The sequence below is a fragment of the Reinekea sp. G2M2-21 genome, from assembly GCF_015687175.1.
Classification (GTDB): Bacteria; Pseudomonadota; Gammaproteobacteria; order Pseudomonadales; family Natronospirillaceae; genus Reinekea.
On the sequence record NZ_JADPQG010000001.1, the window covers coordinates 1037430 to 1095100 of the forward strand.

The 57671-nt window shown below is 47.8% G+C and carries 53 protein-coding genes (2 of these 53 cut by a window edge); 30 read left to right on the forward strand and 23 right to left on the reverse strand.

Annotated features, from left to right (window positions below; translation table 11 throughout):
- From IYN85_RS04780 to IYN85_RS26275, 11 genes are all read left to right on the forward strand, one after another.
- A protein-coding gene (locus tag IYN85_RS04780; RefSeq protein ID WP_196157687.1) for a SufE family protein crosses the window boundary here: on the forward strand, positions 1–291 show its 3' portion. 135 nt of this gene lie to the left of the window's left edge; the window shows 291 of its 426 coding nt (coding positions 136–426); its start codon lies beyond the left edge, outside the window; the stop codon is at positions 289–291.
- 117 nt (positions 292–408) lie between these two features.
- Positions 409–1968, forward strand: coding sequence for a bifunctional diguanylate cyclase/phosphodiesterase (locus IYN85_RS04785; protein WP_196157688.1), 1560 nt, complete (start codon positions 409–411; stop codon positions 1966–1968).
- A 180-nt stretch (positions 1969–2148) separates the two neighbouring features.
- A complete protein-coding gene (gene ndk / locus IYN85_RS04790) occupies positions 2149–2574 on the forward strand; it encodes a nucleoside-diphosphate kinase (RefSeq protein ID WP_196157689.1) in 426 nt (141 codons plus the stop codon).
- Positions 2575–2710: 136 nt separating this feature from the next.
- Complete coding sequence (gene rlmN, locus IYN85_RS04795; protein ID WP_196157690.1) at positions 2711–3868, forward strand: 23S rRNA (adenine(2503)-C(2))-methyltransferase RlmN; 1158 nt, start codon at positions 2711–2713, stop codon at positions 3866–3868.
- Between the two features lie 2 nt (positions 3869–3870).
- Positions 3871–4662: a type IV pilus biogenesis/stability protein PilW gene (gene pilW, locus IYN85_RS04800; RefSeq protein WP_196157691.1), complete on the forward strand. Its 792-nt coding sequence runs from the start codon at positions 3871–3873 to the stop codon at positions 4660–4662.
- Positions 4659–5777, forward strand: a complete 1119-nt coding sequence (ispG, locus tag IYN85_RS04805) for a flavodoxin-dependent (E)-4-hydroxy-3-methylbut-2-enyl-diphosphate synthase (RefSeq protein WP_196157692.1) — start codon at positions 4659–4661, stop codon at positions 5775–5777. The genes pilW and ispG overlap by 4 nt, the downstream gene beginning before the upstream one ends.
- 12 nt (positions 5778–5789) lie before the next feature.
- Positions 5790–7067 carry a histidine--tRNA ligase gene (gene hisS / locus IYN85_RS04810; RefSeq protein WP_196157693.1) on the forward strand — a complete coding sequence of 426 codons (1278 nt, stop codon included), beginning with the start codon at positions 5790–5792 and terminating at the stop codon, positions 7065–7067.
- Positions 7068–7169: 102 nt separating this feature from the next.
- The gene (locus tag IYN85_RS04815; RefSeq protein WP_196157694.1) at positions 7170–7802 is read left to right on the forward strand and encodes a tetratricopeptide repeat protein; all 633 of its coding nucleotides are present in this window, start codon (positions 7170–7172) and stop codon (positions 7800–7802) included.
- 46 nt (positions 7803–7848) lie between these two features.
- Positions 7849–8958, forward strand: coding sequence for a PQQ-binding-like beta-propeller repeat protein (locus IYN85_RS04820; RefSeq protein ID WP_196157695.1), 1110 nt, complete (start codon positions 7849–7851; stop codon positions 8956–8958).
- Positions 8959–9132: 174 nt separating this feature from the next.
- Entirely contained in the window at positions 9133–10503 is a 1371-nt protein-coding gene (gene der / locus IYN85_RS04825) for a ribosome biogenesis GTPase Der (protein ID WP_196157696.1), read from the forward strand.
- 354 nt (positions 10504–10857) lie between these two features.
- Positions 10858–12981 carry a M4 family metallopeptidase gene (locus IYN85_RS26275; protein WP_304627146.1) on the forward strand — a complete coding sequence of 708 codons (2124 nt, stop codon included), beginning with the start codon at positions 10858–10860 and terminating at the stop codon, positions 12979–12981.
- A gap of 111 nt (positions 12982–13092) precedes the next feature.
- On the opposite strand, the gene IYN85_RS04835 is transcribed toward IYN85_RS26275, so the two are convergent.
- Complete coding sequence (locus tag IYN85_RS04835) at positions 13093–13656, reverse strand: heme-binding beta-barrel domain-containing protein (RefSeq protein ID WP_196157697.1); 564 nt, start codon at positions 13654–13656, stop codon at positions 13093–13095.
- A gap of 152 nt (positions 13657–13808) precedes the next feature.
- Here IYN85_RS04835 and IYN85_RS04840 point away from each other — a divergent pair, with 152 nt between their 5' ends.
- Positions 13809–14936 carry a hypothetical protein gene (locus IYN85_RS04840; protein WP_196157698.1) on the forward strand — a complete coding sequence of 376 codons (1128 nt, stop codon included), beginning with the start codon at positions 13809–13811 and terminating at the stop codon, positions 14934–14936.
- A gap of 2 nt (positions 14937–14938) precedes the next feature.
- Here the strand turns inward: IYN85_RS04840 and xseA are convergent, their stop codons facing one another.
- Complete coding sequence (xseA, locus tag IYN85_RS04845) at positions 14939–16276, reverse strand: exodeoxyribonuclease VII large subunit (protein ID WP_196157699.1); 1338 nt, start codon at positions 16274–16276, stop codon at positions 14939–14941.
- Positions 16277–16468: 192 nt separating this feature from the next.
- Here xseA and guaB point away from each other — a divergent pair, with 192 nt between their 5' ends.
- From guaB to IYN85_RS04865, 4 genes are all read left to right on the forward strand, one after another.
- Positions 16469–17938 carry an IMP dehydrogenase gene (guaB, locus tag IYN85_RS04850; RefSeq protein WP_196157700.1) on the forward strand — a complete coding sequence of 490 codons (1470 nt, stop codon included), beginning with the start codon at positions 16469–16471 and terminating at the stop codon, positions 17936–17938.
- Between the two features lie 81 nt (positions 17939–18019).
- Positions 18020–19597: a glutamine-hydrolyzing GMP synthase gene (guaA, locus tag IYN85_RS04855; RefSeq protein ID WP_196157701.1), complete on the forward strand. Its 1578-nt coding sequence runs from the start codon at positions 18020–18022 to the stop codon at positions 19595–19597.
- A gap of 209 nt (positions 19598–19806) precedes the next feature.
- On the forward strand, positions 19807–20322 hold the full coding sequence (gene tadA / locus IYN85_RS04860) for a tRNA adenosine(34) deaminase TadA (protein ID WP_255533626.1): 516 nt from the start codon (positions 19807–19809) through the stop codon (positions 20320–20322).
- Positions 20319–21494: an MFS transporter gene (locus IYN85_RS04865; RefSeq protein WP_196157703.1), complete on the forward strand. Its 1176-nt coding sequence runs from the start codon at positions 20319–20321 to the stop codon at positions 21492–21494. The genes tadA and IYN85_RS04865 overlap by 4 nt, the downstream gene beginning before the upstream one ends.
- A 56-nt stretch (positions 21495–21550) precedes the next feature.
- Here IYN85_RS04865 and IYN85_RS04870 read toward each other — a convergent pair whose 3' ends face one another.
- Together IYN85_RS04870 and glgC are read right to left on the reverse strand one after the other, a co-directional pair.
- Positions 21551–23053: a glycogen synthase gene (locus IYN85_RS04870; protein WP_196157704.1), complete on the reverse strand. Its 1503-nt coding sequence runs from the start codon at positions 23051–23053 to the stop codon at positions 21551–21553.
- Between the two features lie 8 nt (positions 23054–23061).
- Positions 23062–24297: a glucose-1-phosphate adenylyltransferase gene (glgC, locus tag IYN85_RS04875; protein WP_196157705.1), complete on the reverse strand. Its 1236-nt coding sequence runs from the start codon at positions 24295–24297 to the stop codon at positions 23062–23064.
- A 496-nt stretch (positions 24298–24793) separates the two neighbouring features.
- Between glgC and IYN85_RS04880 the strand changes: the two genes are divergently transcribed.
- Positions 24794–25243, forward strand: coding sequence for a hypothetical protein (locus IYN85_RS04880; RefSeq protein ID WP_196157706.1), 450 nt, complete (start codon positions 24794–24796; stop codon positions 25241–25243).
- A gap of 25 nt (positions 25244–25268) precedes the next feature.
- Here IYN85_RS04880 and IYN85_RS04885 read toward each other — a convergent pair whose 3' ends face one another.
- Positions 25269–26051, reverse strand: coding sequence for a hypothetical protein (locus IYN85_RS04885; protein WP_196157707.1), 783 nt, complete (start codon positions 26049–26051; stop codon positions 25269–25271).
- A gap of 263 nt (positions 26052–26314) precedes the next feature.
- Complete coding sequence (locus IYN85_RS04890; RefSeq protein WP_196157708.1) at positions 26315–26776, reverse strand: phasin family protein; 462 nt, start codon at positions 26774–26776, stop codon at positions 26315–26317.
- 123 nt (positions 26777–26899) lie between these two features.
- Between IYN85_RS04890 and IYN85_RS04895 the strand changes: the two genes are divergently transcribed.
- Positions 26900–27529, forward strand: coding sequence for a TetR/AcrR family transcriptional regulator (locus tag IYN85_RS04895; RefSeq protein WP_196157709.1), 630 nt, complete (start codon positions 26900–26902; stop codon positions 27527–27529).
- 165 nt (positions 27530–27694) lie between these two features.
- On the opposite strand, the gene IYN85_RS04900 is transcribed toward IYN85_RS04895, so the two are convergent.
- Complete coding sequence (locus IYN85_RS04900; protein WP_196157710.1) at positions 27695–28906, reverse strand: patatin-like phospholipase family protein; 1212 nt, start codon at positions 28904–28906, stop codon at positions 27695–27697.
- 29 nt (positions 28907–28935) lie between these two features.
- Complete coding sequence (locus IYN85_RS04905; RefSeq protein ID WP_196157711.1) at positions 28936–29355, reverse strand: phasin family protein; 420 nt, start codon at positions 29353–29355, stop codon at positions 28936–28938.
- Between the two features lie 101 nt (positions 29356–29456).
- Between IYN85_RS04905 and IYN85_RS04910 the strand changes: the two genes are divergently transcribed.
- Complete coding sequence (locus IYN85_RS04910; RefSeq protein ID WP_196157712.1) at positions 29457–30236, forward strand: hypothetical protein; 780 nt, start codon at positions 29457–29459, stop codon at positions 30234–30236.
- Positions 30237–30274: 38 nt separating this feature from the next.
- On the opposite strand, the gene IYN85_RS04915 is transcribed toward IYN85_RS04910, so the two are convergent.
- Positions 30275–30895: a hypothetical protein gene (locus IYN85_RS04915; protein WP_196157713.1), complete on the reverse strand. Its 621-nt coding sequence runs from the start codon at positions 30893–30895 to the stop codon at positions 30275–30277.
- 193 nt (positions 30896–31088) lie between these two features.
- Between IYN85_RS04915 and IYN85_RS04920 the strand changes: the two genes are divergently transcribed.
- Both IYN85_RS04920 and IYN85_RS04925 read left to right on the forward strand, forming a co-directional pair.
- Positions 31089–33098 (forward strand): SDR family oxidoreductase, encoded by a 2010-nt coding sequence (locus tag IYN85_RS04920; RefSeq protein ID WP_196157714.1) that lies wholly within the window; start codon positions 31089–31091, stop codon positions 33096–33098.
- Positions 33099–33231: 133 nt separating this feature from the next.
- Positions 33232–34119: a triacylglycerol lipase gene (locus tag IYN85_RS04925; protein WP_196157715.1), complete on the forward strand. Its 888-nt coding sequence runs from the start codon at positions 33232–33234 to the stop codon at positions 34117–34119.
- Here the strand turns inward: IYN85_RS04925 and IYN85_RS04930 are convergent.
- Together IYN85_RS04930 and IYN85_RS04935 are read right to left on the reverse strand one after the other, a co-directional pair.
- Positions 34116–35486 (reverse strand): WS/DGAT domain-containing protein, encoded by a 1371-nt coding sequence (locus IYN85_RS04930; RefSeq protein ID WP_196157716.1) that lies wholly within the window; start codon positions 35484–35486, stop codon positions 34116–34118. The genes IYN85_RS04925 and IYN85_RS04930 overlap by 4 nt on opposite strands.
- A gap of 190 nt (positions 35487–35676) precedes the next feature.
- A complete protein-coding gene (locus tag IYN85_RS04935) occupies positions 35677–36411 on the reverse strand; it encodes an NUDIX hydrolase (protein ID WP_230390471.1) in 735 nt (244 codons plus the stop codon).
- Here IYN85_RS04935 and IYN85_RS04940 point away from each other — a divergent pair.
- On the forward strand, positions 36410–37027 hold the full coding sequence (locus tag IYN85_RS04940; RefSeq protein WP_196157717.1) for a CoA pyrophosphatase: 618 nt from the start codon (positions 36410–36412) through the stop codon (positions 37025–37027). The genes IYN85_RS04935 and IYN85_RS04940 overlap by 2 nt on opposite strands.
- A 142-nt stretch (positions 37028–37169) precedes the next feature.
- Positions 37170–38159 (forward strand): DUF4062 domain-containing protein, encoded by a 990-nt coding sequence (locus IYN85_RS04945; RefSeq protein ID WP_196157718.1) that lies wholly within the window; start codon positions 37170–37172, stop codon positions 38157–38159.
- A gap of 411 nt (positions 38160–38570) precedes the next feature.
- On the opposite strand, the gene IYN85_RS04950 is transcribed toward IYN85_RS04945, so the two are convergent.
- From IYN85_RS04950 to metG, 9 genes are all read right to left on the reverse strand, one after another.
- On the reverse strand, positions 38571–39494 hold the full coding sequence (locus IYN85_RS04950; RefSeq protein WP_196157719.1) for a DegV family protein: 924 nt from the start codon (positions 39492–39494) through the stop codon (positions 38571–38573).
- 91 nt (positions 39495–39585) lie between these two features.
- Positions 39586–40221, reverse strand: a complete 636-nt coding sequence (gene nth / locus IYN85_RS04955) for an endonuclease III (RefSeq protein WP_196157720.1) — start codon at positions 40219–40221, stop codon at positions 39586–39588.
- A gap of 10 nt (positions 40222–40231) precedes the next feature.
- Positions 40232–40945, reverse strand: coding sequence for an electron transport complex subunit E (locus IYN85_RS04960; RefSeq protein ID WP_196157721.1), 714 nt, complete (start codon positions 40943–40945; stop codon positions 40232–40234).
- Positions 40946–40947: 2 nt separating this feature from the next.
- The gene (gene rsxG, locus IYN85_RS04965; RefSeq protein WP_196157722.1) at positions 40948–41628 is read right to left on the reverse strand and encodes an electron transport complex subunit RsxG; all 681 of its coding nucleotides are present in this window, start codon (positions 41626–41628) and stop codon (positions 40948–40950) included.
- The gene (locus IYN85_RS04970) at positions 41618–42646 is read right to left on the reverse strand and encodes an RnfABCDGE type electron transport complex subunit D (RefSeq protein ID WP_196157723.1); all 1029 of its coding nucleotides are present in this window, start codon (positions 42644–42646) and stop codon (positions 41618–41620) included. Before IYN85_RS04970 ends, rsxG begins: the two co-directional genes overlap by 11 nt.
- Complete coding sequence (gene rsxC / locus IYN85_RS04975) at positions 42643–44436, reverse strand: electron transport complex subunit RsxC (RefSeq protein ID WP_196157724.1); 1794 nt, start codon at positions 44434–44436, stop codon at positions 42643–42645. The genes IYN85_RS04970 and rsxC overlap by 4 nt, the downstream gene beginning before the upstream one ends.
- Positions 44433–45026, reverse strand: a complete 594-nt coding sequence (gene rsxB / locus IYN85_RS04980) for an electron transport complex subunit RsxB (RefSeq protein WP_196157725.1) — start codon at positions 45024–45026, stop codon at positions 44433–44435. The genes rsxC and rsxB overlap by 4 nt, the downstream gene beginning before the upstream one ends.
- A 9-nt stretch (positions 45027–45035) precedes the next feature.
- A complete protein-coding gene (gene rsxA / locus IYN85_RS04985) occupies positions 45036–45617 on the reverse strand; it encodes an electron transport complex subunit RsxA (protein ID WP_196157726.1) in 582 nt (193 codons plus the stop codon).
- A gap of 188 nt (positions 45618–45805) precedes the next feature.
- Positions 45806–47872: a methionine--tRNA ligase gene (gene metG / locus IYN85_RS04990; protein WP_196157727.1), complete on the reverse strand. Its 2067-nt coding sequence runs from the start codon at positions 47870–47872 to the stop codon at positions 45806–45808.
- 176 nt (positions 47873–48048) lie between these two features.
- Between metG and IYN85_RS04995 the strand changes: the two genes are divergently transcribed.
- Positions 48049–49452 carry a mannose-1-phosphate guanylyltransferase/mannose-6-phosphate isomerase gene (locus IYN85_RS04995; protein ID WP_255533633.1) on the forward strand — a complete coding sequence of 468 codons (1404 nt, stop codon included), beginning with the start codon at positions 48049–48051 and terminating at the stop codon, positions 49450–49452.
- Positions 49453–49659: 207 nt separating this feature from the next.
- Positions 49660–50460, forward strand: coding sequence for an iron-sulfur cluster carrier protein ApbC (gene apbC / locus IYN85_RS05000; RefSeq protein WP_196157728.1), 801 nt, complete (start codon positions 49660–49662; stop codon positions 50458–50460).
- A gap of 117 nt (positions 50461–50577) precedes the next feature.
- On the opposite strand, the gene IYN85_RS05005 is transcribed toward apbC, so the two are convergent.
- Positions 50578–51411: a glycosyltransferase family 2 protein gene (locus IYN85_RS05005; protein WP_196157729.1), complete on the reverse strand. Its 834-nt coding sequence runs from the start codon at positions 51409–51411 to the stop codon at positions 50578–50580.
- Between the two features lie 188 nt (positions 51412–51599).
- On the opposite strand from IYN85_RS05005, the gene IYN85_RS05010 reads away from it, so the two are divergent.
- The 3 genes from IYN85_RS05010 (at position 51600) to IYN85_RS05020 (ending at position 55749) form a co-directional block, all read left to right on the forward strand.
- Positions 51600–52601, forward strand: a complete 1002-nt coding sequence (locus tag IYN85_RS05010; protein ID WP_196157730.1) for an NAD-dependent epimerase — start codon at positions 51600–51602, stop codon at positions 52599–52601.
- A gap of 93 nt (positions 52602–52694) precedes the next feature.
- Positions 52695–53864 (forward strand): nucleotide sugar dehydrogenase, encoded by a 1170-nt coding sequence (locus IYN85_RS05015; protein ID WP_196157731.1) that lies wholly within the window; start codon positions 52695–52697, stop codon positions 53862–53864.
- Positions 53865–53961: 97 nt separating this feature from the next.
- Entirely contained in the window at positions 53962–55749 is a 1788-nt protein-coding gene (locus tag IYN85_RS05020) for a sulfatase-like hydrolase/transferase (RefSeq protein ID WP_196157732.1), read from the forward strand.
- Positions 55750–55998: 249 nt separating this feature from the next.
- Here the strand turns inward: IYN85_RS05020 and IYN85_RS05025 are convergent, their stop codons facing one another.
- The gene (locus IYN85_RS05025; protein WP_196157733.1) at positions 55999–56220 is read right to left on the reverse strand and encodes a hypothetical protein; all 222 of its coding nucleotides are present in this window, start codon (positions 56218–56220) and stop codon (positions 55999–56001) included.
- Positions 56221–56339: 119 nt separating this feature from the next.
- Positions 56340–56501: a hypothetical protein gene (locus tag IYN85_RS05030; protein ID WP_196157734.1), complete on the reverse strand. Its 162-nt coding sequence runs from the start codon at positions 56499–56501 to the stop codon at positions 56340–56342.
- Between the two features lie 733 nt (positions 56502–57234).
- Here IYN85_RS05030 and IYN85_RS05035 point away from each other — a divergent pair.
- Together IYN85_RS05035 and wecB are read left to right on the forward strand one after the other, a co-directional pair.
- Positions 57235–57597 carry a MarR family EPS-associated transcriptional regulator gene (locus tag IYN85_RS05035; RefSeq protein ID WP_196157735.1) on the forward strand — a complete coding sequence of 121 codons (363 nt, stop codon included), beginning with the start codon at positions 57235–57237 and terminating at the stop codon, positions 57595–57597.
- On the forward strand, positions 57594–57671 hold the start of the coding sequence (gene wecB, locus IYN85_RS05040; protein ID WP_230390473.1) for a non-hydrolyzing UDP-N-acetylglucosamine 2-epimerase. 1041 nt of this gene lie beyond the right edge of the window; 78 of the gene's 1119 nt are visible here — the first part of the coding sequence; its start codon is at positions 57594–57596; the stop codon falls past the right edge of the window. Before IYN85_RS05035 ends, wecB begins: the two co-directional genes overlap by 4 nt.

A 57671-nucleotide genomic window follows, 5' to 3' on the forward strand; every position in this document is an offset into this window, starting at 1 on the left:
AAGGTCGATGAGCATCTTGTTCGAGGTTGTCAAAGCCAGGTTTGGTTGGTGCCGGAGGTTGAACCCGATCACTTAACCTTTCAGGTCGATTCCGATGCCCATATTGTGAAGGGGTTGTTGGCAGTGGTGTTGGCAGCTTTCAATGGTAAGTCCGCGCAAAGCATTCTGGACTTTGATGTTGAAAACTACTTTAATCAATTGGACTTAGTGCGGCACCTGAGTCCAACCCGTGGAAATGGCTTAAGAGCCATGGTTCAAAAAATAAAAGACACTGCACAAAGTATTCAATAGTCCTCTACGACATAACTGGTTATGTGGGCGCAGGTTGACTTTAGAAAACCTGAGTCCGAACCGAATACTCAGCGACGTAATCTGTTACTTAGCTGTCTAAAGTGAGCAGGAATCAATTTGAAGCCAACATCCGTTAAAATCGCAGTTTTGATCGCGCTTGTACAAGCGATGCTTGCGGTCGTGTATTGGTTTGTGGATGTTGATTGGCTAATAATAACCTTATTGGTCATTCCTGTTGCTTTGCTTTTTTACCTGAATCCCAAGATTGAACGTCGTTATCAGGCCGATATTGAAGCAAGTCGGTTTGCGAAATTCGAAGCAAATCGTGAACTGAATAACGTTCGGCAAAGTGTCAACAAAGATCCGCTGACCGGATTGAATAGCAGGATCTACATCAAAGAGCGATTGGACGAGTTGCTGGATGTAGCCATTAAACGACAACAATCCTGCGCCGTTTTGTATCTGGATCTCGATTTTTTTAAAGAATTTAACGAGGCTCTGGGTCATACCCTGGGCAATCAGCTGATCACCAAAGTAGGTCTGCGGCTAAAGAACCTGGTGAAGAAAGGCGATTTGCTCGGATACCACGGTGGCGATGAATTCATCATCATTTTGCCCACCATTCAAGATGCTATGGCCGCAGAACTGGTCGCACGCCGGATTATTGCGGAAATGGGTAATCAATTTGAGTTACAAGGCCGCCAGCTCACCGTTTCTGCCAGTATTGGTATCGCAGTGGGCCCCATTGACGGTGGCGACAGTGAAGCCCTGATCCGGCGGGCAGAAAGTGCTTTGAAAGTAACCAAGGCGAATGGCCGGAAAGGCTATTCGTTTTACAGTCAAAGCCTGAATCATTCAGCTGCAGAACGGTTGAAGGTGGACCAGATGCTGCGTGGCGCCCTCGACCGCGGTGAGTTTTCCCTTGCTTATCAAGCCATCATTTCTGTCAAAGACAAGCAGTTGAAAGGCTTTGAGGCGCTCATTCGCTGGACAAATCCGGAATTAGGGCGTGTGTCCCCTGCTGAATTTATCCCTATTGCTGAGCAAATCGGGTTGATATCCGATATTGGTAACTGGGTACTGCGGGAGTCAACGCAACAACTGAAACTTTGGCAGGTGAAGCATCAACGCCCCTTGGTTATGTCGATTAACGTATCTCCGCGACAATTTCAGGATGAATCAATCTTGTCTGCGGTGAAATCAACGATTAAGCAAACCGGATTACAAGCAAACTCAATTCAACTGGAAGTCACCGAAGGGCTGTTTTTGCGGGCTTCTGATCGGACCCTTGCAAACATTAAATCGCTCAAACAATTTGGCATTAAGTTGGCTTTGGACGATTTCGGTACAGGCTTTTCATCGCTTTCGTATTTGAATCAATTACCATTTGACGTTATCAAAGTTGATAAGTCTTTTGTGGATGGTTTATGCAGTAACGATAAAGACCGAAAAATGGTACAAGCGATCATATCCATCGCTCACGGTCTGTCGATGGAAGTTGTTGTTGAGGGGGTGGAAACGCCACAGCAAGCGCATGTACTGCGTGAAATGATGGCGGATTCTCTGCAAGGCTATTATTACAGCCAGCCATTGTCGGCCAAAGAAGCTGAAACTCGCTTTCTGGTCAGCAGCGATGTTGCTGCATTAGACGAACACATCTGGGACAAGCTTAACTGATCCGCTGCTCAATCGGCTAAGATCACCTCAATGCCCCTTGAGTCCGAACTATCTGCTCCGTTGTCTGCATTTCGATACAAAATCTGTAAAAGTTCAGTTTTTTATGGATGGCATCATAGGCGTTCGAACCGTATAATCCGCCGCCGAAAATACAACAAAGACTACCTGGAGAGAATTGTAATGGCGATTGAACGTACTTTTTCTATTGTGAAACCTGATGCAGTGGCCCGTGACCTGGTGGGTAAAATATACTCCCGTTTTGAGTCTGCAGGGTTAAAAATCATTGCTTCCAAAATGATCCATATGTCGAAAGAGCAGGCTGAAGGGTTCTACGCAGAGCATAAAGAGCGTCCTTTCTTTCCAAATCTGGTTGAGTTCATGACCTCTGGACCGGTAATGGTGCAGGTTTTGGAAGGCGAAAACGCAATTGTTAAAAATCGTGAAATTATGGGTGCGACTAACCCAGCAGACGCTGCAGCTGGTACAATCCGTCATGATTTTGCTCAAAGTATTGATGCTAATTCCGTACACGGTTCAGATGCACCTGCGTCAGCGGCTCGTGAAATTGCGTACTTTTTCGAAGAAAACGAAATTCATTCTCGATAAAGTAGCGGATGCTGGGGTAATTCCCCGGCAACTGACATCATTACTGCTAAGGGAGGCCAGTATTGTACTGGCCTCCCTTTTGAGTTTTAGAAAAGACGCTGAACGTCGAGATAAATCGGTTTAATAGGTGAAGTAAATGACCCAATCAACACAGAAAGTTAACTTGCTCGGTATGGGAATGGCTTCCATGGAACGCTTTTTTATGGAAGAGCTGGGTGAGAAGCGGTTTCGCGCGACCCAGGTGTTGAAATGGATTCATCAACGTGGGGTTGATAATTTCGATGATATGACCGATGTCAGCGTCGCCTTGCGCGAAAAGTTGAAAACCTGTGCTGAGATTGTCGCACCGGAAGTTACTTTTAAAAAATATTCCAAAGACGGTACCCGTAAATGGGTCATGAAGATGCCTGGAGGCAGCGCGGTCGAGACGGTATTTATTCCAGAGGATGATCGCGGCACCCTATGTGTGTCCTCACAAATAGGCTGTGCATTGGATTGTTCTTTCTGTTCAACCGGTAAGCAGGGCTTTAACCGAGATCTAAGCGCGGCTGAAATTATCGGTCAGTTGTGGGTGGCGGCCCGCTCTTGGGATGAACCCGGTAAAAAGCGTGAACGACATGTGACTAATGTGGTCATGATGGGCATGGGCGAGCCGTTGCTCAACTATGATAATGTCGTTGAAGCCATGAACCTGATGATGGAAGATAACGCTTACGGCCTGTCGAAACGTCGGGTCACTGTCAGTACATCGGGCGTAGTACCCCGTATTTATGACCTCGCCGAAGTGACCGATGTGTCTATGGCATTGTCGCTTCATGCTCCAAATGATGCCTTGCGCAATGAGTTGGTCCCTATCAATAAGCGCTACGGTATCGATGAAACCCTGGCTGCCGTCAACGCTTATTTTGCCCGTCTGCCCGACAAACGAGTCGTGACGATTGAATACACCCTGATGAATCAGATCAATGACAAGGAAGAACATGCACATGAATTAGCGCAAGTGCTCAAGAGTACGCCTTGTAAAATCAACCTGATTCCCTTTAATCCGTTCCCGAACTCTGGTTATGAGCGTCCGAGTAATAATCGCATTCATCGATTTAAGGACATTCTGCAGCAAGCTGGATACAATGTAACGATTCGTAAAACCCGTGGCGATGATATCGATGCAGCCTGCGGCCAATTGGTCGGGCAGGTTGTCGATAAAACCCGGCGCTCGGTAAAATTTATCGAAGCCGTCGAGTTAGGGCACACAGCAGCGACCGTCGCCAATCGTCGCAGTGATCGGAGTTCATAATAATGAGAAAAGCAGTCAGCAAACTCAGCCTATTGTTGCTCAGCCTGTTGCTGGTGGGTTGTATCACCACCACGATCAGTCCTTATGATGACAAAAAAGACTTGGCAAAAGCCGAACAAACTTATGTTCAGATAGGTTATGGGTACTTTGAACAGGGCAATATGCAGGAAGCGAAAAGGGCATTGACCAAAGCGTTGGATATCAATTCCAAGTCAGCCGGTGCCCATATGGGATTGGCTCGGGTCTATGACCGGGAACTCGAATATGACCTAGCGGAGCATCATTTCAAGAAAGCACTGCGATATGAAGAAACAACGGAAGGGCATTTCCAGTTTGGCGTTTATTTATACAATCGTGGTGACCTGAAAGGTGCTTACCGTGAGTTCAAAGATGTCTTGAAGGATACGATTTACGTTCGCCGTGCCCGTGCTTTTGAATACCAGGGCGTTGTCGCCAATCGCCTTGAAAAAACCGATGAAGCAATTGGATATTTTAAGCGGGCAGTGACGCTGAATCCTATGTTGGCAAACAGCCATATCGGGTTAACCAACATCTACTTTGCGCAACAGGATTATGCCGCCGCCTATAAACAATACAACGAATTTGTCGGCTTGGTCCGAGGGCAGTTGTCGCGCCATTCGGCGGCGACACTGTGGTTAGGTATTCAGTTAGCGGATATGGCCGGAGACAGTAATGCGGTTTCATCTCTGATACTTCAGTTGCGCAATCAGTTTGCAGACTCCGCCGAATATCAAAATTACCTGAAATGGAAAGCGGAGAAGGACGCTTCATGAATAAGCAACACGAAAGCCCGATAAAACGTCGAGTATCCCGAAAAATATGGGTCGGTAATGTGCCCATTGGCGGCGATGCGCCCATTGCTGTTCAGTCCATGACGAATACAGAAACCTGCGATGTCGACGCGACAGTGGCTCAGATCCAAGCACTTGAAAACGCCGGTGCCGATCTGGTCCGCGTTTCCGTGCCTTCCATGGAAGCGGCGGAAGCTTTTGGGAAAATCCGTCAGCGCGTCAATGTGCCGCTGATATCCGACATTCATTTCGACCATAAAATCGCGCTGCGGGTTGCCGAACTGGGTGTCGATTGTCTGCGTATTAACCCTGGCAATATTGGACGGGAAGATCGCGTTCGAGCGGTTGTCGATGCTGCGCGTGACAAAAATATTCCTATCCGAATTGGCGTGAACGCAGGCTCCTTGGAGAAAGATCTACAGAAGAAATATGGAGAACCAACCCCTGAGGCTCTGGTTGAATCCGCCATGCGTCATATTGATATTCTGGACCGGTTGGATTATCCAAATTTCAAATTAAGCTTGAAGGCGTCGGACGTCTTTATGACAGTCGCTGCCTACCGACAGATCGCTAATCAGATTGAGCAACCCTTGCATTTGGGTATAACCGAGGCAGGCGGCTTGCGCAGCGGTACCGTGAAATCGGCTGTAGGCTTGGGCATGCTGTTGATGGATGGCATTGGCGATACCTTGCGGGTGTCATTGGCGGCCGATCCGGTAGAAGAAATTAAAGTCGGTTTCGATATTCTCAAGAGCCTGCGGTTGCGCAGCAAGGGTATTAACTTTATTGCCTGTCCGAGTTGTTCGCGGCAGAATTTCGATGTAATAAGTACCATGAATCAGTTGGAAAGCCGGCTTGAAGATGTTCTGACACCTTTAGACGTCGCAGTGATCGGTTGTGTTGTCAATGGTCCTGGCGAAGCAAAAGAGGCCGATCTTGGTATTACTGGTGGTACGCCCAATAATCTGGTGTATGTGTCCGGTGCGCCAGATCACAAAGTGGATAATGCTCAGCTGGTTGATCATTTTGAAGCCTTGATCCGGCAAAAAATCAAAGAAAAAGATCGGTTGGAAAATGCGATCATTGCAAAAACTTAAGGAGTGACTCGTTTGTCTACGCTGCAATCCATCCGCGGAATGAATGATATTCTGCCGTCAGACAGCCCTCTGTGGCAGTATCTTGAAGGTCAGGTTAAATCGGTACTCAGTCAATATGGCTATCGCGAAATCCGCCTGCCTATCGTTGAGGCAACGGAGTTATTCGCTCGCGGTGTCGGGGAACACACCGACATCGTGGAAAAAGAAATGTATACCTTTAATGATCGCAATGATGACAGCCTGACATTGCGACCCGAAGGCACCGCAGGATGCGTGCGTGCTGCGTTGCAGCATGGTTTACTGCACAATCAGATACAGCGCCTGTGGTATCACGGCCCTATGTTTCGCTATGAACGACCGCAAAAAGGCCGTTATCGTCAGTTTTATCAGATCGGCGTTGAAACGTTTGGGATGGCCGGTGCGGATATCGATGCCGAATTGATCCTGCTCACGCACCGGTTATTTAAAAATCTGTGTGTGTCAGAGTCTTTAACCCTTCATCTCAATACGTTGGGTAGCAGTGAAGCGCGTGCTCGTTACCGCAAAGCGCTGGTGGATTATCTTGAGGGTGTGAAAGATAAATTGGATGACGACAGTCAGCGTCGACTCTATGTCAATCCAATGCGAATTCTGGACAGTAAATCTGCATCAACGCAGGCCTTACTGAATGATGCACCACAGTTTGATGATTATATTGACGAAGAATCGAAACTGCATTTTGAGCAACTCTGTAAGCTATTAGACAGCGCCGGTGTTGCCTATGTCGTGAATCCAAGACTGGTACGTGGCTTGGATTACTACACCAAAACCGTTTTCGAGTGGATGACAGATGCACTCGGGGCTCAGGGCACGGTGTGTGGTGGCGGACGCTATGATGGTCTGGTTCCCATGCTGGGCGGTAAACCCACTCCAGCTTCCGGATTTGCGATGGGTATCGAGCGCATTTTGCTGCTTTTACAAGCGCTGAATGTCGTGCCTGAAACCATTCACAAGACCATCGATGTGTTTTTGGTCGCTGCAGGTAATGAAGCCGAAGCAGTAGCGTTGAAGTTGGCTGAGCAAGTCCGTTCAGATAAGCCCGGCATTCGCCTGCAAATGAACTGTGGCGGCGGTAGTTTCAAGAATCAGATGAAGAAGGCTGATAAGTCGGGTGCTTCTGTCGCATTGATTCTTGGTGATGAAGAAGCTCGCTCAGAGCAGGTTCAGGTCAAAGATTTACAAGGAAATAACGAGCAACAGGCATCTTCTTGGTCTGAAGTGGCTGAAGTTCTGGGGCGACTAGGGCTATAATCCTGCGCTGAATTTTAAATAACCGGTGTTAGCATTCACACCGATAGTCATAAGAAAAGCCGGCATTGAGCCGGCAATTTTGTGTTTTTGGGAGTTATAAGCGTGTACGAAACGGATCAGGAACAGATTGAAGCGATGAAAGGCTGGTGGAGCCAGAACGGCAACTGGGTTATCGGCGGCTTTGTTGTTTTTTTGGCTGCCTTTATTGGTTATCACTGGTATATCGCCAGCGCCGAAAAACATCGGTTCGAAGCATCAGCAACATACGAACAACTGTTAGTGAACATAACCAGCGAAACCCCAGATCTTGAGCAACAGAAGACTCTGACCAATTTGTTAAAGAGCGACTATGCCGATCTGGGCTATGGCGCAATGGCGGCGTTGATTGAAGCAAAAACGGCCGTTGACGCGCAAGATTACCCGACGGCGTTGGCGCAGTTGGAGTGGGCTGAAAAAAATGGCGATGCCTCGCTGCAGTCGGTCATTTTGTACCGCAAAGCCCAAGTTCAGTATGCGATGAACAAGCTGGATGCCGCACTGACAACGCTGAATGCCATTAAAGGCGAAGGGCATCAAGCCGTTTCTTATGAGTTGAAAGGCGATATTTTGCTGGAGCAGGGTAAACGCGATGAAGCTCGGGCTGCCTATCAACAGGCTCTGGATATGAGCGCTGATCAGAGCGTTAATAACCCGTTTTTGAAAATCAAACTGGATGATTTAGCCGTTGCTGAATAAGAACACACTGCTTCAAGGTTTTTTATATAGCTGCATAGCCGTCGTTATGACGGCGTGTGCGTCTGGCGGATTAAATGAAAAACCAGCACAGCTGCCTGAAACGCTTCCGGCAAAGGTATCGCTGGATGTGCAGTGGTGGCACATTTTAGGCGACGAGCATGCTCCTAAATCCTTCGGTCAACGATCACCGGTGGTTTATGGCGATCATGCCTATGTTGGTTTGGCACAGGGTGATATTTTTAAAATTGATCTGAGCGGAAACCAGACACGATTAGGTACGCACGGCTACAGGATAACCGCGCCTTTGAGCCTGAATAAAGATCAGATGGTTATCTTAGACGAGCGTGGCATGGTGTCCCTGGCGGATCTGTCGTTGCAACTGCAGTGGTCAACGCCATTGAATGCGTTGGCAACGGAACCTGCGTTGATGACTGAAAACCGCATTTTCGTGCAGACTATCGACGGCCGTGTGAACGCCATTGAGCGAATTACCGGTCGCCTTTTGTGGAGTTTTCAAGACGCGGAACCCGATCTAACATTGACCGGAACCAGTACCCCGGAGCTCATCAATACCAACCAAGGGCCTGCTGTTGTGACCGGTCTGGCCAACGGCAAGCTTGTTGCCCTGAATGTTGTGGACGGCAGCGTGGTTTGGGAATACCGCATAACCCGAGCCAGCGGTAAAACCGAGGTCAGTCGACTGGTCGATGTAGATGCCCAGGTTACCAATTTGGGCGACCGGTTGATTGCCACCGCCTATCAGGGTGACTTGATTGTCGTCGATACCGCCACAGGGCAGGTATTGCAAGCTCGCGAATTTTCTACATACCGTTCAATTCAGGTCGATGACCGGGCTTGGTATGGGGTAAACGCCAAAAGCGAAATTGTTGCAATGAATCCGTCAACGTTGGAACAACAATGGCTGAACAGCGATTTTACTTATCGGCAACTGAGTGAGCTGGTCGTAACGGACAAATATCTTGCTGTCAGCGATGTTGCGGGTTACCTGCATGTACTGGACAAATCGACCGGCGAATGGTTGGGATCACGCCATATCGATTACCGTGGGGCGAAAACAGATCCGGTGCCATTCGGTGATGGCGTCCTGATGCAGGGCCACAGTACCCGTGTTAAGTTGGTAACATTTAATCAATAAAGCTCAAGTAAACGACTGTTGGTTTTAAGCTTCTTTCGTGGTTGCTTGAAAATTGATCAGTCGTTTTTTATTTGGTAAAAGAAAGTACGGTGGTTTGCGTTTTGCTGGCTTGAAAGCCGGGTCCTGATGAAACCGAACTACACTGAATGCATTCATTACATAGTTGAAAACATCATGACTCCAGTTATCGCCCTCGTCGGGCGTCCAAATGTCGGCAAATCGACACTATTTAACCGATTCACTCGTACCCGTGACGCGCTGGTCGCGGATTGGTCGGGCCTTACCCGGGATCGTAAGTACGGCGATGGCAAACTAGAAGATCGGCCCTTTATTGTCATTGACACTGGCGGTGTCAGTGGCTTTGAAGAGGGATTAGACGCGGCAATGGCCGAGCAAAGTTTTGCTGCCATCGAAGAGGCGGATGCGGTCTTATTTTTGGTGGACGGTATTACCGGTTTAACCGGGGCAGATGAATTCCTTGCGGACCATCTGCGCAAAACCAATAAGCCCATTACTGTGGTTGTTAATAAAACCGATGGGCGCGACCCAGATGTGGCCACCGCCGATTTCTTTGAGCTCGGGTTAGGGCAGCCAGTCGCCATCGCCGCTTCGCAAAACCGTGGCGTTCGCTCGTTGCTGGAAGACGTACTGGAGCAGTTTCCCGCTCCGGAAGAAATTATCGATCCCTTACAGGATGACTCTATTCGACTGGCCATTATCGGTCGTCCGAATGTTGGGAAGTCAACGTTGGTCAATCGAATGCTCGGCGAAGATCGCGTGGTCGTTTACGATCACCCCGGTACCACCATGGACAGTATTTATATTCCCTATGAGCGCCATGGCAAGGCTTATACTCTAATCGATACTGCCGGTGTGCGCCGACGAAAAAATATCACCGAAGCGGTGGAGAAATTCTCTATCGTAAAAACGCTACAGGCCATTCAAGACGCTAATGTCGTTGTTATCGTGGTTGACGCTCAGGTCGGCCTGGTGGATCAGGACATGCATATGTTGGGTTTCGCATTGGAGTCCGGTCGAGCGTTGGTTATTGCCATTAACAAATGGGATGGATTGTCAGAAGATCAGAAGGAAACTGTGAAAGTTGCCATTGATCGTCGGTTACCGTTTTTGGATTGGGCCGATATTCATTTTATTTCAGCAAAACACGGCACTAACGTCGGACATTTATACGAGTCGGTTGAAGAGGCTTATGAGGGCGCGCGTAGTAAGTGGAGCACAAACCATCTGACTACCTTGATGCAAGGGGTCGTCGAAATGCACCAGCCTCCTATGATTGGGGGGCGTCGCATTAAATTGCGCTATGCGCATCAGGGCGGATCGAATCCCCCCATTGTGGTAATCCACGGAAATCAGGTCGGAAAGTTGCCTGGAAGTTATAAACGTTATCTGGAAAATGCCTTCCGAAAAGCCCTTGGTGTGCGCGGAACACCAATTCGCTTTGAATTCAAAACCAGTGAAAACCCTTATGATGATATCGCTAAAGGGCGGCGTTCAACTAAGCCAAAAGGTCGCAAAGGTCGATAATCTGCGGCTTCAAAGGAGTGTTTGGTGCACTCCTTTTCGTGTATTTCCATTTGAAAAAACCGTTGAGTCTCTGGACAATTATTGGACTTTTGAAGCGTTTAAAGCATTTTCACGGCTATTTCTATACATTTCGCCTCATTTTGTGAGCAGTCTCTAAAAATACGATCGTAGATAAATGATTTTTTGAATGGCGATCACAATCAGAAAAAGCAACACCTTGTTTCCTTAATTGCATCGAAGGATATTGAGATTTCTTATTAGTAGTCGGTAGGGTCAAAATCAATCATTCCGCAGTTACCTGTAATAAGTGCTCACATAAAAAAATCTCACGATTATAAAAAACAGGAAACAATAATGAATAAACAAACTACGGTTCTTGCGGCTGTCGCAGGGTTAATGACGTCTTCGCTGTTATTCGCAGCAGACCGAGTACCTGCAACGGCTGCACACCTGGCACAAAGCCTTGCTTCAGGAAATGACAACCAGGTTGCCTTGGTTAAGGCAATTACGTTGGCAAACGGCACAACCGTTGAAAAATTCCAGCAGCAATATCAGGGTGTACCGGTATGGGGCGACAATATTGTTCGTCGTCAGAGCGCAGGTATTGTCGCCAGCGCCACTGTACAGGGGCAGTTTATTGATGGTATCAGCAATGACATCAGTTCAGTAGCGCCTCGTTTTGACGGTAAATCCATTCTTGAACATGCCATGACGGAAAAAATTTTACAGACCCAGGGTCTACAACCGTCGAAAGCAAGTCTGCAAACCTATCTCGCCAGTGCTCAAAACAAGCAATTTAAACTCTGGGTGCGATTGAACGACAACGATGAGGCGCAGCTTGTCTATCTCGTGTCGTGGGTCGAATACGGTGACCAACCTTCACGCCCTCATATGTTTATTGATGCGCAAACCGGCGTGGTTCTGGATCAGTGGGACGGGCTGGCACATCGTGACGCGACCGGTCCTGGTGGTAATGAAAAAACAGGTCAGTACATCTATGGAACTGATTTCCCGCCGTTGAATGTTGATGATAATTGTCGAATGGATTCGCCAAATGTTGAAACAGTGAACATGAACAACAGTACGTCAGGTGGATCTGTGTTCTCATTCACTTGTCCTGAAAATACATACAAATACACCAACGGAGCCTACTCGCCACTGAACGATGCACACTTCTTTGGCAACGTTGTGTTTAACATGTTTTCAGATTGGTACAACACTGCACCTCTTAATCAGAAATTGCGCATGCGGGTACACTACGGTAATAACTACGAGAATGCGTTCTGGGATGGTAGCCAAATGACTTTTGGTGACGGGGCGAGTAGGTTTTATCCCTTAGTCAGTCTGGATGTTTCTGCGCATGAAGTCAGTCACGGTTTTACTGAGCAAAACTCAGGCTTGCAGTATTCTGGGCAGTCCGGCGGTATCAATGAAGCCTTTTCCGATATGGCCGGTGAAGCTGCGGAGTTTTTCATGAAGGGTAGCAATGACTGGAAGGTCGGCGCAGATATCTTTAAAGGAACGGGTTCGCTGCGTTATATGGATGACCCTACTAAAGATGGCAAGTCCATTGGAAATGCGGCCGATTACTACAACGGTATGGATGTGCACTACAGTTCTGGTGTATTTAACCGTGCGTTTTATTTGATTGCTACTACGTCTGGTTGGGACACACGCAAAGCGTTTGATATATTTGTGTTGGCCAATCAAACCTATTGGACTCAATCGACTAACTTTGTCAGCGGTGCTTGTGGCGCGGTAAGTGCAGCTACGGACCTGAATTATTCAGTGGCCGACGTCGTCGCTGCTTTCAATACGGTTGGCGTTTCAACCGCGTCATGTGGTGGTGGAACCGGTGATACGGAATTGGAGAATGGCGTTACGGTGTCTGGCCTAAGTGGATCGCAGGGTAGTGAAACGCGCTTTACTTTCGACGTGCCGGGTGATGCGACGACAGTCAATTTCGCTATGGCCGGTGGAAGTGGCGATGCAGACATGTATGTGAAGTTCGGCAGCGCACCTACAACCAGCAGCTATGATTGCCGACCTTATGTGGGTGGCAATGCTGAAAACTGTAGTTTCAATGCACAGGCTGGTACTTACTACGTCATGTTGCGCGGTTACTCAAGCTACAGTAATACGTCGTTAACAGCGAGCTATGATGTCAGCACTCCTGGTGGCGATTCTGGAACGGAAACCAACCTTTCAGCCGCTCGTCGTGATTGGTTGTATTTCCCAGTTCAGGTCCCTGCGGGTACTGGGTCATTGGATGTTAGTATTACCGGCGGAAGCGGTGATGCAGACTTGTATGTTCGCAAGGGTGCTCAGCCAACAACCAGCAGTTACAATTGTCGTCCGTACAAAAATGGCAATGAAGAAACCTGCTCATTCAGTTCTCCAGGTGCAGATACCTGGTACATTGGGATTCGTGCCTACACGGCATTTTCCGGTGTAACACTCAACTGGAGTTATGAATAAGTCCGATGTGAAAGGGGTTGGCGATAAATTTTAGTATCCGCCGGTCTCATAACTAGCATGTCAGCCAGCATACATTGCGTTTGCTGGCTTTTTTATGAAGTGATCTTTCGGTTATGCAACCCGGATAAGTGTGCTTTCATCCGTATGTTCAAATTGCCGTCCGTATATGTCGACGAGAACGGACTGCTGATAGTTCAGCTCGCTTCCTGCGACCGTCATTAACTGTTCAAACTTCAGAGTCTTGGCTTTCTCGGTCAAAAAAGGCGATTGGGAAATACACCACTGGTCGGAATCTGCTGTCGCCGCAACTTGGTAGGTAAATCGGGATTTTTTGTCTTTTGTCACCTGTCCTCCAGCCACGACGCTCAAACCCCTTGGGATTGAAAATGAATGAATTAATGTATCAGTTTCCGCATCCCAGCTCCAATAGCCACATTGATCATGGATCTGTTTATTGTCGTTAATACGGTAGATAACCTGATGATATTGAACGCTCAATAGGTTCTGCTCTTCGGCATTACTGAATGGTCTTACCGGATTAAACGTCAATCTTTCACGAAACCGATTTGTTTCTGTGCCGTCGGGATCGGGTGCTATATCAGTGCCCATCTGGCCGTGCCAACTTCCGATCAAAATCTGCAGAGGTCCGAAGTCGGTCGCGTTGGTGGTAATCATGTTTCCGCCTTTTCATTGTTCTTCAAGCATTTTGCTGTGCGCAGTGTATGGAGTCTTTTCAATAGAATAGGGTTTATCGTTTGGTATTAAAAGTGTAGCGTAATAGGCTCGATAGTTTTTTTTACCTAGCTAGAAGGGTGCAGCGGATCTGGATGTTTAGAGTTTTTTACCATGGAAATAAACGTTCGAATAGCCTGAAGAAATGCTTACTTTGGAGCTTTCTTGTCATACCTTGCTGTGTGTATGCGGATGATGTTCAGGAATGGCAGCAGATCATTCGACAAACGCCATATAGCATCAGTTTAGGCATGACCGGTAATCTGAAGACTATTCGTTCCTGGGTACTCTTTAACCGAGGCTATTGCGAGAATGAAAATCGCCATATTCTGTTTGATAGTCAAGGTCGGTTCTTGTCATGGCAAAACGATGCGCAGAACTCCGAAGAAACGCAACAATCGCTGAATGATGTTCGTCAGCGCTTGTTCGAGCGTGGCGATGTTGAACTTTGGCTACCCGGCCTAGAGGGAACCATGGGTTACCCATTCGCTTTTTCCTGTTGGCAACCACATGTAAATGTATCCGGTTCATTGGATGTATTGTTCGGACGCGCAGAAGAATCTAAATTGTGGGGAACCTGGGATGGGATAGTCGCGGGTACCCAGCAAAAACCGGTGTCACTCTATGATGTTGTTAAGTTGGTTTGGCAACAGCGGCAACAAGATTTACGCGAGCCTATCACTGATTTTTCATTCAGTTTGTTTTTAGCGCAACTGTTGATTGAGAGTGGCGGTGCCAAGGAGGCTCGTTCGCAAGATGATGCTGTCGGGATACTGCAACTTACTCCTCAGGCATTGTCTGATTGTGGTATCGACGAGAAGTTTTACAAGCACCGAATGGCGCAGGTAGATTGCGCTGTGCGCTTGTACGTCGTTAACCGGCGAAATTTAAATGATCCGTTTAACCAGCGGTTTAGTCATTTGCCAGAACAGAAGCGCGAGCGTTTGTTTGGGTTGATGCTCATGCAGTCGTATCACAGTGGTATTGGTAACCTGAGTCGGCTGCTTGAAGACGGCATAGAAGGAAAGGCTGCTCAGTATTTTGCCAAGTATCATGAGTATTATAGCGCGGACGATATTATGACCGGGCTGCTCTACCACAATCTCGGTCGAGAGCCATGGGGTTGGTCTTCGCTGTACTACCTGATTGATATTGAGCTGGTAGAGGCGCAGGTGTGCCAAGATGCTTTAACAAGCCCGTGTGATAGTGCTTTGAGCCCTTAGTATTAACGCTTGGTTTTGGTCACTATGGACGTTATCTGGCCGTCCTTCAACAGGGAAGTCATTTCATCTCCTGAATTAACCTGGTCGATACTTTGAATGACTCTGGATTCCTGATCTCGGGTGATCGAGTATCCGCGCTCCAACGTTGATAGAGGGGAAAGCACTTGCAGCGTGGCTACCAATTTCTGAAACTGGCTGCGTTTCGGGGAAATCGACAACGTCATGGATTTTTGCAATCGCATTTCAAGATGTTGGACGGATTGCCTGTCCTGGTGAATGAGGGTCTGCGGATTAACGCGCGTTAACCGATGAGTAAGGTGATTCAGTTGATTTTGTTGATTCTTCAGCGGTTGCTGAATAGCTTTTTGCAAACGTTGCTGCAGGTTTGAAAATGTTACTTTCCAGGCCGTTACCTGTTCAGCTGGATTTTTCAACCGCTTACGGAGATTGCTCAAAGTCGAGTCTGCCTGTTGCCACTGGTTCAACCAAGCCTTATGCAGTTGTGCTGCTTTTTGATCCAGGGTCTGCATGAGTTCAAATTGGTCGGGGCTGACCAGTTCTGCGGCCTGAGAGGGTGTTGCAGCTCGTACGTCGGCAACAAAATCCGCTATCGATACGTCAACTTCGTGCCCAACTGCCGAAATGACCGGCAAGTGAGATCGAAAAATGGCGCGTGCCACGGGTTCGGTGTTAAAGCACCAGAGGTCCTCGAGTGAACCGCCGCCTCGGCCGACAATAAGAACATCCACCTCGTTTCTTTGATTTGCCATGTTTATCGCATCGACGATTGTCGCAGTTGCTTCATTTCCCTGTACCTGAGACGGATAAAGAATGACGTTAATGGCTGGGAATCGGCGTTTTAACACCGTTAAAATGTCGTGAAACGCAGCGCCCGTGCTTGACGTTACGACGCCAACGGTGCGAATAGTTTGTGGTAGGGGTTGTTTATGATGGGTTTCAAACAGTCCTTCCGCTGCCAGTCGATCGCGCATTTGGAAGAAAGCCGCTTGCAAAGCGCCTGCACCGACCGGCTGCATTGAACTGACAATAAGCTGGTAATCACCGCGGCCTTCGTAAAGGCTCAATCTACCGTAGGCGATGACTTCATCCCCCTGTTTTGGTCTGTAACGGTTACCAATCAATGACCCTTTGAACATAGCGCAACGGATTTGGGCATTTTGGTCTTTCAGGGTGAAATAAAGATGGCCAGAGGCTGGCTTGCTTAATGTTGAGATTTCGCCCTGAACCGGAATCGCCGGGTATTGGGTTTCAAGCAGCTGTTTTACCTGGCGGTTCAGTTGCGACACGCTCAGCGGGGAATTCGGTTGATTGGGCAGCATTATTCTATTTTGGCCAGCAGAATGGGCTTTTATACGACCCGCAAAAAGGCAATGTATAGGAAAAAGCGATTTTGCCATAAAGCTTTGCTATTTAGCAAATCTGGTTATAATGCCGCCGCAACTCGATCCTGGTGCTGATCTATACTGACTCATCAGAATCCTATTTCCACGCCACCATGAAGGAAACAGACTATGTTGCGCATCGCTCAAACTGCCCTGACTTTCGATGACGTGTTGCTCGTTCCGGGCCACTCTGAAGTTCTGCCAAAAGAAGTCTCTCTGAAAACACACATCAGCCGAAATATTGAAATCAACATCCCCCTGGTTTCTGCAGCGATGGACACGGTCACCGAAGCTCGACTGGCAATTGCCATGGCACAGGAAGGCGGCATCGGGATTATTCATAAGAACATGACGGTTCAGGAACAGGCTCGGGAAGTCCGTAAAGTCAAAAAGTTCGAGTCGGGCGTTGTGCGAGATCCTATTACCATCAGCGCTGATGCAACGGTTAACGAACTGTTGAACCTGACCACAGAACACAATATCTCCGGCGTACCGGTGTTAGATGGTGATGAACTGGTCGGCATCGTCACTAGTCGGGATGTGCGCTTTGAAAAAAATCTTGATGCAAAAATCGCCAACATCATGACTGGCAAAGACAAACTGGTAACGGTCTTGGAAGGGGAAAGTCAGGAACGCGTTCGTGAGCTGTTGCACGAGCATCGTATTGAAAAAGTACTGGTGGTTAATAAAGATTTCAAACTGACCGGCATGATGACAGTCAAAGATATCAATAAAGCTAAGTCCTACCCGAATGCTTCGAAAGATGCCGAAGGGCGGTTGAGAGTGGGTGCCGCGGTTGGCACTGGTGCAGATACTCCCGATCGGGTTGAGGCATTGGTCAATGCAGGTGTCGATGTGATTATCGTGGATACTGCGCATGGCCACAGTAAGGGTGTGATTGACCGCGTACGTTGGGTCAAAGAAAACTTCCCTCAAGTCGATGTTATCGGTGGCAACATTGCCACAGCAGCCGCTGCAATTGCTTTAGCGGAAGCCGGTGCAGATGGCGTTAAGGTAGGGATTGGCCCTGGTTCAATCTGCACGACCCGTATCGTGGCCGGTGTCGGTGTGCCACAAATTACAGCGGTCGCGGATGTTGCAGAAGCGTTAAAAAGTTACGGCATTCCACTCATTGCAGACGGAGGCATTCGGTTTTCCGGTGATGTTGCAAAAGCGATTGTTGCTGGAGCGTCCGTCATCATGGCCGGTAGCATGTTTGCTGGTACCGATGAATCTCCAGGTGAAATTGAACTGTTTCAGGGACGTGCTTATAAGAGTTACCGTGGAATGGGGTCTCTGGGCGCGATGGCCCAGTCGCAAGGATCGAGTGATCGTTACTTCCAAACGGTAGAAAGTGGTGTAGAGAAACTGGTACCGGAAGGAATTGAAGGACGCATCGCTGTGAAAGGGCCCATGTCTGCAGTCATACACCAGCTTATGGGTGGCTTGCGTGCTGCAATGGGCTACACTGGCTGCAAAACCATCGAAGAAATGCGGGTTAAACCTGAATTTGTACAGATTACTGGTGCCGGTATGAAGGAGTCTCACGTACATGACGTGCAGATCACTAAGGAAGCGCCAAACTATCGGGTAAGCTGATCACCGACAATCGATCAATTAAAAAGCCGGCGTCTCATTGCAGATGAGTCGCCGCCACCTTAATTCAACAGAGTTTATAAAATGTCTCATGTAAATATCCATTCCCATAAAATTCTGATTCTCGATTTCGGGTCTCAATACACTCAGCTTATTGCCCGTCGCGTTCGTGAGCTGGGTGTATTCTGTGAAATCTATGCTTACGACATGGCCGATGACGATATTAAAGCTTTCGCGCCGAAAGGCATTATCTTGTCTGGCGGACCAGAATCCGTTACTGAAGCGAATAGCCCCAGAGCGCCTCAAATGGTGTTTGACCTCGGGGTTCCCGTGCTGGGAATCTGTTATGGCATGCAAACCATGGCCGAGCAATTTGGTGGTAAGGTTTCATCCTCTAAAGAGCAGGAATTTGGTTACGCCGAAGTCAAAGTAGAAGGCGACGGGCAGTTGTTGCATGGTTTGTTTGATCGTCAGTCTGCCGCCGGCGACATTCTCGACGTGTGGATGAGTCATGGAGACAAAGTAATCCAGTTGCCAGAAGGTTTTGAACTGATGGCTTCAACCCCGAGTTGTCCAATTGCCGCCATGGCGAATAACGCCAAAAAATACTATGGCATTCAGTTTCATCCGGAAGTTACCCATACGTTAAAAGGTGCGGAAATTCTCGAACGGTTTATCCGTACCATGGCGGATTGCGATGCGCTATGGACCGCTGAAAACATCATTGAAGATCAAATCGAACGTGTCCGCAACCAAGTAGGGGATCGACGTGTTCTGTTAGGTTTGTCAGGTGGCGTCGACTCATCCGTCGTGGCTGCATTATTACACCGCGCGATTGGCGATCAATTAACCTGTGTTTTCGTAGATAATGGATTGCTCCGTAAAGACGAAGGTGACCAGGTCATGAAAATGTTCGCCGACAACATGGGCGTGAATGTGGTTCGCGCCAACGCCGAAGAGCGGTTCTTAAATGCCCTTAAGGGTGAAGCCGACCCGGAAGCGAAGCGAAAGATTATTGGTCGTGAGTTTATCCATGTCTTTGATGAAGAAGCGCATAAGATTCAGAACGTTGATTTCCTTGCACAGGGCACTATTTATCCGGATGTGATTGAATCAGCCGCTTCTAAAACTGGCAAAGCTCACGTGATCAAGTCACATCATAATGTAGGCGGACTACCCGATGACATGAAGATGGAATTGGTAGAGCCATTACGGGAATTATTTAAAGACGAAGTGCGGAAAATAGGTCTGGAACTGGGCCTGCCATACGATATGGTTTACCGTCACCCGTTTCCCGGCCCTGGCTTGGGCGTGCGTATTCTTGGCGAAGTAAAGAAAGAATACGCCGACATCCTGCGGGAAGCCGATGCAATCTTTATGGAAGAGCTACACAATGCAGACTGGTACCATAAAACATCGCAAGCGTTCGCTGTGTTTCTGCCGGTTAAATCTGTCGGTGTTGTCGGAGATGGTCGCCGATACGAGTGGGTTATCGCCATTCGCGCCGTGGAAACGATTGATTTCATGACAGCACGTTGGGCGCATTTGCCCTACGAATTACTGGGTAAAGTCAGTAACCGAATCATTAACGAGATTAAGGGTGTCTCTCGTGTGGTTTACGATATTTCGGGTAAGCCACCGGCCACCATTGAGTGGGAATAAACCGCAGTTCAAACGCCTTAAGCCAAGTTGGCTGACATAACAGAAGCTGGCGTTGCGCAAAGTGCATCGCCGGCTTTTTTATTGGTACCCTGTATCGCCCTGATTTAAAATGCGTGAGCTTTCGTGCGGTTAAGTTATAAGCAAAAGGTGAGTGCACGTAGATATCGTTCTGCGAGTATCCGTTTAAACCAGATGTTTCGAGAATAAATTTGAATCCTTCGGCGACTGATCGGCACGAAATATTTATGCGGCGAGCATTAGAGCTCGCCGATCAAGCTTCTGAACAGGGCGAGGTGCCCATTGGTGCGGTTGTTGTTCAGGATGGCAAGATTATCGGTGAGGGGTTTAACCAAACCATAACCGGACTTGACCCCAGCGCACATGCGGAAATGGTGGCGATACGGGCTGCTGCAAAACGTATCGGCAATTATCGTTTGGTTGGGTGCTCGCTTTACGTCACGATTGAGCCATGTTCGATGTGTACCGGGTTGCTGGTGCACAGTCGTATTTCAACGTTAGTGTATGGTGCTGAGGAGCCTAAAGCGGGCGCTATTTGTTCCGCAGTGGACATTGCAACTCAGTCTCATTTCAATCATCAGTTTGCCATCTTTGCCGGTGTTCTCGCAGACGATTGTGCTGCGAAAATGAGCCAGTTTTTTAAGGTGCGTCGTGAGCGAAAAAAGGCGCTGCGTGCACGAGTCAATACCAATAAGGACCTTGAGTGAACACCACGAAACTCCGTTTTTCACAGATTTCCTGGCGTATATCGCCGATGTATTTACTGTTCTTCGCCTTGTTCGGCATTTTTATGCCCTTTGTCGCACGATTTTTAACCGAGAATGGGCTTACCGAGCGGGAGACTAGCGTCATTTTGGCTGTGGTGAATGGGGTTAACCTGTTTGCCCCCTTCTTGTTCAGTTATTTGGCTGATAAGACTGGCCGCCGACTTGTGTTTATTCGTTTTGGTTTCCTCGCCATTGGCCTGTTTTATTTACTCTCGCTGTTCGCTGAAGGCTTTTGGCAGTATCTGTTGATCTTTGGTTTGTTCGGGGTTTTTTTATCCGCAGTGTTGCCGCAGATGGAATCGGTGACACTCGCTATATTGGGTTCAGAAAGAAAACGCTATGGGCAGATTCGCTTGTGGGGATCGTTGGGATTTGTTGTTATCGTCTGGGTAATGGGGCAGCTTCTAGATATATACCCAGTCGCGATTTTACCAATAGCCGGTACCGTGGTAACGCTATTGATGTTCGCATCAACTTACATTATTCCTGAACGACCTCATGTCAAAGACAGCCAGGAGGCGAGTGCAGAGCAACGAGTTGACGACGCGTTTACGGTGCAATGGGGACAGGTGATCGTTTTATTGCTGGTGGTTTTGTTTTGGCAGTTCGGCATGGCACCTTACAATACTTTTTTTGATATTTATCTACGGGCTCAGGGTTTTTCCGCTTCAGTCAATGGGTTCCTAATCAGTTTTGGTGCCCTGTGCGAAATACTGATTTTTTTCTATGTTGCGCGTCTGTTCTCGCATTTTTCCGAGCGTATCTTGATGAGCTTTGCGCTGTTATTTACGATCATTCGCTGGCTATTGTTGTACCGTTTCCCTGATATATTTTGGATCGTGTTGTTCACGCAGTCACTACATGCGCTGACCTTTGGTCTGGTGCACTCTGTCGCTGTGCATCGTATTGCGCATCTCTTTCCAGAGTCACGGGCAAGTTTTGGTCAGGGTCTTTATGTCGCATTGGGAACCGGGCTTGGCTTGTTTTGCGGTAATCTGTTGGCGGGGTATTTGTGGAATGGTTCTGGTCTGGTCTATTTGCAGGCGGCAGGGTGGACACTGCTGGCCCTCGTGGTCACTTGGTTCGGCTTTAAAGAAACGCAACCAGAGTAGGTTGCTGGCAAAAAAGCCAACTGATTGCTCAGATGGCTTTTTTGGGGTTTGCCTGGTCAGTCTTGACCGGTACTCTGGGTATTCAGCGCGTGATGTGTCTTAGGAGATTTCAGTAAATCGCGATAAAACTCCTGATATTGGATCGCAGATTTTTTCCAACTGAATCGTTTTGCCATCCCGTTTCGTTGCATTGCCCTCCATTGTGTATGTTTGTTTTTGTACACATCGAGCATTCTCAACGTTTCTGTTAGTAGTGCTTCTTCACTCAATTCTGAGAACATAAAGCCTGTAGCTGACTTCAGATTGCGTTGTGATTGACTTAAACGACAAACAGTATCCTGCAGGCCGCCGACTTCGCGGACCAATGGGATAGTTCCATAGCGCAGACTGTAGATTTGATTGAGGCCGCAGGGTTCAAACACGGAAGGCATCAAAAAGGCATCAATTCCCGCCTCGATACGATGCGATAGTCCAACGTCATAACCGTTCACAAAATGGAAGCGATGTGGATACTGTCGTTGTATGAAGAGCAATTGATTTGCCATGGTCTGATCACCTGAGCCGAGCATAGCAATCTGGCAATCGTGATTCTTCATCAACTCCAGAATCACGGGAACCAGCAGATGAATGCCTTTTTGGTCCACCAGCCGACATATGCTGCCCAGTAGCGGGACATTAGGGTCAATATCGAGTTGTAATTCTTTCTGCAGGGCTCGTTTGCACTGGGCTTTTCCTGCGTCATCGGCCGCAGCGAATTGCTTGATAATCCACGGATCGGTTTCCGGATTCCATTGGTCGTAATCACATCCATTCAGGATTCCAGTAAGCGGTTTGGTCAGTGCGCGATATTTAAAGTCCAGCCCATGACCGCCCATTGGCGTGATCAATTCAGATGCATAGCCAGGGCTGACGGTGGTGACACCATCGGCAAAGCCCAGCGACCCTTTTAAAATATTCAGGCCGTTGCCATCCTCAAAATCATGCGGGTTATAGAATCGTTCATCAATCCCAACTTCGGCCAACCATCGTTTATCGCAATGCATTTGATAAGCACCGTTGTGGATTGACAGTACCGTACGCGTATTGGCAAAAAAGTCATCGTTGGCGAAGTGTTCTGAGACATAAAAACACGCAAGGGCCGACTGCCAGTCGTTAGTATGAACGATGTCGGGTTGCCAGTTTTCAACTTTACACCAGTCAAGTGACGCTTTACTGAGTACCGCGTATCGGTAGGCGTTGTCGTCGTAAGCATACTGGCCATCATCGTATAGGCCGTTGCGTGCGAAGCTCTTTTCATGGCTCATGGCAATGACAGAGAGGTCTTCGTGTTGCCCATAATGGGCATGGACGGACTCTCGGTTATAGTAGCTGATCTGGCTTTCAAACTCAGTGACTGGCCATTGTTGCCAGATATCACGGATTATTTGGTAAGCAGGCATTACGATGCGAACATCGTGACCCAGGGCGTGCAGGGCTTTGGGCAGGGCATAGGCGACATCAGCCAGCCCCCCGGTTTTTACAAAGCCTTCAACTTCAGAGGCAATAAACAAAATTTTCATGTAATTACTCAATCAAACCCGACGCGAGCCCCTTTTGGAATGACAACGATGCCATTGGGCGATACGTGGAAGCGTTCTTTATCATGCTCTGGGTTCGCGCCAATAATAGTACCTGGAGCGATAACAACGTCTTTATCGATAATGGCTTTGTGTATCTGACAACCGCGGCCGACGTCGATGTTGCCCAGTAAGACACTGTTTTCAATGTGTGCATGACTGTGGATGTGGCTGTTGTAGCCAAGTATGGAGTGATACACACCACTGCCGGAGACGATAGAGCCAGCCGACACAATGGAGCCTATGGCTTGGCCTTTTCGATTTTCCTGATCATGAACAAACTTCGCTGGTGGCACAGCAGGGTGATAACTGCGCATAGGCCAATGACGGTTGTACAGATCGATGGGTGGAATGATTTCCAGAAGATCCATGTTCGCTTCGTAGAGCGAGTCTATTGTACCCACATCGCGCCAGTAGCCGTTGGTACCTTCGGGTTCGCCACGAATGGCGTTGGTGGAGAAGTCGTAAACGTATACGTCTCCGGTGGGTACCAGAGTGGGAATAATGTTATGGCCGAAGTCGTGCAATGAGTCGCGCTCTTCAGCATCGGATTTCAGGCAATCAACCAGTGTGCCTGCAGTAAATACATAGTTACCCATTGACGCCAAAACATAGTCAGGGCGACCTGGTATGGTTTTTACATTCTTCTTAGGTTTTTCCTGAAAGCCGATCATTTTGTAATTTTCATCGATTTCGATGACGCCGAATTGGTCTGCCTGATCAACCGGTACTGGAATTGCCGCAACAGTGAGCTTGGCGTTATCGTGACTGCGGTGAAAATCGATCATCTGCCGCACATCCATTTTGTAAATATGGTCACCGCCGAAGACGCAAACAAATTCTGGGTCCAGACCTTCCACCAGTGAAATGTTCTGGTAAATCGCATCGGCGGTGCCCTGATACCAATGTTTGCCCATCTGCATTTGCGCCGGGATCGTATCAATAAAGCGATTGGTCAAGCCGGTGATTTGCCATCGGCGGCTCATGTGTTTATTAAGTGAGTGCGATTTAAATTGAGTAAGAACAAATATTTGCAGTAAGTCTGAGTTAACAAAGTTGTTAAGTACAAAGTCGATAATCCGGTAGTTACCTCCGAAGGGAACGGCTGGTTTTGCCCTCACGGAAGTAAGTGGCGCCAAACGTGTACCTTCACCACCGGCCAGAATCATAGAGAGTATTCCGGACATGTTGAATCCTTATTGTCTAGTTGCGTTGTCTTTGTTATGTAACTGCGGCGTTCGGCAGTTCTTTCATTTACCGGTCTGTGCCGGTTTTTCAGTGCTGTTGCCTGAAGGTGCTGCTGTACATAACCTTCGGGGCGGCTTCTGTATTCAGTTTAGGTTGTCTGCGGATACATCTGTATGACATGTATCGGTTTTACGCCCACTTGACCAAAGAAAACGTCAGAGTCCCATGGATTGGGTCGACCAAGCTCAAAAATGACTAAGGCAACAATGATGACAGCAAAGATGATCAAAAAAATTAAGAAACGTATGTTCATATAGACGGCTAACCTGTCGAATCTGGAAATAGAATACAGTCCCACCTGTGTATTGAAAAGACCAACGGGGTGTGAATTCTGATAATTGCGCCGCACAGTGAACTGACAAAATGTATAATTGTCGCCAACCATTCTGTTAAACTATTCAAATATTATAAATACCCTTATTAGGAGCCGCTTAGATGCGTTTACTGAACAAGACACTGGTGTTAACTCTTTCACTTACCGCTTTATCTTCAGTCAGTCTTGCAGATCCTTTATATACGATTAACAGCCCCTTTCTTACGGCGTCCTCATTGTTTGAACAGACAATTACCGAGTCAGCGGTCGTTGCGTTGAAACCAGAGACATCTGCGCAGGCGTCTGGTGATCTTGAAGTGCTGTCCCAATGTTTGTGGTCTGTGACAGTCACTCTGGACCAAGGTAATGTGCAGTACGCGCCGGGCAAAATGATTTGTGTAGGCCCAAAGCAAGAGGTATTGGAGGCTATCCCAGAAGGGACTATTACTGCTTTTGGTGCCTGTGTCACGCCAGCGTGCAGTAGTTGGATGGTGAATGGGCAGCAATTGGTTGAAATGGCCCTATCGTCACCGTTGCAGTTTTCGTTACAACCACGTAACGAACGCCAGTAATAAACGCTACAAGCGCCAAGTAGATTTATTCATAGGTTTGTTTTTTCTTCCAGCTATCCTGATCGTCCACAAGTGATTCCATCTCACCGGCTAATTTTTGTGATGCTTTGGCGCTGTCTGCCTCGCGGCTGCTGCGCCAGTCTTCAATTGCTTTGTTCAACAAGGCACGAATTTTCACGACTTCTTGCTTGAACTCATTTGCATAGGCTGAATTTTCGATAGTATCGAGCGCTTTCTGGTAGGCATTTCGGGTTTGTCGGAACTTTCCCTGCGCTTTGAATTCTTTACCTGTCAGCAGGAAAAAATCCACCGCGGTTTCAATTAACTTAATCTGCACCTGTTTGATCATCTTTTCAGCATGGTCTTTCTTGAGTCGACCGGTTTCGTAATTACGACGAATAAACTCGTTAAGAGATTTCAGTAATCCTCGGTAAATACTGGCTTGATCGGCACTGATAAATTCGTTTGTGGCGGGAGGCGGGTTCATCTTAACTCGTTCCCGCTCCTCTGCAATTTGACGATAGTCTTCTTTTAGCAGGTCGTTTTTGTCTGGAACCAGTGCCATGTGGCTCTTTAGGTTTTGTAACAGAGCTTGGTATAAAAAATCTCTTAATTCCGGCGAAAGGTAGCTATTTGGTAGCGTTCTTAAAAGATTTTGCAGTCTTCTCTGCTGAAGCATGAGCATTTTAATTTGATTATTCCGTGCTTCTAACGCTTTATGCCGACTTTGAGAGACAAGCATGCCAATAATCATGATCGCCAATACGGCAATACCAATTACGGTAAACAATGTCGTGTTTGCGTTCATAAATCAGACTTCTCAATGCTCGACTAAAGTTTAGGCACGAAACGGCATAAGACCAAATGTGCGTATCTCACCAGTGTAACGGCCGTTCCCGGGAAAAGTGAAGGTCATTTGGAAAAAGCGGCCGTAAAACAAGACGTTATGCGAAAGCGATTGCGAGAAGGATAGGTGTGAACCTGCCCTGGGGGATAGGGCAGGTTAGGTATCTCAGCTACAGCAATAACGCTGTTTGCGGAGTATCAGCAACCTCAGTATTAGATGTTGACCTAGGGTGCGGCTTTTTTTGCATTGCTTGCTTTTGGTATCTTGTTTGCCTTAGCCGTCGTGTTCGCTTGGGTTTTTGACCTTGGCTTAGTTGCGGCGGCTTTTTTGGGGGCGCTGTTTTTTGTGCTTTTCGCAGCAGTCAGCTGTTTTTCCAGAGCGTCAAGCCGAGATTGCAATATACCCAGCTCATCCGCTGATGCTAATCCAACCTTATGCAACAGCTTGGAGACCTTCGTCTCGAAGGTTGATTCGATTGAATCAAATCGTTGTTTCACGCGGTTTCGTGACCCTTTTACTCTTTCGGTCATTTCCTGCAGCGCATTATCAATATCGTCTTTTTTTTCCCTTTCAAATGTTTCGCCTTCGGCCATCAGCTCTTCCAACCAAACGTCGCCTTCGCGTTCAGCCCGTGCTATGGCACCCAAACCAGCCAACCAGATTTTTTTCGGTAGTGATGTGTCCATGACGGCACTCCTTTCAGGTGTGTCTACAGAATAGAACTGATCCGTCGTGGGGTTTTGATGAAGGTCAATATTTGATCACTGGTCGCGTGTAACCATGATACAAATATAACGCTGGTTATGGATATGAAAACGGTAGATCGAATACTTGAGGCCTCATTGATTCTATTGAATGAGCAAGGCGCGGCAAAAGTGACGACGAATGCGATTGCTGACCAGGCTGAACTGAGTGTAGGCAATCTTTATTATCATTTTAAAAATAAAGATGAAATTATCTTGGCGCTCTTTAAGCGCTTCAATGCGCAGCTCACACCCTTGTTAAGTATTGTCGAAGAGGATTGTGAACTCGAACACTGGGCACTCTGGTGGCACGAGTGGTTTGATTCTGTCGGTCATTATCAGTTTTTGTTCCATGATCAGAGCTATTTGCAATACAGTAATCGTCATATCCGACCGTATTATCATCGATTGATGAAACAGGTAGAGCAAAAGCAACTATCTATCTTTCAGTCTTTAAAACATCGGAATGAATTGGTGGCGACAGAGTCGGACTTGATCAGGATTGCTCAGCAGGTCACTTTTATTGCGATATTCTGGCAAGATTTTTATGAAATGCATCGTCATACGTCAACTCAGGACCAATCGCCTTTTACCAGTGCGTTGCAACAGATCTTGGGTTTGTTGCTACCTTACATGAAGGCTGCTGAGCAGATCCGCGTGGAACAACTGATCAAGCAGCCTAGCATGGTTAGTTAGGCCAGTTGGTCGCGAAGACTAACGAGAAAAACCTGGTAATCCTGTTAATTTGTGGCCTATGCAAAAAATAAGGTAACAAATCGCTTCGCAATAGCGTCCAATCCTGCGTTGGAAAACTTTGACGCAGCGCCACTATGCCTGCGGTTTACCGCCTTGTCTTGGCTGTCATAGCTGTCGCTTTAAGACATCTCTTTCCAAGTTATTCAGACTTTTACGAAGCTGCGCCATATGTGGGCTTAAGCGCCGATTTCGCTGTTTTGCTTTGTTAAGAATATGGTCATTGGCTAATAAATTCTGATCCGATAGAACCAAACCATAGTTTTCTAAAGTCTTATTCAACGTAGATTGACGTTCACGTAATTCGGCAAGTGTTGCCCTGTACGACTTATCAACCAATTGCACCCGGTTTTTGAAGCTGAATTCGTTGGCGAAGAACCAGTCGGCATCATCGGTCTTAGGTTCAAAAAGCAGGATGTCCTTGTCGGCAAAGTCCCGCTCATACTGCCGGAATCCGGTAACGGAGCGAGAATGCACCATGGCCCTGACCGCCTGACTGATAATACCGGTAGTACCTTCGTTGATGATCGATGTTGCTGCAGGTGCGTCGGTGGAAAACTTCTTATTGCAATAGGGCACGATCGGGTTAACGCAGATGACCATGTCCGCGCCCGCATCTAGTGCAGCAGATGCATGGACCGTTTTGTATAGAATGCCATCTATAAAATAGTGGTTATGAATTTCAACTGGCACATAAAGGCCAGGGACGCAGGTAGATGCCTGAACTGCTTTGGATATGGGCACATCGTCCCAGCCAGGTTGACCAAAAACAACTGACCGGCCGCAATCAAGGTCGGCCGCGACAATCATCAGTAATGGGTCTAGCTCGCGGAAGTCATTGCTGACGCCAATGTCATCGAACAGGTGGCGTAGATATTTTTCGATAGGTGCGTTGTTGAAAAAGCCCGCAGGTAATACCTGTTTCATGCGGGTAAAGCTTTCCAGCAACGACTCATCCTGCGGTTGTTTGACGTAATCGTAAATAGCGTTCCAGGCTAGGCCGGGAATTCTGGCCACTCTTCTTAAATACTCCTGCCATGCGGGAGTATAGAAAAGTGAGGGGTGAATTGGGTGTTCAACTTCGTCGGGACGCAACAGGTTACTGGCAATTTCTTCTATGCTGAATCGATTTGCCAATGAAGCAGCGATAACAGAACCCGCACTGACGCCAACATACATCGGCAGTTCATGCTGTTTCAGTTCGGGCAGCGCCTGCTGTAATGCCAGTAACGCACCCAATTCGTAAAGTCCTCCCATGGGACCACCGCCCGCAAGGGCGAGGGCGATGGTCTTAGAGTCGGTCAGCGGTCGTACACCCATAACTCACCTCCATTGCCTGAACATCGGAATCAGGCGGTGGTTTCTGTATCTGTCTTTTTGGTTTTTACAGCGGGTTTCTTAGCAGAGTTATCAACCGCAGCCTGCAGTGCATCTATTTTTTCAATCAACTCTGCAACATCATCTTTGGTGGGTACACCCAGTTTATCCAAAACTTTAATGACGCGATCTTCCAGAATCGCTTCCAGTTTGTCCCATTGACCAGATGCGCGGTTCATCACTGAATCAACTGTGTCATTAACCTGATTAGTGGTTTTGGTTGAAACCTTATCCTGGAACTTTTCACCTTCTTCGACCAAAGATGAGAACAGACGTCCACCTTCCTGACCGGTTTTTACAAACGCACCCAGTCCAGCCATCCACATTTGGCGTGCGGTGTCCATGGTGGTTTGAGTCGCAGTATTGAGTTTTGATTGTGTTAATTTGCTCATGACCTTTCCTCCAAATGACGAGCCAATTGATTTAGCTCCATATTTACTGTAATCCTCGGGTTTAGAGTAAACACACTAATTCGCTGCTGACCGGAGAAAAAATGATGACACAAGTCAACTTAGAAGAGGTTAAGGCGCTTTTTACGCCCTTATCAGAATCTCGCCTGATCGAACTCTGGCCTCGGTTACACGCCGGTGATTGCGAACCATTACCGCAGACTCCCCAATTAACGGCTGCCTGGTTGCTGTTTCACAACGGAGACTTCCAGCGCTGTGCGGAAGTGGCCAATGCATTGCCGGATGGACAATCCTTACGATTAAAAGCACTGGCGACCTATGCGCATTACCTGGAAACGGATTCAGATCAAAAGGTGGCATTGTTTAAGGAAATCGCCAGCATCAGCGAGCAAATAGTGAAAAATGATCCGTCGCAATTTAATGCTTACTACCAAATTGCTTACAACCTTGGCCGATATGGTCAGTTTATTTCGGTGACCAAAGCACTTGCCGAAGGCATCGCAGGAAAAATCCAGACTGCCCTGACGGCATGTTTGCGCTTAGCGCCCGAACACGCTGACGCCCATACGGCTCAGGGCACTTACGCAGCAGAAATTATCGGTAAATTGGGTAAACTGGCGGCCAAATTAACCTATGCGGTTTCCGCGGATGAAGCCATTGAGCATTACCGGAAGGCAGTGAAACTGGCGCCGTTCTCCATCAGCGCCAAAACAGAATACGCCGACGGTATCATTGCTCTTCACGGCAAAAAACAGTTGAAACAAGCCGTGGCTATGTACCAGGAAGCGGTTGCCAATCCACCGGCAGACGCGTTGGAGGCCTTGGATTATTACATTGCGCAGAGGGAGTTAGCGGAAGCATAGGGCTTCTACTTGAAGTACCCGATTTTACGCGCATCTCATTAACTGGCCGCATCTGGATGAAACCATTCGCGGGATAAAGCCCGTTCGGTGGTTAGTACCGGAACCAGAAAGTCATCGGGGTTCTCCAAGTGTTCGAACGCGTGGAAACCAGCGCAGACAAAGTGATGTATGTCTTCGTAACCGGCTAATTTTGCCGGCAATCTGGCCCAGGTTAATAAGGCACGGACCATGGGCATAGTTACAGCCTTCGCCAACTCATTCCCCAGCAGTTCGATCAAGTCCAATTGCCGTGCCCGCTGCTGCGGGTTGTTGGATAAGCGATACGCGTTTATCCATTGTGCCAAGGTAAGCTGGTTGATATTTGCTGTACCTGGGATATGACTGAGTAATACGGTGTCGAGCTCGAGACTCAGACTGTGCAATTCAGCAGCACTGGCCACAATTTCTAGAACCGATTCAGGCATCGTATTACACATCAGTGGAACCGCGTGGATCAGTTGCCGGTTGCGCCGGTGAAAATGTTCCGCGCAGTAGAGCTCATCTTTAAAGAAGTCCATTGCAGGGCGGAATCGGGTTTGTTGGTATAGGGCCTCATGGGTAACCAGAAGCCGATGAGATTGCCATTGCTGCAACTGCTTGAAGGCTACCGTCTGAGCCACGTTATTTACCTTTTCTAAATGAAACAGGATTTTTTGCTGGTATTTCTGAGAGTGCCTCATAAGTCGCCAATGACTAGGGTGGAATGGAAACATTAAACACCGTTGAATGCATTTTGAACTGATCTGTGTCATCACGTGGTTTCCGGCGCGATGACAATCTGAGTCTACAAAAAAAAGACTAGGGGACACAGACATGAAAGTTTTTGTCACCGGCGGTACGGGCTTTATCGGCGCCCGATTGGTAATAAAGTTAATTCAACAACAGCCCGATTTGGATGAGGTTTTCGTCCTGGTTCGGCCAACGTCTTTAGACAAAGCTCAGCAACGGTTTCAGGATATTTTGTCCGATCCTCAGACTGCCGAAAAGCTGACATTTATAGAAGGCAATTTACGAGAGCCATTGCTGGGTGTTTCCGCACCAGACATCGAAAGGCTGACCGGTCAAGTTACGGACTTTTTTCATTTGGGGGCAATTTACGACCTCAAAGCTGACCGCGAATCGCAATTGGCCGTCAATGTTCAGGGTACCCGTTTTGCCACCAATCTTGCGAAACAGATTCAGGTCAAAACTTTTCATCTGATGAGCTCCATAGCGGCGGCCGGTTTCTATCCGGGCGTGTTCCGTGAAGACATGTTCGCTGAAGCGGTGAATCTGGAGCATCCCTATTTTTCAACAAAGCACGAATCTGAACGTATCGTCCGTGAAGAAAGCGCTCTGCCATACCGTATTTACCGGCCTTCGTTTGTGGTCGGTGACTCCAAAACCGGAGAGATGGACAAAATAGATGGGCCGTATTATCTGTTCCATGTCTTGAAGTCGATTCGTAATGCCTTGCCGCCGTGGACACCCTTGTTGGGGGTAGAAGGTGGCCGATTTAATCTGGTGCCGGTCGATTTTGTTGTCGACGCGGTAAATCACCTGGCATTCGTGCCCGGGCAGGATGGGCAAACCTTTCATTTAACCGATACTGAGCATTGGAAATTTGGTCAGTTGCTTAACTTGTTCGCAAAAGCCGCGCATGCACCGCAATTTGAAATGCGCATAAATGCACGAATGTTTGAGTTCCTACCACCCATCATCCGGCAAGGGGTGCTCGGAGCACCGGGTGTTCAGGAAATTGTGAATGAGTTTGTCGATAGCCTTGGGATTCCCCGAGACTTTTTTAAGTTTCTAAACTGGCCAACAAAGTACGATAATCGCAAAGCGGAAGCATTGTTGCAGGAAGCAGGTATTTCAATTCCGCCACTGACGGGCTATGTGAACCAGCTTTGGGATTACTGGGAGCGGCATCTCGATCCGGATTTGTTCGTTGAAAAAACACTGGAACAGCGGCTGCACAATAAAGTGGTGCTGGTTACCGGTGGGTCCTCTGGAATTGGCAAGGCTACGGCTATCCGATTGGCGAAAAGCGGGGCGACGGTGCTGATTTGTGCACGTAACCCGGAACAACTGCATCAGGCCCATGTGGAAATAGAAGCCACAGGCGGCAAAGTCTACAGTTTTCAGGCAGATATTACCCTAGAGGAAGATCGAAACAGGCTGTTCGATATGATTCAAACGGAATTTTCCGGATTGGACTTCCTCATTAACAATGCAGGTCATTCGATCCGTCGTTCTGTCATGAATTCGCTCGATCGGTTACATGATTTTGAACGTACCATTAATCTGAATTACCTTGCCAGCGTAGCAATTACCTTGAAGAGCCTGCCACTGATGGAGCGTCGCCATGAAGGTCATGTGATTAATATTTCGTCGATTGGTGTGCTCAGTAATTCGCCTCGTTTTTCAGCCTATGTGGCTTCAAAATCTGCGTTGGAAGCATTCTCGCGTTGTGCCGCGGCAGAAATGGCAGACCATAAGATCTACTTTACCAATATCAACATGCCTTTAGTCCGTACACCGATGATTGCACCCACTGCACTGTACGATCAGGTGCCAACGTTGACGCCACAGGAATCCGCTGAACTGGTTGTTGAGGCAATATTGAAACGGCCAGAGCGTTTAACCACTAAGCTGGGCAAGTTTGCGGATGTGGTGCATACGCTGTCACCGTCACTGCAGCGTCAGATTCTGAATACGGCATTCCGGTTATTTCCTGAACAGTCCAGAAAATCAGACGAGGGAGAGCGGCCTAAGGCGCCGCCACCTACCTCGCCAGCACAACTGCTGTTTGCTACGCTGATGAAAGGAGTGCATTGGTAGTTTGATGAGGTGCGTACTGCCTGAACGGAACGGAAAATCTCTGGGCGATGATCTCAGGAGCTTTTCATCAAGGTAGTGGTGCAACGTCAGTCATATGGTTTTGATGGGTATCGCAATGGGTGAGGGAAGCAATATGAACGACCTGTTCAGTGTCCGCAGGTTAATCTGGTCTTGGCAGATCATCGAAGCCGTTTTGCTTATCGCGCTGTTCCGTCAATCGCAAGTCTCACTGATGATGGTGCTGTTGTTGACGTTGGTAACTATGGTCCTATTAAGGGGAATCATCGTTGGCATTATTGCGGTCACGGTATCTGTTTCCTTTGCGTCTACAACGATCACCAAAATGCAGTTTTTACGCTTTTGGTGGGGTGAATTCGTCGCGTTTTGTTATCTGTATTTTTGGGCACAGGCGAAGCCTCGGAAAACGCTTGATCCTCATCCGCCTGTTTTGCAACGGCACGTCATTTTTGTGCATGGATTTCTGTGTAACGATGGTTTCTGGATTCAATTGGGCCGTCAACTGCAGCGAGCGGGTGTATCATTCAGCTCTGTTGAAATGTCTGCCGCATTTGCATCGATAGAAACTTTTGCGCGATTAGTGGAGAACGAAATCGAGCATTGCCTAGCGCGAAATAGCAATGCATCCATTACCCTGATTGCTTTCAGCATGGGCGGACTGGCCTGCCGACGGTTACCGGATGGATTACAAAAAAATGTCAATCTCATCACTCTGTATACGCCGCATCAGGGCACATTGCTTGCAAATATCACGGGTTTCTTTGGTGCGGCCAATGGCCGAGAGATGGCCAAAGGCAGCGATTGGTTGGCGACCTTAAACCAGCAGCCCGATCAATTTAAAAAGGCAGTGGGTATATGGAGCACTCATGACACCATTGTTATGCCATCGGTATTGGGCAAGCCACCGTTCCATGCCTTACGACTCCGAGGGCGAGGGCATCTGAATGCCTCTATAGATCGCCGGTTACACCGACATCTCATCCGGCTATTGAAAGTGCTTTAAGTCGGCCAGTCTAAGGTCATCAATGTTTCTAGTAGCAGCGCCTCAAATTCATCGTTAAAGCACTCGATGATGGATTGCGGCGTTTGAATCAGTTGTTGGTCGGTCATCAAGCCAAATTGTACTCGGTTGTTGTATGTCAGAATGCTCACTCCGACGCCAATGGAACCAGACTGAGGGACCCAGAATAGTATCTGGTCCAGCTCACTGCCGATAAAATGCAGTGGAAAAGCGGGACCTGGCACATTAGTCATCACCGCGGAGGCTTTACTGGAAAACAACCGAATCAGTTCTTTTTCGGCGATATCCGGTAAGTAACCAGACAGCTGCAGGATCTGGAATACCAGCCACGCCTGTTTACTGCTTTTCAGCGCTTGCATACGCTGCTTTAGTACCAACGCCCGCTCAATGGGATCTTCAATGCTCAGCGGTAGCGATAAAAATACCAGACCAAAGTAATTGCCTAAATTGGGTGCTCTTAACGCCGAACGAAGATCTACAGGCACGACAGTACGAAGCTCCGACCACGACGTAAGTTGATCGATGGATTTCAGGTAACGACGGAAAGCACCAGTTGCGGAGCTTAGAAGCACGTCATTGACCTTCGCCGACTGCGCTTTCGCGATGGCTTTAACCTCATCCAGTTTCAGTGGAGGGGTCCAGACAAGTTGCTTCTTGCCGCACAACCCTGGCCGTTTAAAGACGTTCTCTTCACCAGGGCTGAGGCCCATTTTAAGCAGCTCGGTCGTTAGTTCTTCAACCAGCGATAGGGTTTCGGCCCATCGACCGTTGCCCGGCAGGAAGGGTTGCAGCTTCTGTAGCCAGCCATTTTTAACGGGCGGCGGAGACGCAGACGCTTGGTTTTGCTCAAATCTGCGGATCATCTCACCTTCATCCATTAACTGCAGCAGGATCTTCATAAGCGCCATGCCGTCCGCGTAGGCGTGGTGAATTCGCAGTACCAGTGCAGAACCATGCTGAAAACCAGTAATTAACAGCATTCGCCAAAGTGGACGCTGATCATCCAGTGGCTGGTTAATAAACTGCGTTGCAACTTGCTGTAACTCGGCATCAGAATCGAGATGGTCGGAATGGATCGGGAAATGGTATTCAGAGTCTATTACGCAGGGTTGCCATCGATCCCCAACCAAGCCGCTACCTGCTCGACACTGGAAACGTGAAATACTGACAAATCTTTCCATGACTCGTTGTTGAAACTGTGCATGCTTGACCGGTGTTTTAAAGGTCATGACTGCGTTGATGACCATGGGGCTGACCGCGGTCCCCATGCGTAACCAGGCGTGATCAACACTAGCCATGGTTTCATAGGCATACGACGATTGGGAGTGCTGATAGTGTGCTGTATCCATATCTCACCCTTCATTCTTATTGTCGGAACGGGCTGCTATTCAATACCGGCACTGCGGAAGGTGTGCTGAACTTCATCCGTTTTACGTACCGGTGGGACAATGAATAACGGTAACCCTGAACATTGGCTTTGCAATCCATAATGAACAGGATTTTCAATAGGGCTGCTGAGTTAAGTCAAAAACAGAGTAATTATTCCATTGTCGTTAAATGGATGTGATCGTTCAACACGGTCAATGCGTCGCGTGACGAGGCGAAATAGTGACGTAAAGTTCTGCCTACCGTTTTAAAAGCGATATCAGACCATGGAATATCCTCTTGGGTGAATAACGCAACTTCGCAGCTTTCTGGTGTTGTGGCAAATTGAAAATCGGGCATATCGACTAAGTAAAACACATGTACTTGGTCCCATGAAGGTAAACTGATTACGCTGAGCAAGGTAGGATTGATCGCCTTTACTCTGGACTCTTCGTAAGTCTCCCGTAACGCACCTTCAATGGTGGATTCACCGTTTTCCATAAAACCGGCTGGTAGTGTCCAATAGTTTTTTCTGGGTTCGATATTGCGCTTGCACAACAAAACGCGTCCGTCTGGGGCGACCGGCAGGGTTCCAGTGATAAGTCTGGGGTTCTGATAATGAATGGTATTGCACCGGTCACAGACGTAGCGCGGACGATGGTCGTCTTCGGGAATTTTCAAGGTGACTGTGTGACCGCATTCACTGCAATAGTTCATAGGGAAGTCTCTGGGTTCCGTTCGCTGTTTTGCTGGCGAGATTAACAGTTCGGTTACCCGATAGGAACCTTTGTGTACGCAGTGCCTCGGCAAGGTTTCTGGATAGAAGAACGGCTTGCAAAATTTGCATTTTCGGCGGCGAATGCGTAAATAAGAGCGCATTTGCTTCAATTTATGCCATGATTTAACCATGATGAATCCAGAATCTTTCAATCAACGCCTAATTCAGCGCTTCGGGGCATATCAACCTGAAGTGATTTCCATTGATAAACCCCGGGCCGCTGTGCTTGTGCCGTTGGTGTTATCGCCAGAACCGTCAGTTCTTCTAACCGTGAGAGCCTCGCATCTAAACAGTCATCCGGGTCAGGTGTCCTTTCCGGGTGGGATGTTTGAGCTAGAGGACGCCTCGTTAATCGACACGGCTTTGCGAGAGACATTTGAAGAAATTGCGTTGCCGAAGCACCAGATCTCTGTGGTCGGGCAGTTATCGACCGCGTTTTCAAAGGACGGTGTCCAGGTATACCCCATCGTTGGGACTTTGCCACACGCAGAAAACAGCATGGCCAACCCCGACGAGATCGCGGAGATTTTTTCCGTCCCCTGGTCCTATTTTGCAACCGAGGCGCCGGAACTACAGAAAATCGACCGTCATGGCATCAGTTTTGAAATTCCACACTATTATTATAAAGGCAGACATATATGGGGGTTAACCGCCATGATTCTGTTGGAACTGATCAACCTAGTTGAAGACACTCAATGGCCGGTACCGGATTTTTCCAAAGCCACGCGACCGGGTGAAACGCCTTAACCGCAGCTGCAAGTAAACGGCTCGTAGAAGGCGGTCAATGGCGCAGACAGGTTAAATCAAGTAGTTCAATTTGGAGTGCTGTGTTAAACTGCGCGGCAATTTCCAGGGACAGGCAACCGGCTAAGGTAAGCGAATTTTGTAGATGACAGACAGTCGAATGATGGTGATGGTGGCTTCTCTGGAACGCCATTTACAAGCCGAACGTAAAATACTTGATGAAGCGATTATGGGGCAACGGGGCATTCCTGTTGGTCTGGCCTATCCTCCAATCCCAGCCAATTACATATTCAAGCTCAATCAGCAGTCGATCAGTGATGCGGATTACGTATTCCTGTTGATCGGGTCAGAGTATGGTGCCTTGACCGATAAGGGTGTTGGCTATATCCATGCGACTTATGCCGCTGCACAGGCCGCCCGAAAACCCGTTGTCAGCTTGATCTATAGCGGTGATAAAGTGCATAACGTGGACAGTTTTGATCGGAAACGACTTGAAGGCCTGATTCAGCAGCTCAAAGATGGCAACGTTTACTATTGGTCTGACGAGGACAGTTTGCGCGACAGTGCGGAGCGTGCGCTGGAAAGCATCACCGAGGCGTTCCCGTCTGTCGGCTGGATAAAGGCCGATCTGCAACCCTTAGTCCCTGAAACCAACCATGACGACCAGAACCTGATTCAAAAGTTGAAAAATCAGGTTTCGCAACTGTCGCATAAGTTGCAACGGGCGCATGTGCCTTCGCAATCCGTCGATGTATCCTTTGCGAAAGATTCACGTCCTTGGCTTTTGTCTTACCAATGTAATGCATTTCGTGAAGGTCGGCTGAAACAGATCGAAGGACAGGTGCATTTGCCGCTAGAAGATGTGTTTGAGTGGCTATCCCCAACGTTGTTGGCACCAGTGACAGAAGCAAAAGTCCGCGCGATATTATCGAGCCGTATTCACGACTTGGTGTTAAGTAATGCTCAACGGGAGTGGAAAGGCTCACACGCTGTCTCGGATATCCGGATTCATCAGAACTCCATTGACGATCTGAAACTACGCCTGCGAGCTATGCTGTTGATTGCGTTTGATCATCATGGGCGCTGGCATCTGACTGAAGCAGGTGAACAATTGGCCCTGCAACGGGAAACTTGATTAGCGTTCTTGAGTGTCCTGAGTCAAAAGTTCGCATGAATTCAGCGTGCTATTCAAGCTTTATAGCTAGGCGTGTCTCGCAGTCAATGGTTATTCCATTGATAAGTGACAGAACGACGCTAGAGAGCTTGAATGTCGCGCCCGAAGGGAGCTCATGGAAAACACGGGTACGGCGTTGCTCTTCTTGAAAAGATCTCGATATTCTCTACAAAGAGCGCCTTGACTAGCGCTTCCCATGAGCTCTGAAACGATACGAACTTCTGACTCAGGACACTAGGCCCGCCCTTTGGGTCCTTCAGATCGATGACAGAGCATTGTTGTGTGTTTTGAAAAAGACTTGCCATTCTCTGCAACACACGCTTCGATCTGATAGGACTGAGGTGATTTGAATTAATCAGAGCTGCCCTAGGTTTAGCCTGCAAATGCCACAGAAATAGTTTTGGCCCCCAACTGGGCACCTGCAGTTGGGCTCATCACCGATAAGACCAATTTTCCGCCTTTGCTTTGAATGTGTTCCTGTAGCGCGTTGTAGGTTGGCAGTACCCGTAACTGTGATAAGTTTCCTGCGTAGCTGAGGTTGACCATGTGGTTTTTGAAGGTTGTGCGGGTGATTTTGTCGTAAAGCATTTCGAAGAAATCACTTTCAGCGTGACTGGCCTTCAACAACCGATGTTGCTGCACGCCGACGTCAGACACTTTCAGTACCGGGATGGTGCCAGTGAATTTAAGTTTTTGTTGGGAAAACCAACTGATATTGAAAGGCGGTTGCCCCAGGTAGTTTGGGTTAAAGTTTTCGTGGCCGGGTAACACATAGGTTTCCACATTGCCTTTGAAGAGATCTAAAGGTTGCTTCAATTGATCTACGGAACGTGCTTTTTCGGAAATCAGTCTCAAAGCCTCATACAGTACTAGGCCATAACCGGCATAGCTGGTTTGGGTTTCTATGATCCGGACCTTAAATGCATTTCTGATGCTCGCTCGTTTTCGCAACCTCTCCAGGTCAGACTGCAGTTCCTGAACTGCCGCGCGCAAGCTGGTTAAGGTCGAACTGAGCTTGATGTGAGGGGCCAGAATCAACAGATGGTCGTATTGGTAGATCAAATCGTTTTTGAGTTGCTCGACGATGTTAGATTTGGACAGATCTACGACTTCAGCACGGGACAGGGCGCTGACCGGCGTAGACTTATAGAATTGGTTCGATTCTTCTGGATGGCGGCCGTCGATAAAGTGCGTTGATTTAGTTTTTACCGACAACGGTAAAATGTGGACCTGGTAACGGTCGACGATGGAATTGGGCAGGTCGCAGGTCGAGTCGACAACAATGCCAACATTCATCTCTTTATCCAATTGCAGTCATTCATGCCGCATTCTAGACCTATGTTCCTACGAATAAAAAGTTTGCCGGCAAATAATGCTCAAAAAGACCTCAGTCTGTCGTTTTTTGCTTAAACTCGCATAAGTCTTCGATCAAACAAGCACCACACTTTGGCTTTCGCGCAACGCATGTGTATCGGCCGTGCAGGATCAGCCAATGATGAGCGTCCATCATGAACTCCTTGGGGATAACACGCAGCAGGCGTTTTTCGACTTCAACAACATCTTTGCCTGGAGCGATTTTCGTTCGGTTAGCGACACGGAAAATGTGAGTGTCAACAGCCATGGTGGGTTGACCAAATGCCGTGTTTAAGACGACGTTCGCTGTTTTTCGGCCGACTCCCGGCAAAGCTTCTAATGCTTCACGCGTTTGAGGCACCTGAGAATCGTGTCGGTCGATCAGTTGTTGACACAATTTAAAAACGTTTTCTGCCTTTGAATTAAACAGTCCGATGGTCTTAATATAGCTTTTCAGACCATCGACACCGAGCTGAACGACGGCTTCTGGCGTGTTCGCAACCGGGAACAGTTTGTCAGTTGCTTTGTTGACGCCTTTGTCGGTGGCCTGTGCCGATAAAACAACGGCCACCAGTAATTCAAAGGGCGTGGAATAGTTTAACTCAGTTTCAGGATGAGGGTTTTCCCGCTGAAAACGTTGGAAAATTTCCGTTCGTATCGCTTTATTCATGACCGCTCATTTAACTGATGGTTCCGGTGACACGAACGCGCTTCGCGCCCACCGTGACCTGTTCGGTGTTAGCCCGGCGTTTCAGTTCAACCCGGTCATCAATGAAATTTTTAATTGCGATTAATAAGCCCAAGCCAACAAATGCTCCGGGTGGCAGTACCGCAAACAAAAAGTCCGGGTAATCTGCAAACACCTCAATTTCCCAAGCGCGGGCCGATTCCCCAAAAATAAGGTGCATATTTGAAAACAACGTTCCCTGACCGATAATTTCTCGCAAAGCACCCAACACGAGCAGCACGGCGAGAAACCCAAGGGACATGAAAAAACCGTCCAGAACCGAAGGAATTACCGGATTCTTGCGGGCAAATGCGTCTGCCCGGCCCAAAATAACGCAGTTGGTCACGATCAGTGGAATGAAGATCCCCAACACCTGAAACAATTCATAGGTGTAAGCCTGCATCAGCAGTTCTGCGCAAGTTGTAAACGAGGCAATAATCATCACAAAGGCGGGCAGGCGGATAGAATCGGCAACGTAATTCCGAATTAAAGAGACGGCCAGGTTGGAGCCCACCAACACCACCATGGTGGCGAGTCCTAAGCCCAATGCATTGACCACAGTCGCCGTGACCGCCAACATCGGGCACAAGCCTAGTATCTGTACTAATGCAGAGTTATTACTCCATAAACCGTTCTTTATGATGGTTTGATAGCTGTGACCAGACATATTTAAGACCCTTCTTCGTGGCTGGTGTTACCCAGCAACACTTCTTTATTCAGTTCAAAAAAACGCAAACTGTTGTCGATCGCTTTCACAATGGCTCGTGGCGTAATAGTCGCCCCAGTTAACTGGTCGAATGCACCGCCATCCTTTCTAACAAACCATTGCTCTGGGGCCGGTTGTTGGCGAGATTTTCCATCGAACTGGCGAATCCAATCCGATTTGGCAATCTCGACCTGATCACCCAGTCCCGGTGTTTCTTTGTGCTTGGTGACACGGACACCTACCAGTTCACCGCTTGGCGAAATGCCCACAATAAGGCGAATGGCTTCGGTATAGCCTTCTGGAGCCACGACCGGAAGGATGATTGCGGCAATTTCACCTTCGTCGTCTTTGGCCGTGTAAAACGTTTCCTGTTGACCGACGTGCAAGCGTTCAAACTCGGCAAGCGTAACCGACTGAAATGAACGTGCGCTGTTCAACAATGTTTCTGCTTCGAAACCTTCTGGCAACAAAGACAACAGCAGTCGTGCCTCAAAGGCTTTCTCATTGTCCGCAATCGTTTCTTTGGTGAGTACCTGAGTCACACTGATAATACCTGCGGTAAACAAAGCGAATATGGCAAGCCCGATGGCCGATTTGCGGATGGCAGCGGCCAGTGTCAACGAGGTTTCTGGATTATCCGTCATTCTTGAATCCTTTTACGGCTTTACTGTGGCCGTATACGCGCGGTCGTGTGTAGTGATCGATCAACGGTGCCGAAAAATTCATCAATAACACGGCAAACGCCGTCGCGTCTGGGTAGTTGCCCCAGGTGCGGATGATGTAAATCAGCAGGCCAATACCCGCACCATAAACCAGTTTGCCTTTGTTGCTCGTGGCAGCGGTAACCGGGTCGGTTGCTATGAAGAAAGCAGCTAACATGGTCGAACCGGAAAACAGATGCAATGATGTTGGTACAAATGCATCGCCGTCACTGCCAAACAGCACGCTCATAACCAAGATGGATGCCAACAGCGACACAGGGATGTGCCAGGTGATTATTCGCAGCGCCAGCAACACTAAACCCCCTACCAAAAAGGCCAGATTTATCTGCATCCAACCTTTGGCAGCAAAGGCGCCGTATATCGGATCTTGCAATACATTGTCGGCGGTGAGTCTGCCGATATTCAGTTTGTAATGATCCAACGGGGTTGCTCCGGTGAACGCATCCAAGCCTTTGTCTAAGTGGCCGAAAGAAATGGTAAGAGCGTCTGCGAAACTGGGTAACACGTCAACGTTAGCCCAGCGAGAGGTCATCAGAACAGGCAACGACACCAGTAACAGCGCGTATGCGACCATGGCCGGATTAAACGGATTTTGCCCGAGCCCGCCAAATAGGTGTTTCGCAAAAATGACCGCGATCCCCGAACCGATCGCCACTAACCACCAGGGAACTATTGGAGGAAGCGCACAAGCAAGCAAAAGCGCTGTGACGATAATCGAGCCGTCTTTCAGGAAGAAACCGACAGGGCGTTTACGCAGCACTAAAATCAACGCTTCGAGTGCTACTGCAACCGTGACAGCGATAAGCGCATTTACCAGGTAACCCCAGCCAAAGATATAAATAAGGCAGGCGTATCCTGGAACCAACGCGGCCACCAACGTAAACATGACTTTGCTGACCGAATTTTGCCCCACGGTATGAGGTGACGTAATGGAGATCATGGTGACACGTTTTCCTGTTCTTTCATGGCGGCTTGATAGGCTTTTTCAGCGCTGTGATACTTTTCTTCAAGTTTGCCGGCGGCTTTTCTCAGCGCGGGAACCATTTCTGAGCCTTCCTTTTCCGCATCCAGTAACCGCTGTGTTGCTTTTTCAAATTTCGCTTTGGCTTTTTCAGCAATGTCTTTCAGCTGCTCGGGATTTTGCGTTTCCGTTGTCGTGTTTTTAGCGTCGCGTTTTGCGGCTGCGCGTTCCAGTGCCGCTTTAATCGGGTCTTCTTTGGGTTCTTCATTTGAACCCTCTTTCGCTTGTTTTTCAGCCAATGCTTTAGCTGCCGCTTCTGCACGAGCTTTACGACGCTGTTCTTTTTCTGCTTTTTCCCGATCTAAACGAGCCTGGCGGTTTTCAAAGCGAACACGCGCTCTATCTGAGGCTAATTGGTCGGCCCGTTCCTGTTTAATCTCACCTTTGGCGTAGCGGAAGTACTGCACTAAAGGAATTCGACTCGGGCAGACATAAGCACAAGCGCCGCATTCAATGCAGTCATCTATGCTGTGTAATTCGGCTTCGTCCAATAATCGGTTTTTAGACGCCCAATGCAATTGTTGAGGCAACAAACCTGCGGGGCAAGCCTGCTCGCACATGCCGCAGCGTATGCAGGGGTTATCGATAATCGGTGGCGGTATTTCTTTTTTTGTTGGTGCTAATAGGCAGTTCGTCGCTTTCACTAAAGGTGCGGTAATGTCAGGAAGTGCAAAGCCCATCATCGGCCCACCCATGATGACTCGGTCTGCCTTTTTAAGGTGCGCCCCAGCGTGGTTCAACAGCGTCTCTATGCTCGTGCCAATGAGTGCCTCATAATTACCCGGGCGCTCAATGGCCTGGCCGGTGATGGTTGTGACGCGGCTGATCAGGGGTTCGTCAAACACCACCGTTCGATAAATCTGGTAAAGCGTTCCAACGTTCTGACAGACCAAGCCTATGTCACTGGGCAACCCACCTTTTGGAACTTCTAAACCGGTGGTTAATTGAATCAATTGCTTTTCACCGCCGGAGGGGTATTTGGTGGGCACCACGGCAAGTGTAATATCCAGCCCTAGCCTCTTAGCGGCAACTTCGAAAGCGGATATGGCTTCCGGTTTATTGTCTTCAATACCAATGAGGATCGTGCGAGCGCCGAGCAAATGCCGGCAAATTGCTGCCCCATGCAGGATATCTTCAGCGCGTTCGCGAATGAGTCGGTCGTCAGCGGTAATGTACGGTTCGCATTCTGCGGCATTGACCAGCAGCGTGTGAATCGGTGCATGTTTGTTGCGGTATTTTACATCCGTCGGAAAACTTGCGCCGCCCATGCCGGTGATGCCACCGTCGTGAATCCGCGCCACAATATCTTCAACTGATTGTTCTCGCCAATTGTGCCAGGGCTTCTGTTGTCGCCAAATATCCAGACCATCGCTTTCAATGCAAATAGCAGGCTGTTTAAAACCGGATTCGTGCGCATAGACGTGGTCTTCAATAGCAACAACGCGACCCGAAGTGGGTGCGTGAATCGATGCTGAAATACCGCTTTGAGATCTAGCAATCAGATCGCCCTTACAGACAGTGTCGCCAACTTTAACCACCGGGATTGCCGGGCTGCCAATATGCATGGATAACGGCAACCACAGTTCGGACGGCAGTGGTACCGGTTCAATGGCCGATTGATTGGATTCCGCTTTGTGCTGCTCTGGGTGCACGCCTCCGGGGATAGACCAGACTCGGGAGCGAGCGATGATGTGAGGTGCTTGCGTCATGCGGCGTGCTCTTCCTCGTTAATGCGTTGCGTTGGGCGATCGGTCGCGATTATTTCCGGCAATGTGAGCGGCTTGCTCTTGTGCCATTGGCGAATGGTTGTTTGCACGGGGACGATATCAATGCAATCGACCGGGCAGGGTTCAACGCACAGGTCGCAACCAGTACATTCCGATTCAATTACGGTATGCATCTGTTTTGCCGCCCCTAAAATGGCATCCACCGGGCAAGCCTGAATGCATTTTGTGCAACCGATGCATTCTGCTTCGCGAATAATGGCGACTTGTTTGCCCTTTTCTTCACCGTGTTCGGCATCAAGCGGCAAAGGTTCAACGTCCAGTAAATCCGCAAGAGCTTGAATTGTTGCTTCACCTCCTGGAGGGCACTTATTGATGGGTTCTCCGTCGGCAATGGCCTGGGCGTAGGGACGGCACCCGGGGTGACCACATTGGCCGCATTGTGTCTGCGGTAATATGTTGTTGATGTCTTCAATAATCGGGTTGCCTTCCGGTTTGAATTTAATGGAGGCAAAACCGAGTAGCGCGCCAAAGATGGCCGCAAGAATGAACAATGTGATGATCGCGGTTAACATTTCGCTTCCTTAAACGGCGACCAGGCCGGAAAAACCCATGAAGGCCAGTGACATAATGCCAGCAGCAATGAGACCGATGGCCGCACCTTTAAAAGGTTTTGGTACGTCCGCCACATTGATGCGCTCTCGCATTGCGGCAAATAGCACCAAGACCAGAGAAAAGCCGACGGCTGCGCCAAAGCCATAGAGAAAGCTCTCTATCAAAGAGTTCTGCTTACTGATATTTAACAAGGCCACACCCAGCACGGCGCAATTTGTTGTAATCAGTGGCAGGAATATACCCAACACCCGGTAGAGCAGCGGGCTTGTTTTGCGAACCAGCATTTCAGTGAACTGAACAACAAAAGCGATGACCAGAATAAATGCGATCGTCTTCAGATAGGCCAGATCAAGTGGCAACAGCAGGTAGGAATAAACGATGTAGCTGGCAACGGACGAAATGGTCAGGACAAAGGTGGTGGCTGCCGACATACCGACAGCGGTTTCAAGTTTGTTCGACACGCCCATGAAAGGGCACAAACCAAGAAATTGTACCAAGACGAAATTATTGACCAGTATCGTGCCGATCAGAAGCAGTATGTATTCGCTCATTGATAGAAAAAGGCGTTAGAAAAATGTGCGGGTATTATCGTGAGTTTTGTTATAGCTCACAAGATGGTAAGCATTTGATTTTTATCTCTATTTGGAATAACGACATGGTTTTTTGAACGTTTGTCGCCGGTGGCGAATGCATATCAGGTATGTCGGGGCCGAAGCCCCGAACGTAAGTGTCACGATTTTTAGCTTATTTTGGTTCCTGGAGGAATGTCGGCACTGCCTTCCATTACCCAGAGGTCATTGCCTTCGCCAGCTGCCAACACCATACCCTCGGATAATCCGAAACGCATTTTTCTGGGGGCAAGGTTGTAAACCAAAATCACATTTTTGCCGACCAGGTCTTCAGGTTGATAGTGGCTTTTGATGCCAGAAAACACCTGTCGGGTTTCATTGTTGCCAACATCCAATTGCAGGCAGAGGAGTTTATCGGCGCCATCAACATGGTCGGCTTCGATGACTTTCGCGATGCGCAAATCGACTTTGGCGAAATCTCCGAACTCTATGGTTTCAGAACTTGTTTCCTTTTTAGAGCTTGCCTTCGCTGCTTGCTTGTTCGGTTTTGTTGCAGGTTGTTCCGGAGCCTTTTTACCGCCTTCTCGGACCGCATCTTCTTTGCTTTCGGCGAGCAGGGCTTCTATTTGGGTCATTTCAATACGGGTTAACAACGGTTTGAACTTGTTAATGGTATGGCCCGTCAGCGTTGTCTCCAAGTCCACGAGCGTTAACGAGGATACGTTCAGAAATTGGCAGGCTTTCTCATTGAGAGCCGGCAGTACTGGACCCAGGTATATCGTTAAAGCGCGGAACAGGTGGATGCCCATAGAACAGATATCCAGCACTTCCTGATCTTTGCCTTCTTCTTTCGCCAGTGCCCAAGGTGCTTTGGCTTGAATATACTCGTTGGCTCGATCAACCAACGCCATGATTTCGCGAATTGCTTTGCTGTACTCGCGTTTTTCATAAAAAGTGGTGATCGATTCCTTAGCCGCGAGTACTTCGTTTAACAGGGCCGGTTCGGCAATATTTTCCGACAATGTACCACCGGCTTTTTTCACAAATCCAGCGCATCGGCTGGCTATGTTCACGAACTTGTTCACCAGGTCGGTGTTAACCCGCTGCGCGAAATCTTCCAGATTCAGGTCGATATCTTCAACGCCTGAACCGAGTTTTGCTGCGTAGTAGTAGCGAAGATACTCAGGATTCAGATGCTTCAGATAGGTTTTCGCCATAATAAATGTGCCGCGGGATTTCGACATTTTTTCACCGTTAACCGTGATGTAGCCATGGGCAAAAACCCCGTCCGGAGTCTTGAATCCAGCGCTGGTCAATGTTGCTGGCCAAAACAGGGCGTGGAAATTGATGATGTCTTTGCCAATGAAATGGTAAAGCTCGGCGTCAGAATCTTTGGCCCAATAATCGTCGAATTCCAGGCCTTCGGTGCGGTCGCATAAGTTTTGAAAGCTGGCCATATAGCCGATAGGGGCGTCCAACCAGACATAAAAGTATTTGCCGGTAGTGCCGGGTATTTCAAACCCGAAGTAGGGCGCATCGCGAGAGATGTCCCAGGCCTGCAGGCCGGAACCGAGCCATTCGGCCAATTTGTTGGCCACGCTGTCTTGCAAGGTGCCGGACCTTGTCCATTCCTGCAACATGGTCTGGAACTGTGGCAAATCGAAGAAAAAGTGTTCAGATTCTTTTTCAACGGGTGTCGCGCCAGTGTAAGCCGACTTAGGGTTGATCAGCTCGTTTGGTTCGTACGTCGCGCTGCACACTTCACAAGCGTCGCCATATTGGTCTTCGGATTTACATTTAGGGCAGGTGCCTTTGACAAACCGGTCCGCCAGGAAAATCTCTTTTTCCGGGTCATACAGCTGACGAATGGTTTTCACTTTTATGTGGCCGTTCTCTTTTAAACGGCTGTAAATCAATTCGGAAAGCGCTTTGTTCTCTGGTGAATGGGTGCTGTAGTAGTTGTCGTGCCCAATTAAAAAGCCCTTAGAATCCGCTTTATGGTCGGCGTTCATTTGCTCGATCCACGCTTCTGCAGTTTTGCCTTCTTTTTCAGCGCGCAGCATGACTGCTGTGCCATGCGTATCGTCCGCGCACACGTACATGCACTCGTTGCCCATGCTTTTTTGGAAACGAACCCAGATGTCAGTCTGGATCTGTTCCATCAAATGGCCTAAATGCAATTGGCCATTGGCGTAGGGAAGGGCGCTGGTGACGAGTATTTTACGTTTCGCGGACATGGATTGGGTTATTCCTTAGTTAAAACAGTAGATGACTCACTCGATTGACGGTAAATCGGCAAGAACCGGCAATTCTACCGAATTGCTGCCAGTTGGCTAGCATCTGTTGCGCTGAGGGCGTGAAAAACAGACAATACCGGCAATTTTTTGGAGACGTATGTTAAAGGAGTGTGATTTTGATTATTCCCGTTTTGTTAGCTGGTGGTGTGGGTTCGCGTTTATGGCCTATGTCTCGCGAGCTATTCCCTAAGCAATGTATTAACTTGGTTGATTCAACCAAGAGCTTGATTCAGCAGACCGCCGAGCGTTCCGTGTCTGTTGGAATGGCGGAAGCGCCGATCGTGGTCTGCAATGATGAGCACCGTTTTCTGATCGCCCAACAAATGGCGGACTCAGGCATTAAGGCAGACATTGTTTTGGAGCCTGCTGGCCGAAATACGGCTCCGGCGATTGCTTTAGCGGCATTTCAGGCACTGTCGCGGGATGCAAGCGCTATTATGGTTGTGTTACCCGCCGATCACGTGATTAAAAACCATGCGTTATTTGGTAGTGCGCTGGAAGAAGCCGTAAGCCAGGCGAAATCCGGTCAGATTGTCACGTTTGGTGTGCAACCGACTTATGCTGAAACTGGCTATGGCTACATTCAGGCCGAAAGCAAAGACGCCGTCAGTAAGGTTAAAGCCTTCAAAGAAAAGCCCGATCAACAGACGGCCGAAGCCTATTTGGCGGAAGGTGGTTACTACTGGAACAGCGGTATGTTCGTGTTTGGTGCTCAAGCCTACTTGGATGAGTTAAAAAACCTGCAGCCGGCCATATTTGCGGCAGTTGAAAAGGCATATGCCGGTCATCATTCCGATCTGGACTTTATTCGTATTGATGCTGACGCCTTCGCGGAGTCTCCATCCGACTCCATCGACTACGCGATTATGGAAAAAACCGAAAAAGCTATGGTGGTGCCCTACACTGGCGATTGGAACGATATTGGCGCCTGGGCTGCTCTGTATGACCTAAATGAGAAAGACGAAAACGGCAATGTGCATATGGGGGATGTTTTGACCCACGATGCCAAGAACAACTTTATTCGTTCTGAAAGCCGTTTGGTTGCAGCGATTGGCGTTGAAGGTTTGGCCATTGTGGAAACCAAGGACGCTGTTGCTGTCGTGCCGCGCGAACGCGCGCAAGATGTGAAGTTCATTGTAAATCAGCTGAAGGCAGCGGGTCGTACGGAGCATGAAATACACACCAAGGTCTACCGTCCATGGGGGGCTTATGAAGGTGTTGATCAGGGTAAGCGACACCAGGTTAAAAACATTATGGTGAAACCCGGTGAAAAGTTGTCGGTTCAGATGCATCATCACCGTGCTGAGCACTGGATTGTCGTGTCTGGTACGGCCAATATCACTATTGGTGAGGAAACGAAGTTAGTTTCCGAGAATGAGTCGGTTTATATCCCATTAGGCGAGGTTCATGCTTTGGAAAACCCAGGTAAAATCCCATTAGAGCTGATTGAGGTTCAGACAGGCTCTTACTTGGGTGAAGACGATATTGTTCGGTTTACCGACCGTTACGGGCGTAGCTAACAGCGAAGGTTTTTGAATAGTTGTTTGAAAGATGGGGGCTAAAGCCCCCCAGTCACATAAAGTGCGACGCATCAGAAAGATAAGTGCCACAACCTAATCTGTAAATCAGGGGAAAACCTAAACCAGAATCATCAGTTCTATTGGTTTTCTGGTTCTTACCCTCATTAACTTTCTCTATAAATTCATTCAGCATCAAGAGCTTTATCTATGGAAAATGTTAAAAGAATTATCGCCGTTGCTTCCGGGAAAGGGGGGGTTGGCAAATCAACGACCTCTGTGAATCTTGCTTTGGCGCTAAAAAGTCTTGGTCATAGTGTGGGTTTACTGGATGCGGATATTTACGGACCTTCTGTAGGTATGATGCTTGGTGTGCCAGAGGGGGCTCAGCCAGAAATCAAAAACCAAAATTCCTTTGTCCCCATTATGGCGCACGGCCTGCAAACCATGTCGATGGCCTATCTGGTTACCGATAAAACGCCTATGGTGTGGCGCGGGCCGATGGCCTCAGGCGCCTTACAGCAGATCTTGACCCAAACCCTCTGGGGCGATCTGGATTTTCTGGTTGTCGATATGCCGCCGGGAACCGGCGATATTCAGTTAACCTTGGCGCAAAAAGCGAATATTGATGGTGCCGTGATTGTGACTACCCCGCAAGATCTGGCACTGCTGGATGCCAAAAAAGGTATCGAGATGTTCCAGAAAGTAAGCGTGCCTGTGTTGGGTATTGTGGAGAATATGGCGGTCCATACCTGTTCGAATTGTGGGCACGAAGAGCACATATTCGGAGAAGAAGGTGGCCAGAAACTGGCCAATGATTATGGCGTCAGTGTTTTGGGCAGCTTGCCTTTAGATATGTCGATAAGACAGTCAATCGATGCCGGTGAGCCGAGCGTGGCGGCAGATTCGAAGTCTGACGTAACGGGAAAGTACCTGAATATTGCCAAGAACGTAGTTGCCCAATTGGAAGCAGCGCCAGAGGTCGATGGGCCCGATATTTCGTTTAGTTGAACTGAAATCATGGGGGCGGCCTTAGCGACGATGACTGTCTTTGATTATCGTGGCTAAAGCCCTCTCGCTTAGGAATCAGCGAAACAGGAGGCCGTGGAGGCTAACTTCTGCGGCGAATTAATCGGGCCGATTCCCTTTAATTATGCCGTTGGTTGTCCAAGTGCTTTTTGTGCGAATGACTTCGTTGCGAATGTCATAGTTCTTCTGCCAGATTTCTTTACTTTCGTAGCCGCGCTTGTGGTCCAAGTGCATGAATATCGCACTGTAGCGAATTTGCTTGGATTTCATACCGTTATTCCACAAGCGCTCGCCTAACTCTCTGTCTAACCCGCCATATTGCATATCTTCGTTAAAGCCATTGACCGCAATAATGTCTTTTGTCCATGTACTGCTGTTTGCTCCATTCCAAGTAGCCTTTGTCGGCGTCAATTTGTTCATGATGCGTTGATACAAAGGGTTGGGGTTCAATTTCCCCATTTTGTGGCTTTTGGGCTGGCCATTGGCAATGAGCCATTGTTTCTCAAACAGTTTTCCGGCTTGGATATCGTCTTCCGTTACCGCTTTTGAAACTGCCATGTTTAATTTGAAGTAACCGGCGGATAAGAAGTAACCAGGCTCAGCATAGTCATAGTGGGTTTGCACTAAGTTTGGGGCCGGCACGCAGTCGCCATCGGTAAAAATGAGGTAGTCGCAATCGGTTGCAGCAATAACTTTGTTGAGGATTTCGCACTTTCGGAACCCAAGGTCTTCATGCCAATAATGCTTAATTGTAAGGTTATTTTGCGCCTGATACCGCTGTATCAGCGCTTTTGTCTCCTGGGTTGAGCCATCATCCGCAATGAGAAGGGTAAAATTCTTGTTGGTTTGCGCTTGCCAGCCCCAAAAGCACTTTTCCAGCCAGGCAGGGTTGTTGTAGGTGGTTATAACGATGCCGATTTTTTGAGGTTTCATGCGCAAATCTTTCTTGAAATTAACCTTAATCATAACGGGTTGTCGCTCATTTCCGCTAGTGATTAAAGGATGAATTGGGATTAATCAATTAATGGTATCCGCTGCGTAGGAGAGGAGATCAAATTATTACTAGTTACATGCGTCCTTAACTACTAAAATTCGCGTCACATGCGGATATTGGTTTTGCGATGACAGTTTTAGTGACCGGGGTGGCCGGTTTTATAGGTAATGAGGTAGCGATTAAGCTGACCCAGCAGGGTTATGAAGTCGTTGGTATCGATAATTTAAACGATTATTACGATGTTCAACTCAAGAAAGATCGTCTGGCTAGATTGGCGGGAGTTAATAATTTTCAATTCTTGGAAATAGGGGTTGAAGACCGGTTGGCTATGTCGAATCTTGCGGCTAAATATCTGTTCTCGCAGATTATTCACATGGCCGCGCAAGCTGGGGTTCGGCATTCTATTGAAAACCCTAATGCCTATATAGACAGTAATTTAGTGGGGTTTGGCAATATTCTGGAGCTAGCAAGGCAGCATAAAGTTGAGCATCTGATGTATGCTTCTTCCAGCTCTGTGTACGGAGAGAACGAGAAACAACCCTTTTCTGAGCACGATCCTGTCGATCATCCCGTTTCTCTTTATGCCGCAACGAAGAAAGCCAATGAAGTAATGGCTCATTCTTACAGTCACCTGTATGGCATACCGACTACCGGATTGAGGTTTTTTACGGTTTATGGCCCGTGGGGTAGGCCGGATATGGCGCCTTTCTTATTTACCAAGGCAATTCTCGAAGGCAAGCCCATAAACGTATTTAATCACGGCGAAATGCTACGTGATTTTACCTATATAGACGATATCGTTGACGGTATTCTAAAAGCCGTTGGTTGCCCACCGGGGAAATCGAAGTTTATGGCCACGAAAACCCCAGCCCACAGTCGCGCCCCTTACCAACTGTTTAATATCGGTAATTCAAAACCGGTGAAATTGTTGGACTTTATCGAAGCGATAGAGCGGGCGTCGGGAAAAAAGGCAGAAAAAATCTATATGGACATGCAACCTGGTGACGTACCGGTGACCTACGCTGATGTTCGGTTATTAAGTGAAAGAACCGGCTATAAGCCCAATACGGAAATACAGGACGGAGTGAATGCCGTGGTCGCTTGGTACCGTAATTATTATCAGCTTTAGTTGGCGGGCATAGCGCGTGAGCGGCTATGTTCACCCGCAAATTGAACCGCTATACTGTGCGTCTTTTTAACCTTTGAATAAATTGAGATCGATATGACCAAAATTGCCATAGCAGGGACAGGCTACGTAGGGCTTTCTAACGCGATGTTGTTGGCACAACATCACGAAGTTGTTGCAATTGACATCATTCAAGAAAAGGTCGAAATGCTGAACAATAAGCAGTCGCCCATTGAAGATAAGGAAATCAGCGACTACTTGGTCAATAAGGATCTCAATTTCAAGGCCACCCTAGACAAAGAATTTGCTTATAAAGATGCAGACTTTGTTATCATAGCCACACCAACGGACTACGACCCAACCACCAACTACTTCAACACCAGCAGTGTCGAAACCGTTATTCAAGATATTACGACCATCAACCCTAACGCAGTAATGGTTATTAAGTCGACAGTTCCTGTCGGTTTTACCGCAGATATTAGAAAGCGAATGGGCAACGATAATGTCATATTCTCACCTGAGTTTTTGCGTGAAGGTAAGGCTTTGTATGACAACCTTTACCCAAGTCGAATCATCGTTGGCGAACGAAGCGAACGTGCAACTCGTTTTGCCGAACTATTACAAGAAGGCGCGATAAAAACTGATATTCCTACGCTTTTTGTAGACTCAACCGAAGCGGAAGCGGTGAAGCTGTTTTCCAATACTTACTTGGCTATGCGCGTCGCTTACTTTAACGAGCTTGATACTTACGCCGAAACCCACGGGTTAAACAGTAAGCAGATTATTGAAGGAGTGGGTCTGGACCCGCGCATTGGTAATCACTATAACAATCCAAGTTTCGGTTACGGCGGTTACTGTTTGCCTAAAGACACAAAGCAATTACTAGCTAATTTCCAAGACGTACCCAGTAACATTATTCGGGCTATTGTTGACTCTAACACGACTCGAAAAGACTTCATTGCTGACTCCATCATCAAACGCAACCCGAAACGAGTAGGGATATACCGCTTGGTGATGAAGACGGGATCTGATAATTTCCGGGCCTCTGCAATCCAAGGTGTTATGAAGCGTTTAAAAGCGAAGGGAATTGAAGTGGTCGTATACGAACCTGTGTTAACGGAGCATGAATTTTTCCGTTCGCTGGTGATAAATGACCTGGAGAAGTTCAAGCAGGTATCTGATGTTATTGTGGCGAATCGACCTTCGGCAGAATTGGATGATGTTGCCGACAAAGTCTACACACGCGATCTGTTCGGCAATGATTGATTTGTTCCTGAAATTGAAAGCTATCTAACTTTACCATTGCGCTCAGTGATTTACTGAGCGTTTTTTTTAATTCGCAATCTACGAAAAGTTTGAAGTCATGGCCAATAAAATTAAGCACCTGTTAAATGTCTCTCTTTTGTTTAGCGCAGCCTGTTTGTTAGCTATGATATTTAACATAAGCGCTTATCAGTTGTCATTAGCGCCGTTGGCATTAACTTATGTGCCTTTAGCTTTTATCGGTCAGGCCTACGCCATGGGTCTGCTGTTGTTAATCGCTTTGTTGCCTTTCTTTTGGATGCCAAAAAAATGGTTCAGCACTTTATTCGCATTGGCAGGCGGGAGTCTTTTCTTTCTACTGGCAATCGATAGTTGGGTATTTTCTGTTTATCGATTTCACATCAACTCGTTTTTTATCAATATGTTTTTTACAGACAGAGCCGGAATGGGGATTGAAACGAGCTCCCTGGTTTTTGGTGGCCTAGTTTGGTTGCTCGTTATTACCTTGTTCTATTTTTTGGCTCTAAAACTGAGTGGTGTCGGAAAATTACTGCGCTTGTTTGGTCTGTATTTTTTTCTTTTTGTTTTGACGTTTATCGGGCAGTCGATTCATGCTTGGGGCTATGCTCACAATATGAAGAAAATTGTAAGTCTTACGCATGTTATCCCTCTGTATTACCCCTTAATTGCCACAAAAGACATTAAAAAATGGGGCTGGTTTCGCGAAGACTTAGTTGAAGATAACCTGGTGGTAGATTTGGATGATATTAATGGCTTCAACTATCCTTTAGCACCTTTAAATTGCCCAGCTGCATCTGAGACAAACATTATTGTCGCGACGTTAGAGAGTTGGCGGTTTGATCGGATGAACCCACGTGTCACGCCTAACATATACAATATTGGTCATCAATCGTTAATATTTAACAATCACTTGAGTACCGGAACGGTTACTGATCGAGGTCTGTTTGGTCTTTTGTACGGAGTATCGCCAGCCTATTTAACCAGCGCATTTGGCGCCGGTAAAGAACCCGCATTGATTAGTGCATTGCAGAGTATGAAATATCAGAGTTGGGTGTTGGCCAATCAGGATATTGAAGTAAACAAACTTGATAAACTGTTTTTTCCAAAAATAAAACCCTTACAAAGCAATGGGCGAGGTCAGGTATTCGAAGGTGATGCGGGTATCGTTACCCAGTTAATTGAGCAAATTGAACGCCGCGACGAGACCCGACCGTTTTTTGGGTACCTGTTATTCAATTCCTCACATTTCCCCTATTGGACACCCCCGGATTACATCAAACCCTTTGAGCCGAGCGAACGGTTTTCACCCTCTAAAGCCACGGATGATACGCAACCAGAACCCTACTTTAACCAATACAGTAATTCGATTCATTATATCGATAGTCTTATCGGCCAATTGCAAGTTGCACTGAAATCTAAAGGTTTGTGGGAAAATACGATTTTGGTCATCACCGGCGACCATGGGGAAGAATTTCGCGATCAATCGGTTGCTTACTGGGGGCATGGCAGTAATTTTTCTCGTTTTCAAAGTGGTGTGCCGCTGGTTATTCATTGGCCGGGACTAATGCCGGCAGCGATTGATTACCGAACCTCACATGAGGATGTGTTTGCTACCCTTGTGACGGACGCCTTAAATTGTGGAATAGAGTTTAGTGATATTTCGACTGGTGCTTCGCTTTTTTCAGATGAATCACGCGTAAATATCATTGAAAGTTATGTTATCCAGGCCATTGTAGATGGAGATGTGGTCACCGAGCTTTATCCTGGTTTTGTGAAAAATTATGCGTTGGAAGATATCAGTAAAGAAGAAAAAGCCTCTGCCAAAAGCATTCAAGGCGTGCAACGAGTATTGAGTCAATTTCGTTAGATTCAATCACGTCTGAAACAAGTTCCTTAAGGACGCGCTATAATCTTGTTCCCCTGTGCGAGCGCACGTTAACGGCGATTTGAATATAAACCCCTCACGGCTGGCCTGTTGCCACACAGCCCGGCGCAATTGCATATCCCTTTGTAGGACAGAACAATTGAGGCACGAAGGCGGTTGGGAACTATAGCGGCGATTTGAATAAAAATCCATCACTACCAAAGCCCGAATCCCACGGACTCTAAGGATTTTTTAAGCTGACTCAGTCTCTGTCATTCCCTTTACTGTATCAACCTGTTCCGGTTCTTCTTTACGGGTGTTGCGATTCACATTGCTGCTGAACCGTTTCGCCATCACTCGCTCGGCTTCTATGCCTTCCAGGTTCAACGCTTTTGCGACACTATAAATTGTCAACGCGGTTTGGTCGGCATCTGCACTCGCAGCCGGCTGAGTGCCATTTAGCAATTCGATCAACGGGCCCACTTTGATTTTCAATTACCGCAATTGATCGTACATGTCCATATCGCTTTTAATCTCCTTAAAATCGCCGGCTTGCGGCAAAAACCCCCGTGTTCCGATGCTAAGTCTCGGATCTAACGGGCAAACAGCCTGTTATGTTCCAAGGCACGTAATATGCTAATTAGTTCCGGTGGCGGGTCGACCAGAAAATGAAGATTTGCCCGTAATGCATTCACGAGCTCAGACTCTTGAGTAAACTTCTTCAGCGCCACCGTTTTGTTGAATAAATTTTCCATTCAATAGCTCCTCTTAAATAAAGGTGATTGGCATACTGCATCTTTTGCCAAGGCCGAACGGTAAAAAAGGACTGTTGTAAGACGACAAAAAACGGCAAAGTATAAAATTAATAACGAAAGGTGTGTTATATGCTGCATTTACTAAAAATCCATCTGCCTTTAGCGCGTAATACGCTACCAAGACGATAGTTTCGCCTGGGGTATAAGCGAGTGACACCTGCGAATGAACCCGCGAGGTCGACCTGAACCCCTTATGTCCACAAGTAAATAATGAGCGGCCCCGTTTTTTTACTAGTTTGCCTATTCTAATGACAGGCTTAGCTTCTGTTTCCGATAGGTGAACCACCACAGCTATTGAGGCTTGTCGCGAAGATAGTCCTATATTGATACCAAACAGCCTCGCCCGTTTAGTGGGTAAGGGTATAACGGCTAAATCAGAGGAAATGCAGCGTAATTGCCCGGCAATCCGACAAGTATATCCAATTGACTCATGTAACAAGGTAGTTGTGATTTTCGGAACAATGCCAGGCCTTTGCCGAATTTAAAATCGAACCTAATGTGCTTTGCTGTTATTAACCCCCGATAAACTTAAACATTGCAAGGCGAAAAACCATCCTTTAAACTCCGCGTTCATTGATTGAACGCTACCCTGCAAGCCCTCAGCAGAGGGTTAGAACCTGCATTCCAATTAGCCACACTGCTTGAATGATATAAGTGCATAAGTGAACACGAAATGTTAACTGACGAACTTCGCTATAAACTGCTAAAAGCGTTGGAGAAAAATCCAAACGTAAGCCAGCGAGCCATAGCAAAAGAGCTCGGTATAAGTTTGGGCAAAGTAAATTATTGTATAAATGCTTTATTAGAAGTAGGTTGGATTAAGGCTCGGAATTTTAAGAATAGCCAAAATAAGCTCGGCTATGCTTACCTGGTAACTCCAACTGGTATTGAAGCTAAAGCGAAAGTAACTCAGCGATTCTTACAAATAAAAATCGAAGAATATGCCAACCTAGAGGCTGAGATACAGGCTATGCGAGCGGAATTAAGCGATTTTGACGCTGAAATAGCGTCCTCGGAGATAAATTATAAATTATGAAAGTTTTAACAATTTTTGGTACTCGCCCTGAGGCCATTAAAATGGCTCCTTTAGTTAAATCACTGAAAAACGAT

Excerpts from the sequence above, each read along its gene's own strand:
- ndk (WP_196157689.1), top strand. The coding sequence starts at position 2,149 with ATGGCGATTGAACGTACTTTTTCTATTGTGAAACCTGATGCAGTGGCC.
- rlmN (WP_196157690.1), top strand. The coding sequence starts at position 2,711 with ATGACCCAATCAACACAGAAAGTTAACTTGCTCGGTATGGGAATGGCT.
- pilW (WP_196157691.1), top strand. The coding sequence starts at position 3,871 with ATGAGAAAAGCAGTCAGCAAACTCAGCCTATTGTTGCTCAGCCTGTTG.
- ispG (WP_196157692.1), top strand. The coding sequence starts at position 4,659 with ATGAATAAGCAACACGAAAGCCCGATAAAACGTCGAGTATCCCGAAAA.
- IYN85_RS04820 (WP_196157695.1), top strand. The coding sequence starts at position 7,849 with ATGACGGCGTGTGCGTCTGGCGGATTAAATGAAAAACCAGCACAGCTG.
- der (WP_196157696.1), top strand. The coding sequence starts at position 9,133 with ATGACTCCAGTTATCGCCCTCGTCGGGCGTCCAAATGTCGGCAAATCG.
- IYN85_RS26275 (WP_304627146.1), top strand. The coding sequence starts at position 10,858 with ATGAATAAACAAACTACGGTTCTTGCGGCTGTCGCAGGGTTAATGACG.
- IYN85_RS04835 (WP_196157697.1), bottom strand. The coding sequence starts at position 13,656 with ATGATTACCACCAACGCGACCGACTTCGGACCTCTGCAGATTTTGATC.
- IYN85_RS04840 (WP_196157698.1), top strand. The coding sequence starts at position 13,809 with ATGTTTAGAGTTTTTTACCATGGAAATAAACGTTCGAATAGCCTGAAG.
- xseA (WP_196157699.1), bottom strand. The coding sequence starts at position 16,276 with ATGCTGCCCAATCAACCGAATTCCCCGCTGAGCGTGTCGCAACTGAAC.
- guaB (WP_196157700.1), top strand. The coding sequence starts at position 16,469 with ATGTTGCGCATCGCTCAAACTGCCCTGACTTTCGATGACGTGTTGCTC.
- guaA (WP_196157701.1), top strand. The coding sequence starts at position 18,020 with ATGTCTCATGTAAATATCCATTCCCATAAAATTCTGATTCTCGATTTC.
- IYN85_RS04870 (WP_196157704.1), bottom strand. The coding sequence starts at position 23,053 with ATGAAAATTTTGTTTATTGCCTCTGAAGTTGAAGGCTTTGTAAAAACC.
- glgC (WP_196157705.1), bottom strand. The coding sequence starts at position 24,297 with ATGTCCGGAATACTCTCTATGATTCTGGCCGGTGGTGAAGGTACACGT.
- IYN85_RS04880 (WP_196157706.1), top strand. The coding sequence starts at position 24,794 with ATGCGTTTACTGAACAAGACACTGGTGTTAACTCTTTCACTTACCGCT.
- IYN85_RS04885 (WP_196157707.1), bottom strand. The coding sequence starts at position 26,051 with ATGAACGCAAACACGACATTGTTTACCGTAATTGGTATTGCCGTATTG.
- IYN85_RS04890 (WP_196157708.1), bottom strand. The coding sequence starts at position 26,776 with ATGGACACATCACTACCGAAAAAAATCTGGTTGGCTGGTTTGGGTGCC.
- IYN85_RS04895 (WP_196157709.1), top strand. The coding sequence starts at position 26,900 with ATGAAAACGGTAGATCGAATACTTGAGGCCTCATTGATTCTATTGAAT.
- IYN85_RS04900 (WP_196157710.1), bottom strand. The coding sequence starts at position 28,906 with ATGGGTGTACGACCGCTGACCGACTCTAAGACCATCGCCCTCGCCCTT.
- IYN85_RS04905 (WP_196157711.1), bottom strand. The coding sequence starts at position 29,355 with ATGAGCAAATTAACACAATCAAAACTCAATACTGCGACTCAAACCACC.
- IYN85_RS04910 (WP_196157712.1), top strand. The coding sequence starts at position 29,457 with ATGATGACACAAGTCAACTTAGAAGAGGTTAAGGCGCTTTTTACGCCC.
- IYN85_RS04920 (WP_196157714.1), top strand. The coding sequence starts at position 31,089 with ATGAAAGTTTTTGTCACCGGCGGTACGGGCTTTATCGGCGCCCGATTG.
- IYN85_RS04925 (WP_196157715.1), top strand. The coding sequence starts at position 33,232 with ATGAACGACCTGTTCAGTGTCCGCAGGTTAATCTGGTCTTGGCAGATC.
- IYN85_RS04930 (WP_196157716.1), bottom strand. The coding sequence starts at position 35,486 with ATGGATACAGCACACTATCAGCACTCCCAATCGTCGTATGCCTATGAA.
- IYN85_RS04940 (WP_196157717.1), top strand. The coding sequence starts at position 36,410 with ATGATGAATCCAGAATCTTTCAATCAACGCCTAATTCAGCGCTTCGGG.
- IYN85_RS04935 (WP_230390471.1), bottom strand. The coding sequence starts at position 36,411 with ATGGTTAAATCATGGCATAAATTGAAGCAAATGCGCTCTTATTTACGC.
- IYN85_RS04945 (WP_196157718.1), top strand. The coding sequence starts at position 37,170 with ATGACAGACAGTCGAATGATGGTGATGGTGGCTTCTCTGGAACGCCAT.
- IYN85_RS04950 (WP_196157719.1), bottom strand. The coding sequence starts at position 39,494 with ATGAATGTTGGCATTGTTGTCGACTCGACCTGCGACCTGCCCAATTCC.
- nth (WP_196157720.1), bottom strand. The coding sequence starts at position 40,221 with ATGAATAAAGCGATACGAACGGAAATTTTCCAACGTTTTCAGCGGGAA.
- IYN85_RS04960 (WP_196157721.1), bottom strand. The coding sequence starts at position 40,945 with ATGTCTGGTCACAGCTATCAAACCATCATAAAGAACGGTTTATGGAGT.
- rsxG (WP_196157722.1), bottom strand. The coding sequence starts at position 41,628 with ATGACGGATAATCCAGAAACCTCGTTGACACTGGCCGCTGCCATCCGC.
- IYN85_RS04970 (WP_196157723.1), bottom strand. The coding sequence starts at position 42,646 with ATGATCTCCATTACGTCACCTCATACCGTGGGGCAAAATTCGGTCAGC.
- rsxC (WP_196157724.1), bottom strand. The coding sequence starts at position 44,436 with ATGACGCAAGCACCTCACATCATCGCTCGCTCCCGAGTCTGGTCTATC.
- rsxB (WP_196157725.1), bottom strand. The coding sequence starts at position 45,026 with ATGTTAACCGCGATCATCACATTGTTCATTCTTGCGGCCATCTTTGGC.
- rsxA (WP_196157726.1), bottom strand. The coding sequence starts at position 45,617 with ATGAGCGAATACATACTGCTTCTGATCGGCACGATACTGGTCAATAAT.
- metG (WP_196157727.1), bottom strand. The coding sequence starts at position 47,872 with ATGTCCGCGAAACGTAAAATACTCGTCACCAGCGCCCTTCCCTACGCC.
- apbC (WP_196157728.1), top strand. The coding sequence starts at position 49,660 with ATGGAAAATGTTAAAAGAATTATCGCCGTTGCTTCCGGGAAAGGGGGG.
- IYN85_RS05005 (WP_196157729.1), bottom strand. The coding sequence starts at position 51,411 with ATGAAACCTCAAAAAATCGGCATCGTTATAACCACCTACAACAACCCT.
- IYN85_RS05010 (WP_196157730.1), top strand. The coding sequence starts at position 51,600 with ATGACAGTTTTAGTGACCGGGGTGGCCGGTTTTATAGGTAATGAGGTA.
- IYN85_RS05015 (WP_196157731.1), top strand. The coding sequence starts at position 52,695 with ATGACCAAAATTGCCATAGCAGGGACAGGCTACGTAGGGCTTTCTAAC.
- IYN85_RS05020 (WP_196157732.1), top strand. The coding sequence starts at position 53,962 with ATGGCCAATAAAATTAAGCACCTGTTAAATGTCTCTCTTTTGTTTAGC.
- IYN85_RS05030 (WP_196157734.1), bottom strand. The coding sequence starts at position 56,501 with ATGGAAAATTTATTCAACAAAACGGTGGCGCTGAAGAAGTTTACTCAA.
- IYN85_RS05035 (WP_196157735.1), top strand. The coding sequence starts at position 57,235 with ATGTTAACTGACGAACTTCGCTATAAACTGCTAAAAGCGTTGGAGAAA.